General features: G+C 63.8%; 49 protein-coding genes (1 of these 49 running past the window's edge). 29 read left to right on the forward strand and 20 right to left on the reverse strand.

Features of this window, described 5'->3' with window-relative positions:
* The coding region (locus K289_RS45940; protein WP_156918314.1) for a helix-turn-helix domain-containing protein at window positions 1-600 on the forward strand (600 nt) is incomplete at its 5' end.
* Window positions 601-628: 28 nt separating this feature from the next.
* On the opposite strand, the gene K289_RS0132535 is transcribed toward K289_RS45940, so the two are convergent.
* Genes K289_RS0132535 through K289_RS0132550 form a run of 4 tightly spaced genes read right to left on the reverse strand, consistent with a single transcriptional unit; the run spans window position 629 to window position 4289 of the window.
* The gene (locus tag K289_RS0132535) at window positions 629-1459 is read right to left on the reverse strand and encodes a sugar phosphate isomerase/epimerase (protein ID WP_027555283.1); all 831 of its coding nucleotides are present in this window, start codon (window positions 1457-1459) and stop codon (window positions 629-631) included.
* Window positions 1456-2349 carry an NAD(P)-dependent oxidoreductase gene (locus K289_RS0132540; protein ID WP_027555284.1) on the reverse strand — a complete coding sequence of 298 codons (894 nt, stop codon included), beginning with the start codon at window positions 2347-2349 and terminating at the stop codon, window positions 1456-1458. Before K289_RS0132540 ends, K289_RS0132535 begins: the two co-directional genes overlap by 4 nt.
* Before the next feature lie 21 nt (window positions 2350-2370).
* Complete coding sequence (locus tag K289_RS45945; protein WP_156918315.1) at window positions 2371-3237, reverse strand: IclR family transcriptional regulator; 867 nt, start codon at window positions 3235-3237, stop codon at window positions 2371-2373.
* Complete coding sequence (locus K289_RS0132550; RefSeq protein WP_027555285.1) at window positions 3234-4289, reverse strand: Gfo/Idh/MocA family protein; 1056 nt, start codon at window positions 4287-4289, stop codon at window positions 3234-3236. The genes K289_RS45945 and K289_RS0132550 overlap by 4 nt, the downstream gene beginning before the upstream one ends.
* A gap of 189 nt (window positions 4290-4478) precedes the next feature.
* Here K289_RS0132550 and K289_RS0132555 point away from each other — a divergent pair, with 189 nt between their 5' ends.
* The 9 genes from K289_RS0132555 (at window position 4479) to K289_RS0132595 (ending at window position 15700) form a co-directional block, all read left to right on the forward strand.
* The gene (locus K289_RS0132555; RefSeq protein WP_027555286.1) at window positions 4479-5741 is read left to right on the forward strand and encodes an ABC transporter substrate-binding protein; all 1263 of its coding nucleotides are present in this window, start codon (window positions 4479-4481) and stop codon (window positions 5739-5741) included.
* Between the two features lie 78 nt (window positions 5742-5819).
* Window positions 5820-6689, forward strand: coding sequence for a branched-chain amino acid ABC transporter permease (locus tag K289_RS0132560; RefSeq protein WP_027555287.1), 870 nt, complete (start codon window positions 5820-5822; stop codon window positions 6687-6689).
* Window positions 6686-9217 (forward strand): branched-chain amino acid ABC transporter ATP-binding protein/permease, encoded by a 2532-nt coding sequence (locus K289_RS0132565; protein WP_027555288.1) that lies wholly within the window; start codon window positions 6686-6688, stop codon window positions 9215-9217. The genes K289_RS0132560 and K289_RS0132565 overlap by 4 nt, the downstream gene beginning before the upstream one ends.
* Before the next feature lie 16 nt (window positions 9218-9233).
* Entirely contained in the window at window positions 9234-10043 is an 810-nt protein-coding gene (locus tag K289_RS0132570) for a shikimate dehydrogenase (RefSeq protein WP_027555289.1), read from the forward strand.
* A 5-nt stretch (window positions 10044-10048) separates the two neighbouring features.
* Window positions 10049-11773: an FAD-dependent oxidoreductase gene (locus tag K289_RS0132575; RefSeq protein ID WP_035686644.1), complete on the forward strand. Its 1725-nt coding sequence runs from the start codon at window positions 10049-10051 to the stop codon at window positions 11771-11773.
* Between the two features lie 22 nt (window positions 11774-11795).
* Window positions 11796-13523, forward strand: a complete 1728-nt coding sequence (locus K289_RS0132580) for an FAD-dependent oxidoreductase (protein ID WP_027555291.1) — start codon at window positions 11796-11798, stop codon at window positions 13521-13523.
* A 17-nt stretch (window positions 13524-13540) separates the two neighbouring features.
* Complete coding sequence (locus K289_RS0132585) at window positions 13541-14155, forward strand: NIPSNAP family protein (RefSeq protein WP_027555292.1); 615 nt, start codon at window positions 13541-13543, stop codon at window positions 14153-14155.
* 10 nt (window positions 14156-14165) lie between these two features.
* Window positions 14166-14996: a sugar phosphate isomerase/epimerase gene (locus K289_RS0132590; RefSeq protein ID WP_027555293.1), complete on the forward strand. Its 831-nt coding sequence runs from the start codon at window positions 14166-14168 to the stop codon at window positions 14994-14996.
* Window positions 14993-15700: an SDR family NAD(P)-dependent oxidoreductase gene (locus tag K289_RS0132595; protein WP_027555294.1), complete on the forward strand. Its 708-nt coding sequence runs from the start codon at window positions 14993-14995 to the stop codon at window positions 15698-15700. The genes K289_RS0132590 and K289_RS0132595 overlap by 4 nt, the downstream gene beginning before the upstream one ends.
* 391 nt (window positions 15701-16091) lie before the next feature.
* On the opposite strand, the gene K289_RS0132600 is transcribed toward K289_RS0132595, so the two are convergent.
* Genes K289_RS0132600 through K289_RS0132620 form a run of 5 tightly spaced genes read right to left on the reverse strand, consistent with a single transcriptional unit; the run spans window position 16092 to window position 22381 of the window.
* Window positions 16092-16937 carry an EamA family transporter gene (locus K289_RS0132600; RefSeq protein WP_027555295.1) on the reverse strand — a complete coding sequence of 282 codons (846 nt, stop codon included), beginning with the start codon at window positions 16935-16937 and terminating at the stop codon, window positions 16092-16094.
* Window positions 16938-16988: 51 nt separating this feature from the next.
* The gene (locus K289_RS45950; RefSeq protein WP_051311039.1) at window positions 16989-17663 is read right to left on the reverse strand and encodes a TetR/AcrR family transcriptional regulator; all 675 of its coding nucleotides are present in this window, start codon (window positions 17661-17663) and stop codon (window positions 16989-16991) included.
* Window positions 17664-17694: 31 nt separating this feature from the next.
* Window positions 17695-18543, reverse strand: a complete 849-nt coding sequence (locus K289_RS0132610; protein ID WP_035686648.1) for a sugar phosphate isomerase/epimerase — start codon at window positions 18541-18543, stop codon at window positions 17695-17697.
* Window positions 18540-20276 (reverse strand): hydantoinase B/oxoprolinase family protein, encoded by a 1737-nt coding sequence (locus K289_RS0132615; protein ID WP_027555297.1) that lies wholly within the window; start codon window positions 20274-20276, stop codon window positions 18540-18542. The genes K289_RS0132610 and K289_RS0132615 overlap by 4 nt, the downstream gene beginning before the upstream one ends.
* An 11-nt stretch (window positions 20277-20287) precedes the next feature.
* The gene (locus tag K289_RS0132620) at window positions 20288-22381 is read right to left on the reverse strand and encodes a hydantoinase/oxoprolinase family protein (RefSeq protein ID WP_371260884.1); all 2094 of its coding nucleotides are present in this window, start codon (window positions 22379-22381) and stop codon (window positions 20288-20290) included.
* Window positions 22382-22572: 191 nt separating this feature from the next.
* On the opposite strand from K289_RS0132620, the gene K289_RS0132625 reads away from it, so the two are divergent.
* From K289_RS0132625 to K289_RS0132645, 5 genes are all read left to right on the forward strand, one after another.
* Entirely contained in the window at window positions 22573-23553 is a 981-nt protein-coding gene (locus K289_RS0132625; RefSeq protein ID WP_027555299.1) for an ABC transporter substrate-binding protein, read from the forward strand.
* Between the two features lie 10 nt (window positions 23554-23563).
* Window positions 23564-24361 carry an ABC transporter ATP-binding protein gene (locus tag K289_RS0132630; RefSeq protein WP_027555300.1) on the forward strand — a complete coding sequence of 266 codons (798 nt, stop codon included), beginning with the start codon at window positions 23564-23566 and terminating at the stop codon, window positions 24359-24361.
* On the forward strand, window positions 24358-25149 hold the full coding sequence (locus tag K289_RS0132635; RefSeq protein WP_027555301.1) for an ABC transporter permease: 792 nt from the start codon (window positions 24358-24360) through the stop codon (window positions 25147-25149). The genes K289_RS0132630 and K289_RS0132635 overlap by 4 nt, the downstream gene beginning before the upstream one ends.
* A gap of 61 nt (window positions 25150-25210) precedes the next feature.
* Complete coding sequence (locus K289_RS45955; RefSeq protein WP_063614240.1) at window positions 25211-26284, forward strand: phosphotransferase; 1074 nt, start codon at window positions 25211-25213, stop codon at window positions 26282-26284.
* Between the two features lie 14 nt (window positions 26285-26298).
* Window positions 26299-27645 carry an aspartate aminotransferase family protein gene (locus K289_RS0132645; RefSeq protein WP_245284059.1) on the forward strand — a complete coding sequence of 449 codons (1347 nt, stop codon included), beginning with the start codon at window positions 26299-26301 and terminating at the stop codon, window positions 27643-27645.
* 973 nt (window positions 27646-28618) lie between these two features.
* On the opposite strand, the gene K289_RS0132650 is transcribed toward K289_RS0132645, so the two are convergent.
* Both K289_RS0132650 and K289_RS47965 read right to left on the reverse strand, forming a co-directional pair.
* Window positions 28619-29305 carry a response regulator transcription factor gene (locus K289_RS0132650; protein ID WP_027555303.1) on the reverse strand — a complete coding sequence of 229 codons (687 nt, stop codon included), beginning with the start codon at window positions 29303-29305 and terminating at the stop codon, window positions 28619-28621.
* Complete coding sequence (locus K289_RS47965) at window positions 29283-31841, reverse strand: sensor histidine kinase (RefSeq protein ID WP_051311041.1); 2559 nt, start codon at window positions 31839-31841, stop codon at window positions 29283-29285. The genes K289_RS0132650 and K289_RS47965 overlap by 23 nt, the downstream gene beginning before the upstream one ends.
* Window positions 31842-32482: 641 nt before the next feature.
* On the opposite strand from K289_RS47965, the gene K289_RS0132670 reads away from it, so the two are divergent.
* The 3 genes from K289_RS0132670 (at window position 32483) to K289_RS0132680 (ending at window position 39130) form a co-directional block, all read left to right on the forward strand.
* Entirely contained in the window at window positions 32483-34945 is a 2463-nt protein-coding gene (locus K289_RS0132670) for an Ig-like domain repeat protein (RefSeq protein WP_027555304.1), read from the forward strand.
* Window positions 34946-35216: 271 nt separating this feature from the next.
* A complete protein-coding gene (locus tag K289_RS0132675; RefSeq protein ID WP_035686660.1) occupies window positions 35217-37988 on the forward strand; it encodes an Ig-like domain repeat protein in 2772 nt (923 codons plus the stop codon).
* Window positions 37989-38776: 788 nt separating this feature from the next.
* Window positions 38777-39130 (forward strand): RidA family protein, encoded by a 354-nt coding sequence (locus K289_RS0132680; protein WP_027555306.1) that lies wholly within the window; start codon window positions 38777-38779, stop codon window positions 39128-39130.
* Window positions 39131-39418: 288 nt separating this feature from the next.
* Here the strand turns inward: K289_RS0132680 and K289_RS0132690 are convergent, their stop codons facing one another.
* The 8 genes from K289_RS0132690 to K289_RS0132725 form a co-directional block, all read right to left on the reverse strand.
* Complete coding sequence (locus K289_RS0132690) at window positions 39419-40087, reverse strand: ABC transporter permease (RefSeq protein ID WP_245284060.1); 669 nt, start codon at window positions 40085-40087, stop codon at window positions 39419-39421.
* Window positions 40088-40290: 203 nt separating this feature from the next.
* Complete coding sequence (locus tag K289_RS0132695; protein WP_245284061.1) at window positions 40291-41124, reverse strand: ABC transporter ATP-binding protein; 834 nt, start codon at window positions 41122-41124, stop codon at window positions 40291-40293.
* Entirely contained in the window at window positions 41121-42170 is a 1050-nt protein-coding gene (locus K289_RS0132700; protein ID WP_027555309.1) for an ABC transporter substrate-binding protein, read from the reverse strand. The genes K289_RS0132695 and K289_RS0132700 overlap by 4 nt, the downstream gene beginning before the upstream one ends.
* Window positions 42170-43309: a 3-isopropylmalate dehydrogenase gene (gene leuB / locus K289_RS0132705; RefSeq protein ID WP_027555310.1), complete on the reverse strand. Its 1140-nt coding sequence runs from the start codon at window positions 43307-43309 to the stop codon at window positions 42170-42172. Before leuB ends, K289_RS0132700 begins: the two co-directional genes overlap by 1 nt.
* Window positions 43306-43941, reverse strand: coding sequence for a 3-isopropylmalate dehydratase small subunit (gene leuD / locus K289_RS0132710; protein WP_027555311.1), 636 nt, complete (start codon window positions 43939-43941; stop codon window positions 43306-43308). The genes leuB and leuD overlap by 4 nt, the downstream gene beginning before the upstream one ends.
* Window positions 43942-45351 (reverse strand): 3-isopropylmalate dehydratase large subunit, encoded by a 1410-nt coding sequence (leuC, locus tag K289_RS0132715; protein ID WP_027555312.1) that lies wholly within the window; start codon window positions 45349-45351, stop codon window positions 43942-43944.
* 188 nt (window positions 45352-45539) lie between these two features.
* A complete protein-coding gene (locus K289_RS0132720) occupies window positions 45540-46472 on the reverse strand; it encodes a LysR family transcriptional regulator (protein WP_245284062.1) in 933 nt (310 codons plus the stop codon).
* Between the two features lie 449 nt (window positions 46473-46921).
* Complete coding sequence (locus K289_RS0132725) at window positions 46922-47611, reverse strand: GntR family transcriptional regulator (RefSeq protein WP_027555314.1); 690 nt, start codon at window positions 47609-47611, stop codon at window positions 46922-46924.
* Window positions 47612-47738: 127 nt separating this feature from the next.
* On the opposite strand from K289_RS0132725, the gene K289_RS0132730 reads away from it, so the two are divergent.
* The 11 genes from K289_RS0132730 (at window position 47739) to K289_RS0132780 (ending at window position 57437) form a co-directional block, all read left to right on the forward strand.
* On the forward strand, window positions 47739-48506 hold the full coding sequence (locus K289_RS0132730; RefSeq protein WP_027555315.1) for an SDR family NAD(P)-dependent oxidoreductase: 768 nt from the start codon (window positions 47739-47741) through the stop codon (window positions 48504-48506).
* Between the two features lie 31 nt (window positions 48507-48537).
* Complete coding sequence (locus tag K289_RS0132735) at window positions 48538-49758, forward strand: ABC transporter substrate-binding protein (RefSeq protein WP_051311043.1); 1221 nt, start codon at window positions 48538-48540, stop codon at window positions 49756-49758.
* 69 nt (window positions 49759-49827) lie between these two features.
* Entirely contained in the window at window positions 49828-50730 is a 903-nt protein-coding gene (locus K289_RS0132740) for a branched-chain amino acid ABC transporter permease (protein ID WP_027555317.1), read from the forward strand.
* A gap of 6 nt (window positions 50731-50736) precedes the next feature.
* The gene (locus K289_RS45965; RefSeq protein ID WP_035686687.1) at window positions 50737-51663 is read left to right on the forward strand and encodes a branched-chain amino acid ABC transporter permease; all 927 of its coding nucleotides are present in this window, start codon (window positions 50737-50739) and stop codon (window positions 51661-51663) included.
* A complete protein-coding gene (locus K289_RS0132750) occupies window positions 51656-52417 on the forward strand; it encodes an ABC transporter ATP-binding protein (RefSeq protein ID WP_027555318.1) in 762 nt (253 codons plus the stop codon). The genes K289_RS45965 and K289_RS0132750 overlap by 8 nt, the downstream gene beginning before the upstream one ends.
* Window positions 52410-53123: an ABC transporter ATP-binding protein gene (locus K289_RS0132755; RefSeq protein WP_145927695.1), complete on the forward strand. Its 714-nt coding sequence runs from the start codon at window positions 52410-52412 to the stop codon at window positions 53121-53123. Before K289_RS0132750 ends, K289_RS0132755 begins: the two co-directional genes overlap by 8 nt.
* A 2-nt stretch (window positions 53124-53125) precedes the next feature.
* Window positions 53126-53962: an SDR family NAD(P)-dependent oxidoreductase gene (locus K289_RS45970; protein WP_051311044.1), complete on the forward strand. Its 837-nt coding sequence runs from the start codon at window positions 53126-53128 to the stop codon at window positions 53960-53962.
* Window positions 53959-54705, forward strand: a complete 747-nt coding sequence (locus tag K289_RS0132765) for an SDR family NAD(P)-dependent oxidoreductase (protein WP_027555320.1) — start codon at window positions 53959-53961, stop codon at window positions 54703-54705. Before K289_RS45970 ends, K289_RS0132765 begins: the two co-directional genes overlap by 4 nt.
* Window positions 54706-54707: 2 nt before the next feature.
* Window positions 54708-56435 (forward strand): FAD-dependent oxidoreductase, encoded by a 1728-nt coding sequence (locus K289_RS0132770; protein ID WP_027555321.1) that lies wholly within the window; start codon window positions 54708-54710, stop codon window positions 56433-56435.
* Window positions 56432-57046 carry a glutathione S-transferase gene (locus tag K289_RS0132775; RefSeq protein WP_027555322.1) on the forward strand — a complete coding sequence of 205 codons (615 nt, stop codon included), beginning with the start codon at window positions 56432-56434 and terminating at the stop codon, window positions 57044-57046. Before K289_RS0132770 ends, K289_RS0132775 begins: the two co-directional genes overlap by 4 nt.
* A 178-nt stretch (window positions 57047-57224) precedes the next feature.
* A complete protein-coding gene (locus tag K289_RS0132780) occupies window positions 57225-57437 on the forward strand; it encodes a hypothetical protein (RefSeq protein WP_027555323.1) in 213 nt (70 codons plus the stop codon).
* A gap of 5 nt (window positions 57438-57442) precedes the next feature.
* On the opposite strand, the gene K289_RS0132785 is transcribed toward K289_RS0132780, so the two are convergent.
* Window positions 57443-57671, reverse strand: the 3' portion of a protein-coding gene (locus K289_RS0132785) for an Ig-like domain-containing protein (RefSeq protein ID WP_027555324.1). It continues 8126 nt past the right edge of the window; only the last 229 of its 8355 coding nucleotides appear in the window; its start codon lies off the right edge, out of view; it ends in the stop codon at window positions 57443-57445.

Below are 57671 nucleotides of genomic sequence, written 5' to 3' on the forward strand. Positions count from 1 at the left end.
CCGCCCTTCCTGCAATCCGCGCTCGACAATGATGCCGATCTCGTCGAGGGCTTTCGCATACCGGTCCGATTTCTCCCGCAGCAAATCGGCGATGACATCGACCTTGTCGGCCTGTTCGCCTCGCTCGAGCATGAATTCGTCTGGTCGGCCCCGGGCCGCCGCACGGCCATCAAGGCCTATCTGCAACTGCTCGCGGTGACGGTGCGCCGGCTGCTCGAGCAGGAGCGCGCGCGCCCCGTGTCCACCGAGCGGGACGCCGACACGGTGATGCGCTTTCGCGAGCTGGTCGAGCGGCACTATCGCAATCACCCGCCGCTCGATTTCTACGCGCGCAAGCTCGGCGTGACGGCGGCGCGTCTCAATGCGTGTTGCCGCGCTACCACGGGCAAGTCGTCGCTGGCGCTGATCAATGACCGGCTGCTCACGGAGGCCAAACGCAACCTGCTCTATTCCGACATGACCGTGAACGAGATCGGTGCGGCGCTCGGCTATGCCGATCCGGCCTATTTCAACCGGTTCTTCTCCCGCAATGTCGGCTTGTCGCCCGGCCGCTTCCGCGAGCGCCTGCTGCCCGGCCAGACCCGCGCGGTCGCCGGTTGAAGTTCTCGCGGCAAGCTGCCTTGCGTGGTCAGCTATCGCGCGTAAAGGCCAGTCCCTGCCGCTGCAGCGCTGCAGCACCCTCGCCGATGTCCTGCAGCGGCCGCTCCGACAGGATTTCGAGAACGATCCTGCCCCCGTAGGAGCGCTGCTTCAGCTCTGCCCCAATGGCGGCAAAGTCGATCTCGCCAGAGCCAATGGGATCGTGTCGCCATTGCCCCTTCGGACTGTCGGACAGATGAACGATACCAAGACGCGGCCATAGGGTCCTGAGACCCTCGACCGGATCCTCGCCGATCGCAATGGCGTTTGCGACATCGTAGATCACCGGCATGTCGGCGTAGCCTTCATCGGCGAGGAAGCGGACGATGTCGGCGGCGCTGGCGAGAAGCCCCTGCGGATGGTTCTCGAGGATAATTGGAATTCCAGCATGCGTCGCCTTGTCATGAATCCGGGCAAAGGCCTCGCGAAAGCTGACCATCAGCCGGTCATTGGCCTTGGCGAGCAGCGCATGCCGCCGTCCGGAGCCGACGCAGATCCAGCGCGCCCCGAGCTCGGCCGCCCGCTCGATCGTCGCCTCATAGGACGCTACGGCGAAATCAACCACATGCGGCGACGGGCTCGCGAGATTAATGTCGCTGCTCGCAAGATCGAGCGCCAGCAAGGACAGGCCGTAGCGCTCGATGAGCGCGCCGATCCGCCGGGTTCGCGCCGCGTCCTGCCGCCAGGGATCGAAATGCGGCGGCGTCGCCATCAGTTGAACCGTGCGATAGCCGGCATCGGCGAGTTGCGCGATCGCCTCTTCCGCGACGCAGTCCCAGGCGAAGCCGAAGGTGTGAGCGCCAAGCACCGGGGTCGTCATGGCTTTCCCCGATAGAGCTCGATGGTGCGGCGAATGCCGACCCGCAGAGAGGTCGCAGGCAGGTCCGGAAACACGCGCCGCAGATCGCCCTCCCCGATGTCCTCGGCGAAAGGAAGCTCGGGTCCGTCGATGCCGATCTTGGCATTCGGGACCACGGCCCTCACCGCAGCAACGACATCGTCGTTCGACACCACCTCGCCAGGCAGGTTGAAGACGTGCGCGCCGTCAGGCTCGCGCAGCAGCGCGGCCTCGTAGGCCGCGACCACGTCATCGACAAACACGAGGCCTGCGGTGCTGGCATACGGGATCACATAGCTCTCTCCCCGCGCGGCGGCGCGGCAGGCGAGCGACGGCCCTGCGGTCGACCCGGTTTCGCGGCCGAAGCCATAGACGATGTAGGGCCGGAAACCGACGCTGGCGATGCCGTGATCCGCCCAATAGGCGCGCGCGCTGCCCTCACAAGCCAGCTTGAAGGTGCCGTAATGTGTGATCGGACGCGGCGTCGTGGCGTCGTCGGGGCCATAGACACCGGCGCTGCTCGTGAACACGATGCGCCGGATGCCCAGCACCTGCGCCGCATTGAAGACGTTCAACGTTCCGACCAAATTGATCATCGCGCCGCGCACGGGATCGGCCTTGCACGCCGGCGTCAGGACGCCGGCCAGATGAATGATTGCGTCGCACCCCTCGGCAGCCGCGCGCACCGCGTGCGCACCGGCGATATCGCCGAGGCGCCAATCCACTGACGCGGCGGCAGCTCCCGCGATTCTATCGAACAGCGCCGTGCGCTCGACCGGCTCGACGACGCGAAGCTGGTGCCCGCTGCCGGCGAGACGGCGCGCCAGCCATGCGCCAATGAAGCCACCACCGCCCGTGATCAGAACTCGCATCGCACTCAGGACTCACATTGTTCAGGATGCATTCGTGTCGAAGAAACTGCCGTGAGGCCGCCCGCCCTGAAGGCCGGGCGAGGCGAGCGTCGCCATCGAAAGCTCCTGCGCGGTCTGAACCAGCGCTGGCGCCAGCTCGAGCATCCGCTCCTCGGTCAGGCGGATATGCGGACCGGCGATGACGACGGCACCTGTCACCTCCTTGGTCTTGGGATGACGGATCGGTGCGGCAGACGCGTTCATCCACGGCGTATAGGTCTGCAGGCAGAGGCTGACCCCGCGCTTGCGGGTCTGACGCAGGTATTTTTGCAAGGCCGGCCAGCTTTCCGGCGCGCGCGGACCATAGTCCTTGCGCAATCCATACCCCTGCTTCTCGACGAGAGCGCGCGCATCATCGTCGGAGAGACAGGATAGCCAGGCGTGACCGCTCGCCGAGCAGGACAGCCGGCCGACCTGTCCCATGTCAGGGTCGTAGCGCAGGCCGGCGGGCGAACCTTGCGCCTTGGCGACCCAGACAAGCTCGCGCCCGTCGATCATGGCAAGGCGCACCAGCTCGCCGCTTTCCCGCGCCAGGCGATCGAGCAGCGGCTGGGCGAAATCGGTGATGCCGCTGCCGGCGAGGAAGGTGAAGGCAAGCGACGCGATCTTGGCGGTGAGCTGATAGGCGCCCTGCTCGCGCTCCTGCTTGACGTAGCCGTGCTCGATCAGGCTGGTCAGCACGCGATGCGTGGCGCTGCGCGGGATGTGCAGGGAATCGGCGATCTCGAACAGCAGCATGCCATGGGCGTTGGTCGCAAGCAGCTCGAGCACGCCGAGGGTGCGCTCCAACAGGCCGCTCGGCGCCTCGCCGGTTTCCGGATTCTTCAGCATCAGGCCTTCCTGATTCACAATTGCATCTCCTGATCAGGGCGCACTATCTGGCCGGTTTTGGCGGCTTTGTGAACTGCCATTGTGGCCCGCAGCGTCAGCGCGCCGTCGCGCGCGGTAATCAGTGGCCGTTCCTCCCCGCGAACCACCCGTGCCAGATGGTCGAGCTGGGCGCGGTAGGGATCCCCACGTTCGAATGTCACGCTGTCACGCGTGATCGGGGCGAACCAGCTCTTGCCCGAAGCGTAGTGCCAATGGTCGAGCGTCGGCAGCGCGAGCGAGCCCTCGGTGCCGCTCAGGAAATGCGTCTGCACCGCGACGGGCTGCGGCGGATAATTCGGACTCTCGCCGCTTGCGAGGTCCCAGCTCCAGGGCGCGGCCGCGGTGTCGCTGAGGTTCAGCGTCACCAGCGCGCCATTGGCGAGGCGGAGCAGAACGGCGGCACTGTCCTCGACGTCGAAGCCGCGGACCGCGTTGGACGCGATCGCCTGAACGGATACGATCTCGCCGCAGAGATGGCGGATCAGGTCAATCTCGTGAATGAGGTTGATGAGCACCGGTCCGCCGCCGGGCTCGCGCCGCCAAGCCATCTCGAAATAATCGGCGGGCTTGTAGAAGGTATAGAGCACGGTCGCGTTGGTCAGGCGGCCGAGCGCACCCTCGGCGATCATCGCGCGCGCCCGGCGGATGATCGGATTGTGCCGCCGGTGATGCCCGACCAGGACCGGCAGGTTTGCGCGCTCGGACGCGATCGCAATTGCGGCCGCATCATCAAGCGTGCTCGCGATCGGCTTCTCGACCAGCGGCACGATGCCGCGCTCGATGCAGGCGATGGCGAGCTCGCGATGCGTCGCGTTCGGCGTGGCGATGACCGCCGCCTGTGGCTTCACCTCGCGCAGCAGATCGAGCGGATCCGCATAGCAGGGAACACCGAGGCCCTCCGCATAAGCCCTTCCCGCAACTGAAGGTTCGGCGATTGCTGCAGGCGCGCAGGAGTCCAGATGGCGCATGGCTTCGACATGCGCCCGCCCGATCGCGCCAGCGCCGAAAACTGCCACCGCGACCTTCGACATTCCACGCCCCTCCCATCATCGGCTTGCTTCGGAAGGGCTTCTAGCACGAGCCCTTCAAAATTGGAATTGGATTCCAATTTTCAATTTTGGATATTGGAATTCAATTCCAGTCGTGTTAGGGCCTCCAGCAAGAGCCGCATGTATGGCCGACCGGCAATGACTGGTTTTTGGGAAAGGGGAGGATCGAAAATGACCGAACAGGAGAAGACGCTCGCAACGACAGGGTTACGTATCGGCCGGCGCGGATTGCTGCTGGGCGCCACGTCGCTCGCCGCATCGCGCCTCGGCATGCCCTATATCGGCAACGCCGCCGCCTCCGAACCGATCAAGATCGGAATGATCTGGGCCAAGACCGGCTCGATCGTCGATCAGGCGGAATATCTCGCCCAAGGCGGCATGCTCGCGCTGGAACAACGCAACAACACGCTGCTGGGACGGCCGGCTGAGATCGTCTGGCTGGACGAGCCCAATCCGCAGGGCGCTCAGCAGAGCGCGGAGCGCCTGGTTGGCGAGCAGAAGGTCGTCGGCATGGTCGGCGGCGCGCTGTCCTCGTTCGCGCTGGCGATCTCGTCGGTCGCCAAGAAGGCAAAGATTCCTTACGTCGCCGCGAATGCCGCCACCGGCGATCTCACAGGCAAGTCCTGCAACAAATACACCTTCCGTCTCCAGCCGCCGGTGGACGTGCATGCGCGCATCCTCGCGCCTTATTGCGCGTCGATCGGCAAGAAGTGGTACCTCTTGACCGCGTCCTACGCTTTCGGCCAGGACATCAAGCGCGCCTTCACCGACTACATCACCGCCAATGGCGGCACGGTGGTCGGCGCCGACGAGGTGCCGGTCGGAACGCCGGATTATTCGTCGTTCATCCTGAAGATCCGTGCTGCCAAGCCCGACGTCGTGATCGGCGGCATTGCCGCCAGCGATCTCACCACATTCCTGAAGCAGTGGAACGAGCTCGGCATGAAGGGCAAGATTCCCTTCGCCGAGATTTCGGTCGGCAATACTGATCTGTGGGGCGTCGGACCCGAGGCAGCCGACGGCCTCTACACCATCACCTGGTGGTACAAGAACCCGAACAATTCGCCCGAGGAGCAGGCGATGGCGGCGGCTTACGAGAAGAAATACGGCCGGCCCGCCGCCGACAAGGCCTGGATGGGCTGGCTCGGCATGAAGAGCCTGCTCGATTCCATCGAGATGGCGAAATCGACCGAGCCCGGCGCCATCGTCCAGGCGCTCGAGAACTGGAAGTATCGGCGCGGCGATATGGACATCGGCTATCGCGACTTCGACCACCAGATGACGAGCCGCCTCCTCGTTGCGGGCATCCACCCGAAGATCACCGACAAGTGGGACTATTTCGACGTCAAGGCCGAACTGCCGAAGACGCCGGACGATATCGCCAAGGCCTTCGGCGCGCAGGCCGACAGCGCCTGCAAGATGGACACGCTCTGACGTCGTTTCAAAGCGGCGCACGATGTCATTGCCAATGGCCGTGGCATCGTGCGTCGCGACCCAACAACGGATGACGCCATGCTCGATATGATCCTGTCGCAGGCCGTCAACGGCCTGGTGCTGGGCTTCCTCTATGTGCTGATCGCGATCGGCCTGTCGATCATCTTCGGGATGCTCGGCATCGTCAATTTTGCCCATGGCGCCTTCTTCGCGATCGGGGCCTATCTCGCCTATGCCCTGAACAAGGAATTCGGCTGGTGGGCCGCGCTCGCGGCTCCTCTGCTGACCGGCCTGACCGGTGTGGTCGTCGAGATGGTCCTGATCCGGCATCTCTACGGCAAGGAGCCGCTGCTCGGACTGATCCTGACCTTCGCGCTCGCGCTGTTGGCAGAGGCCGTGCTGCGGCTGGTCTTCGGCGGCGCGCCCGTGCCGTTCGCCGCGCCAAAGTTCCTCGCAGGCTTTGTCGAATATGGTCCGATCCTGATCACGAAGTACCGGATGTTCGTGCTGGCCACAACAGTCCTTGTGCTCGTGCTGTTCTGGGCGTTTCTCGCCTACACGCCCTATGGCCGGATCATCCGTGCCGGCTCGCGTGACCCTGAAATGGTCGGGCTGCTCGGCATCAACCTGCCGATCGTCTTCACCGGGGTGTTCAGCATCGGCTGCCTGCTCGCCGGTCTCGGCGGATTGCTGGCGGCGCCGCTCTGGACCATCACGCCGTCGATGGCCGCCGGCGCCATCATGCCGGCCTTTGTTATCGTGACCATCGGCGGTCTCGGCTCCTTCCTCGGCGCGATCGTCGCCGGCCTTCTCGTCGGCATCACCACGGCCATGACCATTCAGTTCCAGCCGGAATGGTCGGGAGCCGCCATGTACATCCTGATGGCCGCCATCCTCTTGATCCGCCCGCGCGGGCTGTTCGGTGAACGCTGGGAGAGGTTCGAGTGACACATCTTTCTGCGCTACGTCATCCGGCGGTCGTCGCCGCCCTCGTTCTGGCCGCGCTGACCGCGCTCTGGTCGCTGCTCGGCTCGCCGATCTCGCTGATCACGCAAATCGCGATCTACACGCTCTATGGCGCCGGCGTGAACCTGCTCGTCGGCTATACCGGCCTCGTGCCGTTCGGCGCGTCAGTGTTCTTCGGCTGCGCGAGCTATGCGGCGGCCTTCTTCATCCTCGGACGCTACGGCAACGACCTCGTCTCGCTGCTGTTCGCAACCGTATTCTCAGCCCTGCTCGCGCTCGCGATCGGAGCCATTATCCTTCGCCGCAGGGGCCTATATTTCTCGCTGCTCACCCTCGCCTTTTCCCAGATTGCGTTCGAGATCGCGTTCAAATGGACGGCCGTGACCGGCGGCGAGAACGGGCTGCAGAGCATTCACCGCACGAGCTTCACCAGCGCCTGGTCGTTTCACGTCTTCGTGGTGGCGGTCACCGTGGCCTGCATCTGGCTGCTGCGGCGGATCGCGCACTCCCCCTTCGGCCGCGTTTTGCAGGCGATCCGGGACAATGAACAGCGCGCGAGCAGTCTCGGCTATGACGTTCACCGCTTCCGTCACGGCGCGTTGATCCTGACCGGCACCTTCGTCGGCCTCGGCGGCGCCTTGCTGACCCTGATGCTGGAAGGCGTCTACGCCAACAACCTGAGCTGGCAGCATGCCGGCGATTCCCTGCTGATGACCGTGCTCGGCGGCGTTCACCACGCCCTCGGGCCGCTGTGGGGTGCCATTGCCTTCATCCTGCTCGAAGACCGCCTGTCGGCCATCACTGAGAACTGGTGGCTGGTGTTCGCGCCGATCCTGATGCTGTTCGCACTGACCTCCCCGGAAGGCATGCAGGGTCTCTGGCAGCGGCTGTTCGGCCGCCAGCGCTGGACGCTCGTGAGGCCCGATATCCCGCCGCGCCCTGCCGTGATCGCCCCTTTTGCCAGCAGCGCCGCCGGGTTTGAGCGCGGCAAGCTGTTGCTCCAGACGCTCGGGCTCAGCAAGAATTTCGGCAGCCTCGTGACAGCCAAGAGCATCGACCTCGAGGTCCGCTGCGGCGTGCTTCACAGCATCATCGGACCGAACGGCGCCGGCAAGACCACGTTCTTCAACATGCTGTCCGGCGCGCTGAAGCCGAGCGGCGGGCGGATCGTGTTCGACGGCACCGAGGTGACGCAGCTGCCGATGCATGCGCGCGCCCGCCTCGGCATCGGCCGCTCGTTCCAGATCCTGTCGATCTTTCCGAACCTGACCGTCTTCGAGAATGTCCGCGTCGCAGTGCAGGCCCAACGCAAGGGATCGGGCCGCCTGCTCACCGATGCCTACGCCCTGGACACGATCAACGCCCGGACATGGTCGATCCTCGATGCCGTCGGCCTCACCGACGTCGCGGCCGAACAATGCGTCAATCTTCCGCACGGTGCCAAGCGGCTGCTCGAGATCGGCATCACGCTTGCTATCGATTCCAAGCTGCTGCTGCTCGACGAGCCGCTGGCGGGACTTGCAGAATCCGACCGCGTCATCGTTGCCGACCTGATCAAGAAGCTCGCGCAGACTCACGGCGTGCTTCTGATCGAACACGACATCGACCGCGTGCTCGCGATCTCCGACCGCATCTCGGTGCTGCACCAGGGACGCATGATCGCCGACGGCAAGCCTTCGGAAGTCGCCGCCAATCCCGACGTGATCGCAGCCTATCTCGGAGCCGCCAAGGACGGTGCGAAGGCCGCGCCTCCGGCGATCGAGCGAATCGCCCATGCCCGCGCCGCGGTCCTGCTCGAGGCTATCAGCGTCTCCGCGGGCTACGGCGGCAGCACGGTGCTCGAGGCTATCGACCTCACCGTGCACGCCGGCGAAGCCGTCGCCCTGCTCGGCCGCAATGGCGTCGGCAAGACGACGCTGCTGCGCAGCCTCTGCGGGACGCTGACCATCAGCAACGGCGATATCGTGTTCGAAGGCAGGCCGCTTGCACGCCTCAAGCCCTACGAGATCAACCGGCTCGGCATTTCGCTAGTGCCGGAGGGACGCAGGCTGTTCCCCAACCTGACTGTCGCTGAAAACCTGCAGCTCGCTGCGCGTCCAGGCGGCCTCGGACTGGATGCGGTGTTCGAGCTGTTCCCGCGCCTGCGCGAGCGTCGTTCCGCCAAGGCCGAAAGCCTGTCCGGCGGCGAACGCCAGATGGTCGCGATCGCGCGTGCGCTGATGGTTCCGAGCAAGCTCATCCTGCTCGACGAGCCCTTCGAGGGCCTCGCGCCAGCCGTGGTTACGGAGGTTCTGGATGCGCTTATCAAGCTGCGCGGCAAGGTGGCCATGGTCATTGTCGAGCACCATGCGGAGCTCGTCCTTCCCATCGTCGATCGCGCCTATGTGCTGGTGAATGGCCAGATCGCCTTCAGCGGCGATGCGGCGATCCTCGAGCGCGATCACGAATTGCAGGCCCGGCTGCTCGGCGTCGTCCAGACCGAAGCGGCTCAGGCCCGCGGAGCGGCTTAACAACAAGAGAAAAAAGATGCTCAGCCTGAACCTGACCGGGGCAACCCGCCTCAACATCATTGTCGGTGACCCCATCGCACAGGTGAAGTCGCCCGGCGGCGTCACCAAGGCCTTCGTCGATCGCGGTTATGACGGAATTCTCGTCCCTGTGCAGGTCGACGGGGCCCACCTGAAGGGCCTTCTGACCGCAGCAATGGAGATCCGCAATCTCGACGGCATCATCGTGACGGTGCCACACAAGTTCGCCTGCTTCGAGTTCTGCGCCAGCTCCACCGAACGATCCCGCCTGCTCGAATCCGTCAACATCATGCGCCGGCGGCCCGAAGGCGGCTGGCACGGCGACATCGTCGACGGGCTCGGCTTCTTCGGCGCGGTGCGCGCCAATGGCGGCGATCCCGCCGGCAAGCGCGCACTTCTGGTCGGCGCCGGGGGCGCCGGTTCGGCCATCGCCATGGCCCTGGTCGAGGCCGGCGTTCGCTCGCTGGCGATTCACGACAACGACGTAACCCGCCGCGACCAGCTGATCGCGAAGCTGACGACCCTGCGCCGGGCCGAGATCCATGCCGGTTCTGCCAATCCCTCCGGTTTCGATCTGGTCGCCAACGCAACTCCGCTTGGCATGAAGGCCGGCGATCCGCTTCCGGTCGACGTGTCGAAGCTCAAGCCCGGCACGTTCGTCGGCTGCGTCATCACCAGCCCAGCCGTCTCCCCGCTTATCGAGGCGGCGCGGGGTCTCGGCTGCCCGACCTCGACCGGCATCGACATGTATAATGCGCTGCAAAGCTCGATGATCGACTTCCTGCTTACGCGCGACGGATCAAGGTGAGCGCCATGTTCAAAACTATCGACGCAATCTCACAAAGCGCGCGCTACGACCTCATCGTGATCGGCTCTGGCGCCGCCGGCATGGCCGCCGCACTGTTCGCGGCGATCGAGGGCCGCAAGGTCCTCGTGGTGGAGCGCACCGAATATGTCGGCGGCACCAGCGCGCTGTCGGCCGCGACCACCTGGATGCCGAACTCGCATCATTCCAAGACCGTCAATCCCGACGACAGCCGGGAGAAGGTCCGCAAGTTCCTCGACGGCGTGGTCGGCAACCATTCGCCCGCGGCGATGCGCGAGGCATTCCTGGACAGCGCGCCTGAGGCGGTCGCAACGCTCGAGGCCAACAGCGAGGTCAAGTTCCGTCCCTATGCGACCCATCCCGACTACGAGCAGCAGTTCGAGGGCGCGACCATGCGCGGCCGCGCACTCGAACCGGTCCCGTATGACGGCCGCGGCCTCGGCGCCGATCTCGACAAGATTCGCCCTCCAATTCCGGAGTTCACGATTTTCGGCGGCATGATGGTCGATCGCACCGACATCGGCCACCTCCTCGCTATCAGGAAGTCGGCACGCTCCTTCGCCCACGCGGCAAAGATTCTCGCGCACTATGCCGGTGACAGGCTGAAGGGCCGGCGCGGATCGCGGCTGGTCATGGGCAATGCATTGATCGGCCGCTTCCTGGCGTCGTTGAACGCCCGCGGTGTGGACATTCTGCTCGGGACCGAAGTGCAGGACCTCGTGACCGAAAACGGCGCCGTCACCGGCGTGAAGCTCAGCTCGGGCGGCACAATGCGGCAGGTGTCGGCCGCTTGCGGCGTCGTACTGGCTGCCGGCGGGTTCAACAGGCATCCGCAGCGACGCGGAGAGTTGCTGCCGCAGGGCGAGAGCCACAGCCCGTCGGCACCGGGGCACACCGGCGCCATGCAGGACTTCGCTTTGCGTCTAGGCGCGCGTCTCGGCGAAGGCAATCTCGACAGCGCTTTCTGGGCTCCGGTCTCGATCCGGCGCCGCGCCGATGGCAGCACCGCGAGCTTTCCGCACTTCGTCATGGACCGAAGCAAGCCCGGCACCGTCTGTGTGGACCAGATGGGACGGCGCTTCGTCAACGAATCCGTCTCCTATCATCTGTTCGGGCGCGCGATATTCGAGCACAACAAGACCGTGCCTTGCATCCCCTGCTTCATCATCACCGACGCGGTCGGGCTGAAGAGGTATGGCCTCGGCATGGTGCGCATGGGAACGAGCAACATCGCCCCCTATCTCGCCGACGGCTACCTGACCGAGGGCGCTACGGTTGCAGAGCTCGCCCGCAAGATCGGCGTTCCCGCGGCCAACCTCGAAGACACCATCGCCGCGATGAACCGCTATGCCGCAAGCGGCAAGGATGACGAATTCGGCCGCGGCACCACGCCCTATCACCGGGTCAACGGTGACGCCGCAGTCGGCCCCAATCCGACGCTCGGCCCGATTGCGGCTCCCCCTTGCTACGCAGTGCGTCTCTACCCCGGCGATATCGGTGCTGCGACCGGGCTTGTCATCGACGAATGGGCGCAGGTGATGCGGGCCGACGGCCGTCCGATCACGGGCCTCTATGCGTGCGGCAACGAAGCGAACTCCATCATGGGCGGAACCTATCCCGGACCGGGTATCACCATTGGCCCGGCCATCACCTTCGCCTATCGCGCCGTGCGCCATGCACTCGGCGATGCACAAGCGCGCAACGCTGCCTAAGCGGGTCGAGAGACAGACCTTCATGGATAACGGTCAACGCCTCGACTGCGATCTGCTCGTCATCGGCTCGGGCGCCGGAGGCCTGTCTACGGCGGTCACCGCCGCCGTGCTCGGCCTCGACGTCGTGGTGGTCGAGAAAGAGGCGCAGCTCGGCGGCACCACCGCCTGGTCCGGCGGCTGGATGTGGATTCCGCGCAACCCGCTCGCGCTGGGCGCCGGCATCGTCGAAACGCATGACCAGCCGAAGCGCTATCTGAACAACGAGCTGGCCGAGGGATATGACCAGACCCGCATCGAGATGTTTCTCGATCAGGGCCCGCGCATGGTAGATTTCTTCAGTAACGAGACGCAGCTTGCCTTCATCGACGGCAATGCCATTCCGGATTTTCACGGCAAGACACCGGGCGCAGCAACCGGCGGACGCTCGGTGTGCGCCGCGCCGTTCGACGGTCGCGCGCTCGGTCCGCGCGTCCGGGATCTCAAGCCGCCACTCGACGAGACTTCGCCCTTCGGCATGGGAATCGCTTCCGGTGCAGATTTGCGGCACTTCCTCAACGCGCGTTCGTCGCTAACCTCGTTCCTGCACGTCGCACGCCGTCTTGCGCGTCATCTGCTCGACGTGTTGCGCTTCGGTCGCGGCATGCATCTCGTCAACGGTAATGCGCTGATCGCGCGACTGGTGAAATCCGCCGACGATCTCGGCGTCAGGATCATGACATCAGCTCCGGCACAGACGCTGCTGTCCGAAGGTCCTCGCATCGCCGGCGCCCGAATCGTCCATGACGGCGCACCGCTCGATATCCGCGCGCGGCGCGGTGTCGTCCTCGCCTGCGGCGGCTTCCCGCACGACACCGCACGGAAGGCGGTGATGTTTCCGCACGCACCGACCGGCCGCGAGCACTGGTCGGCGGCGCCGGAGAGCAACACCGGAGACGGCATCCGCCTCGGCGAGATCGCCGGCGGGCGAACGCGAACCGACCTGTCCGACAACGGCGCCTGGGCCCCGGTGTCGCTGGTACCGCATCGCGACGGTTCGATCGGACGCTTTCCCCATCTGATCGAGCGCGCCAAGCCGGGACTGATCATGGTGCGGGCCGACGGAACGCGCTTCGCGAACGAGGCCGATTCCTATCACGACGTGATGAAAGCGCTGTTTGCCGCCACGCCCGTGGGGCAGCCGGCTGAGGCCTGGGCCATCTGCGATGCGAAATTCCTCAGGCGCTATGGGCTCGGCCGCGTTCGCCCGATCCCGTTCCCGATCACACCCTGGCTGCGCAATGGCTATTTGAAGCGAGGCGCGAGCGTGGAGGCGCTAGCCGGCGTCTGCGGCATCTCCGTTGCAGGATTGCACGCAACGATCGACTACTACAACAGCTTCGCGGCGCGCGGCGAGGATCCTGCCTTCGGCCGCGGCGACACGCCCTATAATCGCGTGCAGGGCGAAATTGCGCATCAGCCAAACCCGTGTGTTGCGCCGATCGAAGCCGGCCCGTTCTACGCCGTGAAGATCGTCGCCGGCAGCCTCGGCACTTTCGCAGGCCTTAACACTGACGAGCACGCCAGGGTGCTCGATGCCGAACACAAGCCGATCGACGGCCTCTATGCCGTCGGCAACGACATGGCGAGCATCATGGCCGGTCGTTACCCCTCCGGCGGCATTACGCTCGGTCCGGCCATGACGTTCGGCTACGTCGCCGCTCACCACGCCAGTGGAATTCCGCTCAAGAACAACAGGTCGGCAGCCGCATGACCGCAAGGAGAGACAACATGCTCTACGAGATCGCAACGCTGACGGTGAAGCTCGGAACAGCGGCAAAGGCCGTGGCAGGAATTGGCGAGTATGTCGGATCATCCGAGGCCAATGGCACGCTGCTCGGCTGCTGGGCCAGCGAGATCAGTGAGCTCAATCAGCTCCTGGTGCTGCGTTCCTTTGCGGATCACGAGACCTGGCGCAGCGAGCGCGAACGGGCGCTGCGTACGTCCAATCCCTTTGGCGCGGGCGACGCCATCACGCAGATGAATTTCGACACCTATGCGCCGTTCCCGTTTCTGCCGCCGGTCGTGCCGGGCAAGTACGGCAGCGTCTACGAAGTCCGGACCTATCGGCTTAAGCATGGCAGTGTCGCGCCGACGATCGCCGCTTGGGAAGCTGCGATACCCGAGCGCGTCAAGCTATCGCCGCTCGCGATCGCCATGTATTCGCTCGACGGGCCGCCGCGCTTCACCCATATCTGGCCGTTCGCGAGCCTCGACGCGCGCGCCGCGGTGCGCGCCGAGTCCGTTGCCAAGGGTATCTGGCCGCCAAAGGGCGGGCCGGACTGGCTGACCGGCGACATGCGCTCGATCGTGGCGCTGCCGACCGCGATCTCGCCGCTGGCCTGAGGCGATCGCCATGAGGCACATTTATTCGCTCGCCTATCTCACTTCAGTGCCGATGGCGCCGTCCGACGCCGTCGTGCTGGCCAACAAGCTCGGTTACCAGGCGATCGGGGTTCGCATCGCGCCCGCGGCGCCGGGCGGCGACTTCTCGCCGCTCGCAACCGACGCTGCGATGCTGCGCGAGACCATCCGCCGGATCGACGACACCGGCGTGCCGGTGTTCGACGTCGAGATCGCGCGGCTGGGTGCGGATTTCAAACCCGATCACTTCGCTTCGTTCCTCGAGACCGCCGGCCGGCTAAAGGCGCGAGCCATTCTGGTCGCCGGTGACGATCCCGACGAAGCGCGCCTGACGGAGTCGTTCGCCGCGTTCTGCCGCGCCGCTGCGCCTTATGACCTGACCGCCGATCTCGAATTCATGCCGTGGACCGCGGTGAAGAATGCAAAGGCCGCGCTGCGTATCGTGAGCAATGCCGGTGAGCCGAACGGCCGGATCCTGGTCGACTCGCTGCACGCCGCACGCTCGGCCACCTCGCTTGAGGACATTGCAAGCCTGCCGCGGCAGCTCCTCAGTTATGCCCAGCTCTGCGACGCGCCGGCCGGCATTCCCGCAACCAACGAGGAACTGATCTACACCGCCCGATGTGCCCGGCTGCTGCCGGGCGACGGCGGCATCGATCTGCGCGGAATCGTGCGCGCATTGCCCGGCGATCTGCCGCTCAGCCTCGAAATCCCGAATGACGAATGGCTGCCGAAACTCGGCGCGGAAGAATGGGGCCGGCGTGCGCTTGCTGCGGCCCGCCGGATCGTTGCCGAGGCAGCGGAAGGAAGAGTGACAACATGACCGGCTTCGATTTCTCATCGCGTGTCGCTGTCATCGCGGGCGGCTGCGGCGGCATCGGCCAGGCGGTTCGCGCCCGGCTGGCTGCTGCCGGCGGAACCGTGGTCGTCTGGGACCTGGCCGACCAGGCCGACGAACGCGTCGATCTCACCAGCGAGGCCGCCGTCGATGGCGCAATGGCGCGCCTGCTCGACCGTTTCGGCCGGATCGACGTGCTGGTCAATGCCGCGGGCATCACCGGCCCCACGGTCAATATCGAGCATTACAGCCTTGCCGATTGGAAACGCGTGCTCGACGTCAACCTCACCAGCACCTTCCTGTGCTGCAAGGCGGCCATCGCGCCGATGCGACGGCAGAATGCCGGACACATCGTCAACCTGGCGTCGATCGCCGGCAAGGAAGGCAATGCCGGCATGACGGGCTACTCCGCGGCGAAGGCCGGCGTGATCGCGCTCACGAAATCGCTCGGCAAGGAGCTTGCGAGCACCAACATTCGCGTCAACGCCATCGCGCCTGCCGTGATCGCCACCGAGCTCGTCAAGCAGATGTCCGAGGACACCTACCGGAACGTGCTGGCCAAGATCCCGCTGGGCCGCGCCGGCCGCCCGGAGGAGGTTGCCGCCATGGTCGCCTGGCTCGCCTCCGACGAGTGCTCGTTCTCGACCGGCGCCGTGTTCGACCTGTCCGGAGGACGAGCAACATATTAGGCGAGAGATCACCGAGATGAGATGTCGCGGCTTCTTTGTTTGTGCGCATCGCCCGATCTCACGCGGACATCACACGGCACCTGACAAAGACTGCTGATGCTGGCTGTTACAGGATTTTTCTTGATCTCCCGGTGCACACGTCGTGCACACGCCGCCTTCTAACCCACTGAAAAGCTTAAACTCTCACTCCAATCCATCATGGGCAAGCTTGAGCTAGTCAGAGCCTACCGCTGACGGTTTGAGACAAGGTGAGGAAAAGCGCGAGGGCTTTGTCGCCTGCGCCCCACGCTGATGAGCTGAACCGCTAGCCTCACCAAGAGTAAACATGCTCCGCAGTCCCGTCTTTAGGTCACGCCGCAGTAATTGCTTTCGACGAAAATATTTCTTTCGATCAAGATCGGCGTATCGACAATCCAATCGAGGAAAACACCAGCGCTATGCCGATAATCTGACGCAGACCGAGCGTTTCGCTCAGGATTGCTGCCCCCAGAACGAGCGCAACAACCGGACTTAGAAAGGCGAGCACCGAGGCACGGCTTCCGTACAACTGGACCCCGCCGATCCAGAGCCAGTACGAAAGCGCGGTCGCAAAGACGATCAAATAACCGAGTCCAGGCAGGCTTTGCGGTCCCCAAACCGAGGGCACGCCTTCGATCACCAAAGCGATCGGCAGCAGAAGAACGCCGGAAATCAGCAGTTGCCAGGTCGTCATTTGCAGCGGTGTGGCAAGGCCGCGCCAACGCTCCATCAACACAATACCGAACGCCATCGAAACAGCGGCTCCGATACCGGCCAGGATTCCGACGGCGTCGAGAGACAATCGGCCGTCCAACAACATCAGCGCGACACCCAGCACGCCGATGGAGGCAAGGATGAACTGGCGCAGGGTTGGGCGACGCCCCAGGACGGGCCAGGCAATGAAGGCGACCAGCAGCGGCTGGCAAGCCGCTAGTGTTGCGGTGATTCCGCCGGGCAGTCGCGCTGCGCTAACGAGCAACAGCGCGAAGAACAACCCGATGTTGGTGATCGCCAGGGTCGTGACTGGCAAGAGAATCTTCACAGACGGAAGGGAACGAACCGCCACGAGCAGAATGAGCCCCGCTGGCAACGCGCGCAGAGCTGAGATCAGGATCGGGTGGTCCGTGGGCAGCGTTCTGCTGAAGACAATATAGGTCGTTCCCCAGAGCATCGGACCGAATGCAGTGGCAACGATCCGGCCGGTCTGGCGGTCAGTCATACCGGTCCCCGCGTTTCACACAATCAAGTCGGGAGGCGGCGTCGTATCCGTTCAGGACCCGCGCGCGAGGGCCGGCGTCCAATCGCCCGGTTCGGGTTTCCGCATTAGGTAGCTTATAACCATATCGACGAGATGGGCCTGCCGCCGCTCGATGTTCTCGGGCGCCCCCAGCTTTCGCTTGAAGAGGATGGATAGCGTGTGCTGGTTCGACAGGTAAAAGTATCCCAGCGCGGACATAGAGATGTACAACTCGACAGGATCGACGCCTTGGCGAAAGATGCCCTGCTGGACCCCGGCTTGCAGAATTTCCCGCAGGTTTTCCGATAGCTTGTCGTACATCGTCCGGATGATCGTTGATTTGACAATGTGCTTGGCGCGATGCAGGTTCTCGGTATTCAGGATCACGATGACGTCAGGCTCTTCGACGAAGACCCGAAAAGTGTTCTCGCACAAGCGGATCATAGCATTGAGTGGATCGAGGCCGTTGACTGACACGTCGCTCTGACGCCTGCGCAAGGTCTCATAGGTCCGCTCAAGAATGCGGATGTAGAGGTCCTCTTTGCTCCGAAAATAGTGGTAGAGCAGATTCTTGCTGATCTTGGCCCGCTCTACGATGGCGTCGACACGGGCGCCATCGAATCCGCGGCGCGCGAACTCGACCTGCGCTGCCGCGAGGATCTTTTCCTGCGTTCGGATCGAATCTCGGATAGCGGGTTTTTCCGCCATCTGCCCTCCACCATTTCAACCGACAATGCGCTCAGCACGGAGCCTTCTGTCTTCCACCGACCAGCGGCGCGCAGCGGTCGACCGCCACGGCAACTGTTTCGTCACCATCACGAAGCCACCAGTCGAACTTGGAAAACAGTTCGATCTCGAACGGCCCGTCGTAACCCATGTCGTCGAGAACCGCTCGGTAAGCCCCAAAGTCGACTACACCATCGCCGACCATGCCTCTGTCATGGTATACATCGCGCGTCGGCACAAGCCAGTCGCCCAGATGGAACGTCAGGATATTTTCCGGCCCTGCCTGGCGCAGTCCCGGCACGAATTCCGGATCCCACCAGCAGTGATAGGTGTCGGCGACGATTCCTGTTCCTTGGCCAAGCCTCCGGCAAATGTCGAGGCACTGAGCAAAGGTGTTCAGACAGGAGCGGTCTGCGGCATACATCGGGTGCAGGGGCTCGATGCCCAGAACCACACCGACCTCCAGCGCATAGGGTAAGAGCTGTTCGAGCGCATCAAGGACCCGCGACCGGGCCGCGGGCAGATCCTTTTCACCGGTCGCAAGGCTCCCGGGAACGACAACCAGGGCCGTTGCCCCGATCTCGGCGGCCGCATCGAGACGCCTGCGGTTCTCCGCGACGGCGGCATCAAAGCCGGCGCGATCCGCAATATTGACCCAGGCGCTGGTGCAAAGGCTTGGCACGAACAGACCGGCATCGCGGATCAGCCTTGCGCCCTGACGAACGCCACAGGCATCCAGGTATTCCATCCACACACCGATGCCGGCGACGCCCTGTCGGGCGTAGCCGTTCACGGCTTGCTCGAGGGTCCAGTCCCGTGTCGTGATCTGATTGATCGCGAAACGACGCAAATCAGCCATCATGCCATCTCCGTCTGCAAGTTGCGCAGGTCGGCGGTTGCCTTTTTGTCAATGCGACCGTCCTTGATCACGACGCGGTAGTATTCGCTGGCGAATTCCGGTGTGATCTTGCCATCGAGCGCGTCGTCCAGCACCGCTTCCAGTGGACGCTTCATCGGGTTGCCATAGCCGCCGCCGCCCGCCTGCTCATGACGGATGACATCGCCACGCGAAACGTTACGCGTCACTTTGCTATCCAGCAGCTCGAACCTACTGCCGTCGACGCTGAGCAAGTTGCGCGAAGCCGCTCCCTCGTTGCCGCCGAAAAGCCCGTAGGGACGATGGTGGTAGCGGTCGGAGCGCAGCTGCATAACCGCGTCTTCGGCCAGAAGGCGGTACTGCCGGACCACACCGAGCCCGCCGCGACGCTCGCCGGCGCCGCAGGAGTCGACGCGCAGGGCATACTCCTCGATCCGGATGGGATAGGTCGATTCCATCAGCTCGACCGGCATGTTCGACATGTTCTGCGAGGGATTGGTGATCGCGTCGATGCCGTCCTTGGTGGCGCGTGCTCCCAGCGCGCCATTGATCATGTCCACCATTACGAACGGCAGCCGCGTCACCTTGTCATAGCCGCCAAGGCAGACGACCGAGTTTCCACCCTCGCCGGCCGCCGCAACGCGTTCGGGAACGATCTGAGCCAGGGCGCCCAGCACCGCATCGACGACACGATAGCCGGTCAACGCGCGCGCCGCGACAGGCGCCGGGAAGTGTGGGTTCAACAGCGTACCGAGCGGCGCCGACACGTCGATCGCACGGTAGACGCCGGAGTTGTTCGGCACCTCGGCGTCGAGAACGCAGCGGATCGCCAGATAGCTCGCGGACTTCACGAACGACAGCGTCGAGTTGATCGCCCCCTTCACCTGAGGCGAACTGCCGCTAAAGTCGACATCGAGGTGGTCGCCCTTCACCGTAATCGCCACCTTGATCGGGATCGGCGCCTCGTCGAAGCCGTCACCGTCGATGTAGTCGGTGAACTCGTAGCGTCCGTCTGGCCAGTTTGCGATTTCGTTCCGGGTCAGACGCTCGCCATAGTCCAGGAAATCTCCCAGGAAGCGGTTGAACGCAGGTGCGCCATATTTGTCGACGATGCGCAACAATTCCCGCTCGCCCATGGCGCAGGTTGCGAGTTGCGCCTCGAGATCGCCGATCACCAGATCCGGCAGGCGAACATTCCGCCCGATGATCTCGAAAACGATCTCGTTGCGCACGCCACGATCATAAAGCTTGAGCGGCGGAAGACGCAGGCCTTCCTGGAAGATTTCCGTCGAGTCGCTCGCATTGGAGCCGGGCACGCGGCCGCCGACGTCGCAGTGGTGGCAGATCACCACCGAAAAGCCGATCTGCTCGTCGCCATGGAAGATCGGCTTGAACATGAAGATGTCCGGCAGATGCATGCCGCCCTCGTACGGATCGTTGAAAATGATCACATCGCCGGGGTGCAGATCGCCGCCGAAGCGCTTCAGCAGCGCATCCATGGCATCCGGAACTGCGCCGAGATGCAGCGCCACGGTCTTCGCCTGCGCGAGGATACGACCCTTGGCATCGCACATCGTGGTCGAGTAATCGAGAACGTCGCGGACGATGGGCGAACGGGCCGTTCGCATCACCGTGTAGGCCATGTCATCGACAATGGATTCGACGGCGCTTTTCAGAACGGCGAAGGTGATCGGATCGTGAGCGGAAATCTCGGCCATGGCTTCGTTCCTCAGGACAGGCAAATATGGAGGTTCAGGAAGTCGTCACGCTCGACGCTCGCCATGGGCGGCACGACGACGGTGCTGTCGTTGGCTTCCAGAATGACCGGACCGGTCAGCTGGCGCGGCGAACGGGTGCGGTCGTAGATCGGCGTATCGATCCAGCCCTCGGCCTTGCCGAAGTAAACCTTGCGGCGCGCAACGGGCCCTGCCTCTTCAGATCCGGCCGCCGACAGTTGGCGAAAGTCCAGGCGGCCCTGGCGCAGGCCCCGGCCAGTCATCCGGAGGCTGACGACTTCGACGGCATCCGAGGAGACATAGCTGTAGATCGAGCGATAGGTCTCAAGGAACGCGGTTCGCACCGCCTCGGGATCGAAGGGCTCCGCGAACGGAATGGCCAGCGACATTTCTTGCCCCCGGAACCGCATGTTGGCCTCGGGCAGGAGCTCCATCGCCTTCTCGGGGATGCCTTCCTCGCGCAGGTTGGCAACGGCCTGCCGGCGCAACTCGTCGGTCACGGCCGCGAGATTGTCGAGATCGACCGTCTCCACGACGCCGCCGATCGGAGCCGTGAAGTAGCGTTCGACGTCTCCCGACAGCATGCCCATTGCCGTGAACACCCCCGGGGTCGCAGGGATCAGCAGGCTGGTCATCGACAGGAGCGAGGCGATGGCGGCGGCATGGACGGGGCCGGAGCCTCCGATGGCCACCAGTGTAAAGTCACGCGGGTCGACGCCCCGCTCCACGGTCACCGCACGAATGGCGCGCGCCATGTTCGCGTTGACCACTTCGCGCACGCCATAGGCCGCCTCGCTGGTGCTGAGGCCAAGCTGGCTGCCGATCTGGTCGACGATGGCTGCCTCGGCGGCCGCCTTCGACAACCGCCTCGCACCACCTGCGAGCTCTTCCGGCAGATAGCCCAACACCAGGTTGGAATCGGTCACGGTGGCCTTGTCGCCACCGAGGCCGTAGCAGGCCGGACCGGGATCGGCGCCGGCGGAAACGGGTCCTACCCGGATCAGGCCCGCACTGTCGAGCGCCGCGATCGATCCAGCACCGCTGCCGACTTCGGCAACGTCGACGGTCGGAACGCTCATCATGTACCCACCGGCCTTGATGAAGCGACTGGGCGTCGAAATTCCCGCCCGGAATTCATACTCGCTGACCCGGCTCAATTCGCCCTCACGCACCAGCGACGCTGAAGCCGTGGTGCCTCCCATATCGAAGATGACGAGGTTTTTCTGGGCCAGCGCTTCGCCCAGACGCGCCCCGCCGACGGCTCCCGCGGCGCGCCCCGAGGAAATGAAGAACACCGGCTTCGCACAGGCCGTCTCGGCCGAGGCGAGCGCGCCGTTCGAGTTGCTAACCAATAGCGGCGCTTCGATGCCGAGGCTCTTGATGCCATCTTGCAAGCGCTTGAGATAGGCGGCCAGAACGGGGCCGACATAGGCATTCACGACCGTCGTGCTCGTTCGCTCATACTCCTTCGCTTCCGGCAGCACCGAGACCGACGTCGTGATCTGAACTGCGGGAAAGCGCTTGCCGATCAGCGCCTCAGCGCGCTGCTCATGGGCGGGGTTGCGATAGCTGTTCAGCAGGCAGATCGCGATGGATTCGACGCCCGCCTCGACAAGCGTGGCGGCCGCGGCAATGACGCCGGCCTCGTCGAGCGGCTCAATGACGCTGCCGTCGGCAGCGATTCGCTCCTTGACCTCGAGGCGGTAGCGGCGCGGGATGAGCGGCAGCGGCTTGTCCCACTGCAGATCGAACATGTTGGGCGTGCGCAGCCGCCCGATCTCCAGCACATCGCGGAAGCCGGCGGTCGTGATCAGGCCGGCTCTGGCGCCCACCTTCTGAAGCAGCGTGTTCGATCCGACGGTCGTGCCGTGCACGATCTCGCTGATGTCGCTGGCGGATATCCGTGCGCCCGACACGAGATGCGAGATGCCGGTGATGACGGCCTCCTCGGGTGCGCTGGGTGTCGATGGAACCTTGGCGTGATGCAGGCGGCCATCGCCCTCGATCATCACTAGATCTGTGAACGTCCCCCCAATGTCGACACCGATCCGAGCGGTCCTGGTCGCCGAAATCGCCATGCAAGCCATCCTTGTTGAACTAATTGGTTAGTTCTGTATCATGGCGCGCACAGAGCCGGCAACGTAATTTTTTTAGCAATATATGCCTGAAATTCAGACTTTTCGATCTAGACTCTTGCTTGTTATATAACTAATAGTACAATTCGCCATTGAAATAATAAGGGCGGATGGCCAACCCAGCCCACTTCTGGAGAGGACAAATGAGAAATATGCGACTTCTGTCATCGGCCGCGTTTGCGATGCTTTTGGCCTTTGTCGGGCCCGTCCTTGCAAACGAGAAGCTGACGGTGCGGCTAGACTTCTCGCCCTGGGGAAGTCACGCCGCGATGCACCTCGCGCAACAAAAAGGCTGGTTCAAAGAAGCTGGACTTGATGTCGATGTTCAGGACGGCCGGGGCTCCGCTAACACCCTGCAGCTCGTGAACGCGGGCCAGGCAGATGTCGGACAAATTCAGCTCGGCCTCGTGCCCGCGGCCCGCCACGGCGGCGCCAAGGTCAGGGCGATCGCGGGGTTCGACAGGCGCACCGACCTGTGTGTGCTCGTCGACAAGGACGCGCCGATCCAGAAGATCGAAGACCTCAAGGGCAAGAAGCTTGTCGTTTTCGCCGCCAGCCCATGGGCGCCCTATATCGACACGTTCCTCGCCGCCGGAGGGCTCGACCGCAACAACACGACGATCGAATTCGTCGATGCCGCGGCGCTGTGGGGCACCTACACGTCGCGACGCGCCGACGGGCTGATGTCGACGGTCGCTTCAGCCCTGCCGCTAGCGCAGGCTGCCAGACCGTCAAAATGCCTGACCGCCGACATGGCGGACCTCTATTTCCCGAGTTACGGGCTGATCGCCTCCGACGCGACGCTTCAGAAGCGCGGCGACACACTGAAGAAGCTGATCGCAGTCGAACAGCGCGCATGGGCCGAGATCGCCAAGAACCTCGATCTGGGCGTCAAGGCCATGCTCGCCGAGCGTCCCGACGCGATGCTCAACCCCGACGTCCTGCGCGAGCAGATCAAGCTGACCATCGAATACTTCAATACCCCGGCCACCGAGGGAAAGCCGATTGGCTGGCAAGCGACCGAGGACTGGGACGCCGCGCTGAAGGGCATGGAGCGCGCCGGCGTCGTGCCCGCGGGCTGGAAGGCCAGCGACTATTTCACCAACGATCTGGTCCCGCGCTAACGAGGTCGCCATGAACATGATAGCCAATCGGATCGCCGATACCTATCTGCAGGTCAGAGGCGCGGGGAAAACCTACCCCTCCAAGCATGGCTCGGTCGTCGCGCTCAGCGACATCAACTTGGATGTGCGCCTCGGCCAGTTCAACAGCATCGTCGGTCCGAGCGGCTGCGGCAAGAGCACTTTGCTCAAGTGTATCGCTGGATTGGAGAACATCACTTCCGGCAACATCACCGTGTCGGGCAAGCCCCTGATCGGTCCGCCGGACCGTATGGGCGTGGTGTTCCAGCGTGACGTGCTGCTGGACTGGCGCACCATTCTGGACAACGTGCTGCTGCAGGCCGAATTTCTCGGCCACCCGCGCGAGCAGTACCGCGACCGCGCCATGCAGCTCCTGGAACGCTTTGGCCTCAAAGGCTACGAGAAACGGCATCCGTGGGAGCTGTCGGGCGGCATGCGCCAGCGCGCCTCGATCTGCCGCGCCCTGCTGTGCGATCCCGACCTGCTACTCATGGACGAGCCCTTCGGCGCGCTGGACGCGATGACCCGCGACGATCTCAATGTCGAGCTCGCGCGGATCTGGCAGGGCACCAACAAGACCGTGATTTTCATCACGCATTCCATCTCGGAGGCCGTGTTTCTCGCCGACCGGGTGGTGATGATGTCCCGCGGACCGGGCCGCATCGTCGACATGTTCGATGTCGATCTGCCCCGCCCCCGCCCGCTCTCCGTGCGCGAGACCGATGCATTCGGTGTCTATGCCCAGCGTATCCGCCACCACTTCGCCGAACTGGGAGTGCTCCACGAATGACCAACGGTTTCATCGCGAAGTTCATGCGCGACAGTCGATCACTGGACATCGTCCTCGTCCTGATCGGCTCGATCCTGCTCTGGGAGGTGGTCGTGCGGATCTTCAATCCGCCCGCCATCATCCTGCCCGCGCCCTCGGCGATCTGGGCGGCGTTCTTGCAAAGTCCATGGATATTCGTCCGTAATATGCTCTACACCCTATCGACGACGGCCATCGCCTTCGCGATCTCCGTCGGACTGGGCGTGATCCTCGCCGTCGGCATCGTCCAGTCGCGGTTTCTCGAGCGCACGGTCTACACGCTGCTGATCGCCGTGAACTCGGTGCCTAAGGTGGCGCTGGCACCACTGTTCGTCATCTGGCTGGGTACCGGCGCCTCCTCGCAATTGGCCGTTGCGGTGATGCTGGCGATCTTTCCGATCGTCATCAATACCGTGCTGGGCTTGCGCTCGGTCGACCCAGACATGCTGAATCTCGCCAAAGCAACCCGGGCCTCAAAGTTCGACATCATTTACAAGATCCGAATACCCAACGCGCTGCCCTCGTTGTTCTCGGGCATGAAAGTCGGGATTTCGTTCGCACTGGTCGGGGCGATCGTGGGCGAGTTCGTGGCCGGTGGCCGAGGCCTGGGATTCCTGGTGCTGACGGCCCAGGGCCAGTTCGACACGACGCGCGTCTTCGTCTCCCTCGTGCTGCTCGGCGTCATGGGCACCATCCTGTTCTACGCCGTCGACGTCATGGAACGCATCGCTCTGCCTTGGCATACGTCGCAGCGCCAGCCGACAACTTGATCACGGAACGGACGGGACGCATGCGTCCCTCCCTCGTACACGCCATCGAAAGCGATCCACGATGTCCTCTCCCAATCTGCTGACCGCTGGAGGGTTGGCCACACCGTTCAAGTCGATTGCCGTCGAAGAAGCGCTTGGTATTCTCAATGTCCACTTCGGTGTCGCCGGCACGCTCGATCGTTTGGCAACCGAAAAGGACGACACCTTCCGTCTGGCAACGCCCGCGGGAGAGCGTTTCATCGTAAAGTTCTCGAACCCGGATGAGGACCCGAATGAGTTGGCGCTTCAATCGGATCTACTCGATCACCTGGCAAGACACGACGGCGGCCTTCCGACGCCCCGCGTGGTGCGTGATCGCGATGGTGTGACCTTCTTCACGCACATCGATCGCCATGGCCAGCCACGTCTGGTGCACATGCTGACGTATCTGGAGGGCACGCCGCTCGACCGCGTCGACATAACGGCTGCTGATCGCGCTTTGGTCGGCGCGGTGCTTGCGAAGCTGCGTCTGGCGATGGCCGACTTCAGTCATCCACACGACGGGCGCGAGATTGCCTGGGACGTCCAGCATCTGCCGAAGCTCGCCTATCTTCTAGGTGGCATTCGCGATCCCGAGCAGCGGAGGATGCTGGAACGCGGCCTCCAGCGCTTTCACGAGATCGAGGGCCTACTCAAGCAGTGCCGCCGTCAGGTCCTACATAACGATTTCAGCCGCTCGAACATCGTCGCCGATCGCGCCAACGCCAATTTCGTTACGGGCGTGATCGATTTCGGCGATGCCGTGCGAACCTATATCGCCGTTGACGTCTCGACCGCGTTGCTGAACCAGCTCGATGCTGGCGGCGACGACACAATGTTCGATGCGGGCCGCGACCTTCTGACGGGCTATCTGTCTGTCGCCGGCCTGACGAGCACGGAACTGGAAGTGCTGCCTCACCTCGTCATGGCCCGCGTGATCGCGCGCGCGCTGATCACCACCTGGCGCGCCGAACAATTTCCCGACAACGCCCGCTACATCATGCGCAACACCCACCGGGGTTGGAAGCAGCTGCACTACTTCCTCGAGCGGTCGCGCGACCACATCAGCGAGACATTCGCTGGGGCACCCGAAAAGGTCCGCCTGGAAAGCATCTGAAAGGAAGCACGATCATGAACGCGCCCACCAAGCCCAAGGTCAATGTCGGGATGGTCAACGGCTTCGACCCCAACAACATGGACGGTCTTGACGCCGCGCTTCAGGACAAGATCCGCAAGCGCCGCGAGCTGCTGGGACCGGCCTACCGGCTGATGTACGCCGAGCCCGTCCAGATCAGCCGCGGCCTCGGCACGAAGATGTGGGACGCGCAGGGCAACGAATACCTCGACGCTTACAACAACGTCGTCTCGGTCGGCCACTGCAACCCGCGCGTCGTCGAAGCGGTCCATCGTCAGATGCAGACGCTCTGCACCCACACGCGCTACGTCCAGGATGGTATCCTCGAGTTTGCCGCCGAGATCATTCCGACGTTCGGCGCGCCGATCGAACACATCATGTTCACCTGCACCGGCTCGGAGGCCAACGATCTGGCGCTGCGCATCGCCATGCACCAGACCGGCCGCAAGGGCATCATCATCACGTCCGAGGCCTACACGGGGAATTCGTTCCTGACAGCAGGGCTGTCCCCGTCGCTTGGCAAAAACTCCCCGTTGGGGACCTGGGTCCGCAGGATCCCCGCGCCGGATTCCTACCGCGCGCCCCCGGCACAGATCGCCGAGCTTCTCGTTCGCCAAGTCGCCCACGAGATCGCGGAGCTTGAACGACGGGGTGAAGGGATCGCCGCCTTCATCGCGGACTCGCTGTTCTCATCCGACGGCATCTACGCCAACCCCGCAAATATCCTGCAGCCGATCACCGAGCTCGTGCACAAAGCCGGTGGCGTTGTTATCGCCGACGAAGTCCAGGCTGGCTTCGGACGGTCGGGCGACCGGCTGTGGGGTTTCCAGCGCCATGGTCAGACACCGGATATCGTCACCATGGGCAAGCCGATGGGCAACGGCTTTCCTGTCGCGGCCGTGGCTGTCCGAAGAGAGGTCATCGAGCGCTTCGGCAACGAAATGCGCTATTTCAACACCTTCGGCGGCAACACCGCGGCGATCGCCGCTGCAAAGGCGACATTCGACGTCATCCGCGACGATGGCCTGCAGCGAAACGCCGCCCACATCGGCGCGCTGATCCAGAACGGCCTACGCGAGATCGCCGCCGGCGATGACCGGATCGGTGACGTCCGCGGCGCCGGGCTCTACATCGCGGTCGAATTTGTGAAGAACAAGGCCACGAAGGAGCCCGATGCGACGACCGCGCTCGCCGTGGTCGACGGGCTCCGCAAACGCCGCGTTCTGATCTCGGCAACCGGCTATCACGCGAACTGCCTGAAAATTCGCCCTCCCCTCGTCTTTTCGGAGAGCGATGTCGATCGCTTGTTGACCCAAACGCGCGCTGTGTTGAGTAGCATCTGACCAATTCTCGCGGAACGGCACAATCGAGCTGCTAGCAGACCCCCCGACATCATTCTTTCTCTGTGATCGGCAGAACACTTCGGCGTAAACCGAACACTGACCGCTGCCCGCGAAGAGCACGACTAGGCCTCAAGTCGTACTTCGGCGCCCATCCTCGCGGCCTGACTCTCCAACGCGTCGAAATTTGCGTGGGTCTCACATCACGCAGAGAGCGACGATCCGCACCTGCTCTCGATAGATTTTTCTTGATCTCCCGGTACACACGTCGTGCACACGCCACCTTCTAATCGATTGAAAAACTTGAACTCTCGATCCAATTCACCATGGGCACCGCAGAAAATTTCCACCTTAAGTCACTCATATCATTTATCTATTTTGTCTTCACTCGATCCTTTATGTGATTGGACCGACTGAGGAGTTTTTGTTCGACCAAGCTTTCCCAGATTGCTTTTTCTAGGATCAAATAGGGCCGGATTGGAAGCGAAATCGCGCTTTCGGATTTTCGGTGCACAAGTCGTGAACACGAGGGCGCGTGTGCACACGCCTCCCGCACAATGTGCATCAGTCCCGAACGCTCGAGATACGGGTTGCGCGCGGCGGACGAGCTCCGCGCTGCCGTAACAATCGACTTTACGGAGCTGTCGCGCGGTCTGAGCGTTTTTGGGCACATCCGCGGAGTGGCAGCCCGCGTCCTCAATCCGCAACATGCCGCGTCCGCCGCGACGCATCGGCTGCCCCGACGCTTGGCCCGCAGAGCGACGCAGGATCGCGCCTCGCTCTACATAAGCCTAAACCACCTTGATCCGGTACGGATTGCGCGCGGGATCGAGCCAGTTCTCGTACTTGCGGACCGGAGCGCGTTGTCACGGCAGACTCGGGATAGAGACGCCGAGGGACCAAAGCGCATGGCACTCGGGGTCCGATATCGTTCAAATAGCGCGTGAACACCGCGCCGATCGAGCCAGAGGGCCCATCAGACGCGGACCGCCGGCCATAACGGCACCAACGAATAGCCGACGCCGCGCACCGTTGCGATCGGCGCGGCCGCGCCGTCGTATTGCATCTTGCGGCGCAGCCGCACGATCAGATTGTCGACCGTGTGCTCGCTAATCTCGCGAGGGTCGCGGTTGGAGATGACGTCGAGCAGAAAATCGCGGCTCAACGGCTGGGTCATATGGGACGCGAGGGCGGCGAGGATGTTGAACTCCCCCGAGGTCAGCTTGACCATGCTTCCGTCCGGACGGAACAATTCGCGCCGGACCGGATCGAGGATCCAGCCGTCAAAGGTGATGATCGATTCTTTCGTGCGCCGCAGGACACTGCGGATGCGAGCCAGTAGCGTGCGCAGGTTGATGGGCTTCGAGACGTAGTCGTCGCCGCCGGCATCGAGCCCTGAAAGCACGTCGTCATCTGAGTCGCGGCTGGTGACGAAGATGAGGCCGCATTGCTCGCCGAGCCGCAATTCTCGCGCCAGCGTGATGCCGTCGGCGTCCGGCAGATTGATGTCGAGCAGGACGATGTCGGGCCTGAGTTTAGCTAGGCCGGCGCGCAGTTCGGCACCGGTCGCCACGCCGTGAGCGACCATGCCCTCCTCCTTCAGGAACGAGGTCAGCATCAGCCGGATCTCCGGCGCGTCTTCAACCACGAGCACTGTCGACATTGGCTTCCTCGAATGCACCGCCGACCGCTGTGGATGCCGGCGCGCCTCGTCCGGCGCCTGGCCCGTTCAGCACGAGGCCGATCTGCCTGCGGAGCGCATCGACGGCTTGATCCCGATCCCGAAGTCCGGCCACGACGGTCCTTGCGGCGATCAGCGCATCATCGGCGCTCGCGGCAAGTTGAGGCATGCGCAGATTGGCCGCGCTTCCCTTGATGCGATGGGCGATGCTCGCCAATTCCTTCGGCGTCAGGTCGTCCCGCGCCAGCGCACGGTCCAGCTCCAGCAGGCTGCCGGCAAACAACTCCTGAAATTCGTCGATGCGATCACGCCCGAAGACCTCCTCAAGCGTGAACAAATCGTCCGGCGGCTGCGGAGCGAGGAAAGCCTCGACCTTCCACACGACCTCGTCCGGAGACAGCGGCGCGGCAAGCACGAGGTCCGCACCTTCCTCCAACAGCCCCGCGCCTTCGCCCGGGATGGCAGCAGCGATGATGAAGACGCGCCGGCCTCCGTCCGAGGCACGCGCGCGCAGCGCCCGTAGAAAGCCGGCCGGTGGAGCGACCGCGACGATCGCCGCGAATTCGCGGACCGCAAGCATGGCGCCGGCCGCCTCGAACGAGCCAGCCGGAAAGACGCGAAACCCGAGATCCCGCAGCGGGCCATGCGTTGCCTTGCGGGCATCGCCCACCACCAGGACATCACCGCCGACGGTCAGGACAACGCCGGGGCCGGCGGCAGGCCATTGCCGGATCTGCAGCGCAGCCTCCACCGCACGATGCAGGGCCGCGACATCGATCGGTTTCGCAAGGTGTCCGTCCATGCCGGCAGAGCGACAGGCATCGACGTCTTCCGACATGACGTTTGCGGTCAGGGCAACGATCGGGACGCCGCTCAGCGGCAGCGGCAGCGCACGGATTCGCCGCGTGGCCTCCAGCCCGTCCACATCCGGCATCTGCACGTCCATGAGGACGGCATCAAAGCGCGCACTCCGGACCAGTTCGACCGCCTGCTCGCCCGTCCTCACGAGCGCAATCCGGTGACCTGCCCTCTCCAGAATCCCGCGAGCGACCTCCGCATTGATGTGCAGGTCCTCGACCAGCAGCAGGTTCAATGGCCTGGCGGGCGGGGTCGGCGCGTCGATCACCTCGCGCGCAGCCGAGCCATCGTCCGCAGGCAGCGGCAATGAGAAGCGAAAGCGGCTGCCCTGCCTCGGCATACTCTCGACCTCGATCTCGCCCTTCATGCCTTCCACAAGCCGCTTGCAGATCGCAAGTCCGAGGCCGGTGCCGCCAAAACGCCGGCGAATCGAGGCGTCGCCCTGTTCGAACGACTGGAACAGATTTGCCTGCTGCTCGGGCGTGATGCCGATCCCCGTATCCGAAACACAAAAGACGACCCGTGCTTCGTCGTTGAGCGCGGATGTCGTCACCTCGACCCTGACGCCACCCCGACTCGTGAACTTCAGGGCATTGCCGATCAGGTTGAACAGAATCTGCCGCACCCGCGACTGATCGCCGAGCACCCATCGCGGCACCGCCGGCGAAAGCACGAGTTCCAGCGTCAGTCCCTTCTCGTGCGCACGCGGCGTCATCAGGTTGACGATCTCGCGCAGACTTTGCCTGATGTCGAACGGCGCGCGTTCGTAGATCTCGGCCTGCCGTTCGAGCTTGGAGATGTCGAGAATGTCGTCGAGGATCTTGAGGAGCCCCTCCGCCGACGACCTGATGGTCGAAACACGCCTGCGCTGGGTGAGCGGCAATGGATCGTCCAGCGCCAGTTGCGCCATGCCGAGGATTCCATTCATGGGCGTACGGATCTCGTGGCTCATGACCGCGAGGAAGTCGGCCTTGACGCTTGCGGCCGCCTCCGCCGCGTCCTTGGCCTCGCGCAAATCGAGATTGGTCTGCCGTTCGCGGGCAATGCGCAGATATTCCTCGCGCCGCAGTCGATTGAACTGCGTGCGGGACACGGCACCGACGACATAGCCGACCAGCACGACCAAAACGATGATCGTCAGATCGAGCGGACTCTCCGGGTCCGGCCTCAGCATCGCCCAGAACAACAGGCTGACGGTGGGCGCATAGGCGCTCGTCAACGCAACCCAGCGAAACCGCCCGGGAAGGCACAGGTTGAGCGCGATGGCGATCAGCGGCAGCAACAGTCCGCCGTGGCGGGTCAGGCTCGGATGGTTGAAGATCAGCGCATTGAGCGTGAAGAACGCAACCTGGTGCACATGGGTGATCGCGACGATGCGGGCATATCGTGTCGTCCGCAGCACGGCCAGCACGGCGGCCGCCGCCGCGAGCGCGATCAGCAGCCGAACCTCGACGAAGAACGCCAGCCGCGGGCCGGCCAGCATCAGGAAGTCCAGCGGCAAGAATGACAGGCTCGCGGCCGTATCGGCGAGGATGCACAACAGGGCCATCGCGCGCGCCGACTGCCAGATGCTCGCGGAGAACGCCTCCTCCGTCTTGCCGTCGCGAAATTCGCCGCTCGTCCCAATCAGCCCGTGAAGGTCGAATTCTACCGCCGACATTCCGGCCGATCTCCTCGCTCGCATCTGCGCTTCATTTGCAGAAGTGCCGCGCTCTCGTCCAGAGCCAATGTCGGCGCAATCGACGGCCTTGGCCTCCGATCTCAAACATCAATGCGCATTGATGGTCGATTTTATTCTGTTCGCCTACGAGAGCCGCCTCAGTCGATCCGCGTGCAATTGATCGTGCCTCACGCGCAACACACCCCACCAGACTTCACCCCTGATTCCGGAGGCCAGACATGACCGTTGCAAGCAGGTCAGCTCGAGCACGGTTGGCCGCCCGGCCTCCAGCCGGAAACGAAATGGGCTGGCTCTTGGCTGTAGCCGCCGCATTTCTCGTCGTTCACATCGTCGCCTTGACGATCTGGCAGCGCGCCTCCGCGGACCGGGCAGCCCCAGGACAGTTGGCCATATCGGAGTTGTGCGACTAGCAGCATCAACCCGCGTTGATGGTGGACTCGTTCCCCTTCGCCTAACACGGCTGACAGGCGATCCCAGACACGCGAGACGTCGAGTCGCAAGGATTTTGCGGCCCCACCCATGGGCCGCGCGTCCCGATCAGTGCGGGTGCCCGCGCCGAGACAAGTCTTCGGCCGGGATCCGAACAGGTGGGACGGGGAATGATCTCTTTTAGCTTCGATATGATTGCGCGCCGCGTCCGGTTTCGGTTCGGACACACAAGCTTCGCCGCGCTGCTGGCGGTCTTTGCACTCTTCGCCATCCACGGCACCGCCCACGCCCAGCGAACAGTGCCAAACGCCACGGTCGGAACGCCCTATTCCCAGTCGGTCACCGTCTACACGGACACGGTGTCGTGTAGTCCCCAGAACTGGGCCTTCCAAAATTATCCCGGAATCACTTTTACGAATACCGTCGGTCCCCTCGGTTCGAAGACATGCACCTTCTCGCTGGACGGTACCCCGACCGCGGCGGGGACATTCACCGGCTCTTATTCTTTCCTGACCGGATCGGCTAACCACCCCTCCGACTCGACCGGCCCCCCGCTTTTCTCACTCTCTTATCAGCTCACGATCGACAAAGCGTCGCCCACGGCGTCCGTCACACCATCATCGTCGTCGGTGGCGTATGCTAGCTCGCTTACACTGACGGCGACCCTGAGCAGCAGCTACTCGCCGACCGGAACGATCACCTTCTATGACAACGGCACCTCGATCGGCACGACTGCCGTGTCGGGAACGACCGCGAGCGTGACGGTAAGCTCCCTCTCCGTCGGCTCGCATGCGATCACGGCGAGCTATAACGGCGATTCCAACAACAATAGCGCGTCCGGCGCGACAACCGTGACGGTGACACAGGCCACCCCCTCGATCGCAGTCAACGCCTCCTCCACGCCCGCCAGTAACGGCGCGGCGGTCGCGCTGGTTGCAACAGTGACCGGCGCAAGTTCTCCGACCGGGACCGTGACCTTCTTCGAGGGCTCGACGCAGCTCGGCAGCGCCACGCTTTCGGGCACGACCGCCATCCTGATGCTGTCCTCGTTTCCGCTGGGCTCGCACACGTTCTCTGCGACCTACAACGGCGACACCAACAATGTGTCCGTGACTTCGACCACAGCCGCGCTGTCGGTCGCCAGGGCTGCAACGGCGATCGCGCTCTCGAGCTCGACGACGTCGCTGGCCGCGGCGCAATCGGTGAGCTTGACCGCGACGCTGTCGGGCGCGATTTCGCCGACCGGCACCGTCACCTTCAAGGACGGCGCCACCGTTCTCGGCACCGCCGCGGTGTCGGGCGCGATCGCGACGCTCGCGACCCCGGCGCTGGCGGTGGGCACGCATTCGATCACCGCCATCTATGCCGGCGACGGCAACAATGCCGGCGCAACGTCGAGCGCGATCACCCTGACGGTCGGGCGGTCGGATCCCACCAGCAACTCCGCCGTACGCGGGATGATCGGCTCGCAAGTGTCGAGCGCGATCCTGTTCGGCCAGACCCAGATCGCCAACGTCTTCAGCCGCTTCGAGGCCTTGCACGACGAGGACGATGGCGACGCAGCCAGCTCCACTGGCGGCCGTCAGACGGCGCAGGGCGGCACGGCTGGCGGCAACACTGCATCGGCAGGCCGCATCGGCGACGACAGCCGAACCGCGAGCCTGATCAACAGCCAGTCCGGCGCATCGCCTGCCCTCGGCTACGCCAGTGACCCGCCGATCCGGACCGGCCTCGCCGCGCAAAGCGATGCCGGCGGCGCCGTCAGCCAGCTTGCCGCGATGCTGCCGCAGGCGGTCGAGTCCCTCAACAAGTCCAATCTGCTGCCGTTTCACGTCTGGGCCTCCGGCACGGTCGGCTTCGGCCGGCTGCGCAGCGACGACAGCTTCGACAACCGCTTCACCTCTTCGGGCCTCACGCTCGGCTTCGACCGGCGGATCGTCGACGGACTGAAGGTCGGTGCCGCGGTTGGGCTCGGTTTCGAGCATTCAGACATCGGGACCGACGGCTCGCGGATCGATGCACGCAACTACGATGCGGCGGTCTATGCGAGCTGGCGCTTCCTGCCCCACACCTATCTCGACGTCGCCGGCGGCTACGGCTCACTGCGCTTCGACAACAAGCGTTGGTCGAACGACGGCAATGTCATGCTCACGGGCGTACGCACCGGGCGCGACGTCTTCGGCACGGTAGGCGTAACCAACGTGTCCAAATGGGACAGTTGGAAGATCTCGTCCTATGGCCGTCTCGATATCGTCAGGGCCGCACTCGACGGCTATGGCGAGACGGGCTCGAGCATTTGGGCCCTGAGCTATGACAGGATGAACACTACCAGCGTCGCCAGCGTGATCGGCGGCCGCCTCGCCTACCCGATGCTGCAGAGCTGGGGCGTCCTGACGCCGATCGCCCGCGCGGAATGGCGGCATGCCTTCGACGGCGGGTATGTGCAGAGCCTGAACTACGTCGACCTTGTCGGCCTGGCCTCGGGCTACACGCTCAGCGGGACCTCGACGGCCCGCGACACCCTGACCGGGGGTCTTGCGCTGCGCGCGGATGTCGGCAGCGCGCTCAGCCTCGATCTGGAATATCTGCTGACGAGCTCCGTCAGCGGAATCGAGAGCCAGAGGGTGCGCGGTGCGATGAAGTACGGCTTCTGATGCCACCGAGCAGCCGGAGCCGAAGCGTGGTCCGGCCGTCGCTGCTGCGCACGGCGATTGTGGGAGCGGACCCGCCCGACCCCCACCATCAACGCGCGTTGATGGTGGATTCTACCCCCTTCGCCTACCAGACCTGACAGTCGATCCCGGACACGCAAGACGTCGAGTCGCATGGATTTGCGGCCCCACCAGCGGGCCGTGCGTCCCGATCAGTGCGGGTGCCCGCGCCGAGACCAGTCTTCGGCCGGGATCCGAACTTGTGGGGCGGGATATGATCTCTTTTTGCTTCGATATGACTGCGCGCTGCGACCGGCGAAAGTTTCTGCTGAACTGGTTCGCCGTCCTGCTGGCGATTTTCTCGTTCTTCGCCGCGCATGGCACCGCCCGCGCCGCCCGAATCTTGCCGAACGGCACGGTCGGGACGGCATACTCTCAGACCATCACCGTCTATACGGACGCTGTATCGTGTCTCACCCAGCAGCTTAACTTCGTTACCCCTGGCCTCACCCCCGCAGGAAGCGACACCGCCAAAACGTGCGCCTTCACGCTGACCGGGACTCCAACCGCAGCGGGCACCTACACCAACATGTATTCCTGGGTAGATGGAACGGACACCTTTCCCGCCGACGCGGGTCCTGGCGGCTTGGGTTTTGCTGTGCTCTACAAGATCACCATCGACAAGGCGTCGCCGACGCTGTCCGTCTCGCCATCACCCTCCTCCGTGGTCTACGGCAATGCACTGACCCTGACCGCCACGCTGGCCAATGGGCTCTCGCCCAGTGGAACGGTCACGTTCTTTGACGGCAGCACCGTGATCGGAACAGCATCGGTATCAGGCAGTTCGGCAAGTCTTTCGATCAGTTCTCCTTCGGTCGGCTCGCATGCGATCACGGCGAGCTATGACGGCGACTCCAATCACTACGCCGCCTCGACGACCAGCACGACCAGCGTGACGGTGGTTCAGGCCACGCCGTTGATCGCGCTCAACGCGTCATCCTCCTCGGCGAGCTACGGCGCCTCGGTCGCGCTGGTCGCGACGATGTCAGGCGGTGTGACGCCGAGCGGCACCGTCACCTTTTACGAAGGCTCGACGCAGCTCGGCAGGGCGACGATCTCCGGCTCTACTGCGATCCTGATGCTGTCCTCGCTATCACTGGGCTCGCACACGATCACGGCAACCTATGATGGGGACCCCAACAATGCGTCGGTGAGCTCGAGCTCAGTCGCTGTGACCGTCGGTCAGGACACTCCGACGGTCACCTTGACCGCGTCCTCGACGGCGATGGCTCCCAGCACCTCGGTCACGCTGATCGCGACCATCAGCAGTGGTCGCTCGCCGACGGGATCGGTGACCTTCTACGACGGTTCCACCTCGCTCGGCACCGGCACCGTCTCCGGATCGGCCGCAATCCTGATCGTCCCCTCGCTTTCGGGTGGATCGCACTCGTTCAGGGCGGTCTATGGCGGTGACAGCAACAACACCACGGCGACATCCAGCACGGTCTCGTTGTCGATCGGCTCGGCCACCCCGACGATCTCGGTCTCGAGCTCGACGACGTCACCGGCCGCGGCGCAATCGGTGACCCTGACCGCGACGCTGTCGGGCGCGGCTTCGCCGATCGGCACCGTCACCTTCAAGGACGGCACGACGGTTCTCGGCACTGCCGCCGTGTCGGGCGTGATCGCGACACTCGCCACCCCGGGGCTGGCGATGGGCACGCATGCGATCACCGCCACTTACGGCGGCGACGGCAACAACAACGCCGGCGCGACCTCGAGCGCGATCACGCTGACGGTCGGGCGCTCCGATCCGACCGCGAGCAGCACCGTGCGCGGCCTGATCGGCTCGCAAGTGTCGAGCGCCGTGCAATTCGGCCAGACCCAGATCTCCAACATCTTCAGCCGGTTCGAAGCGCTGCATGACGAGGACGATGGCGGCGGCGCTTCCGGCTCGGCCGGCGCCTCCGGCTCGTCACAGGCTGGATCTGGCGCGAACGGCAACACCGCGTCCGCAGCCGGTGTCCTCGGCGGAGCCGGCCGCACCGCCAGCGCTTTGGACAGCCAGGCCAGCGCGGGCCCGACCCTCGGCTATGCCAGCGAATTACCCCTCGGCGCCTCCCTGACAAAGCAGGGCGACGAGGGCCGCGCCGTCAGCCAGCTTGCCGGGATGCTGCCGCAAGCGATCGAGTCCCTCAACAAGACCAACGTGCTGCCATTTCACGTCTGGGCCTCCGGCACCGTCGGCTTCGGCCGGCTGCGCGGCGACGACAGTTTTGACAACCGCTTCACCTCGTCGGGCGTCACGCTCGGCTTCGACCGGCGCATCGCCGACGGCCTGAAGCTCGGCGCGGCCTTCGGTCTCGGCCTCGACCATACCGACATCGGCAGCGACGGCTCGCGGATCGACGCACGCAACTTCGATGCCGCGCTCTATGCGAGCTGGCGCTTGCTGCCGCACACTTATCTCGACGTCGCCGGCGGCTACGGCACGCTGCGCTACGACAGCAAGCGCTGGTCCAGCGACGGCAACCTCATGCTGAGCGGCACACGGTCGGGACACGATGTGTTCGGCTCACTCGGCGTCACGCACGTCTCCAGATGGGACGGCTGGAAGCTGTCGTCCTATGGCCGCCTCGACGTCGTCAGGGCCGCGCTCGACGGCTATAGCGAGACCGGCTCGAGCCTGTGGGCGCTGAGTTACGACAGCATGAACACCACGAGCGTCGCCAGCGTCATCGGCGGCCGCCTCGCCTATCCGATGCTGCAGAGCTGGGGCGTGCTGACGCCGACGGCCCGCGCGGAATGGCGCCATGCCTTCGACGGCGGATATACTCAGACGCTGAACTACGTCGATCTCGTCGGCCTCGCCTCCGGCTACACGCTCAGCGGCACCTCGACCTCGCGCGACACACTGACCGGCGGGTTGGGTTTGCGCGCCGACGTCGGCCGCGCGCTCAGCCTCGATCTCGAATATCTGCTGACGAGCTCCGCCAGCGGGATCGAGAGCCAGCGGGTGCGAGGTGCCATGAAATACGGATTCTGAGCGCTGCGCCCCCGGCAGATCGCACGCGAAGGGAGATACACAAGACGGTCCGGCGACAGCACCTGAAGGATGTCTCTCGTCCAGTCGGCAATCCCGGTCCAATCCATTCGATCTGCTTTGCTCACGTCGGCTGTAACACGATTTTTCTTTGATCTCCCGGTGCACACATCGTGCACACGCTGCCCTCTAACCAGTTGAGAAACTTAAACTCTCGGTCCAGTCCATCATGGGTGCCACCGCGATGCGCCAGCACCTTGTCGGTTACGAACCGGAAGAACAGTGGCGTAACTACTGCAAACAGTGCGGGACGCGACTAGCGCTTCGCCAAGCAGCCGCGATATTTGTGCATTCGCGAGCGCATATTCCCCGCGCTTTGCTTCGTTGTGCGTTGGGCGAATACTGCCCCATTTTCGCAGACACTATCGAGGGTCGAAGAGCTCTCGATGCAGTGTAAACTGCAAGCGGGGGATGTGCCGAGTGGTCGCAGCGGCGCACTAAAATGCACCAAGGCATCGCCCAGGATGCGTCCAGCAACGTTGACTCAAAGTCATCCCAACTTGCCACCTAGGAAATTGTGCATTGCTAGTCGGCAATCGGGGTTAGGAATTGGCTGTCGGTTATACTCATTCCGCACGCCAAACAAGCCGAGTTTGCATGTTAGATGAAGTAATATACACTTCGGGGTGCAATGAGCCGGTCAGGAAGTGGACGGCTTGGTCGGCAAGCCCTTGGGGGTGAGCAGTCGTGCGACAAGCGACGCAAGGCGCGTCCGTTCTGCCGGGAGTTTCATGATCAACCGCGTTTTACCTTATGAGGGACTCCTCCACGAAGTTGTCGAGCACAATGGTGTGCTTTACATCGGCGGGATCGTCCCTGAGGACACGAGCCTTGATATGGCCGGCCAAGCAAGCGATGTACTCGGCCAATTGTCGCGTTTGCTTGAGGCTCAGGGATCTGACCGGTCCCATGTCCTGCAGGTCACGATCTTCCTGACCAAGCTCAGCGAGAAGGCCGCCTTCAACGCCGCCTGGAAAGCATTCTTTACGGAGGATACGCTCCCGGCGCGCGCGGCAATCGGAGTGGCCGACCTCGGTCCCGGCGTCAAACTCGAGATGACTGCGATCGCAGCTCGCCGAACTTAAGCCTGAAAGTATGCTCGGATACAGGCCGACCTGGTTCGATCTCCGCTTCGGATCCGCGGCATCAAGCCTGCGCTGGACATATTTCGACCTCAACAGCCGGACTACCGCACGGGTGCAGGCATGCGAAGCCAAGGAAGAATACTCCGCGCGTAAGTAACCGCAGAGATCACACTTCGTGTCTTCCGGATCTGGCTCGCGATCGCACAGACTGAAAAACTGCCTTAGCGCCGGCCCGGCTTTTATTGACGCGCGAAACGCGGCGAACAGGCAGCGCCCAGGCTCCTCCGGCTACTCCGCCAGATTGTGCTGCTGCCAGCGCAGCAGATAGGCCTGCAATCGCCAGATCAATGCGGATAGCGCAACGCCCACCAGCATCAGAACGATGACGGCGACCATCATTCCAGATGCCTCCGCTCGCGCCTCCGACTCGATGATCAGGCGCCCGATTCCTCTTTCCGCACCGATAAATTCGCCGACGATCACCCCTATCAGGGCAAAAGAGATCGCAGGTGTTAGCGAGGCGAAGACCCAAGCCATGGTCGAGGGGACAACTACCGTGCGGGTAATCTGCCACTCGCTCGCGCCGAGCAGCCGCGCCGCATTGACAAAGCCTTCGTCGATCGAGCGAGCTCCTTCGAACGTATTGAAGAACACGAGAAAGACGACCACGATCCACGACGTTACAATTTTCGAGGTATCGCCGATGCCGAAAGCAAGCACGATGATCGGCGCCAGCGCGATGCGCGGGATCGAATTCACCGCCGTGATGAACGGCTGGAAAATAGCGCTCAGCCGATCCGAGCGGCCCAGCAGGAGGCCCGCGGCAAAGCCGCTGCTGACGCCGGTGACGAAACCAAAGAACGTGTTCTTCAGGGTGACAGCGGTCGCAATCCAGAGATTATTCTCGGATCGCGCCATGCAGCGGCCGAATTCGCCATTGAACCAGCCGTTGAACACGCCGAGCTTCGACTTGAGACAGCTCAGGATCAGGAAATGCTCAAAGATGTCCGATGGCTTGGATATGAAGTAGGGATCGAGCAGGTCCGGCACCAGCCAGGGAAGGCGGCCGTGCAGATCGTACCCCCACTGCCAGATCGACAAGATGCAAAGGCAAATCAGCACCTGCCATGCCAAAGTTCTGCCGGGGCGGCGCGCTCGTCTCATGGGCTGCGACCCTTGATGAATTCTTCGCCGAGCGAGTGCCAGATCAACTGAAACAGTTCGGCATAACGCGGCGTCTCCCTGATCTTCACGGCGTTGCGCGGTCGGGCAAAATCCACCTCGAAGCTCTCCTTGATCCGGCCGGGCCGCGCGGAAAATAGAATGATACGATCTGCCAGCGTCAGGGCCTCGCCGAGATCATGGGTCACGAACAGCACGGTCTGCTGCTCGCGTTCCCAGATGCGAAGCAACACGTCGTGCATGTCGATCTTGGTATGGGTGTCGAGCGCGCCGAACGGCTCGTCCATCAGCAGAACCTGCGGTTCAACCACCAGCGTTCGCATCAAAGCTGCCCGCTGACGCATGCCGCCCGACAAGGCCGAGGGATAGGCATTACCAAAATCCTGCAACCCGGCTTGCATCAAGCAAGCATCGATACGTTCCTTTCTCTCCGCCACCGGAACACCCGCCAGTTGCAGGCCGTAACCGATGTTGTCGGCGACGGTGCGCCAGGGAAACAGGGTGTCGCGCTGGAACACATAGCCGACATTCGGCGTCGCTTGCCCAGGGACAACCGGCGTCCCGTCAATCAGGATCTGACCGCTGGTCGGCTTGACCAGTGTCGCGATCATGTTGAGGACGGTGCTCTTGCCCGAACCGGACGGGCCCAGCAAGGCGACGAATTCGCCGCGCCGGACACTGAAGGAAACGTCGCGCACCGCCTCGATGGCCGTACCCGCCAGCTGGAAGGTCTTGCACAACCCGCGCACGTCGATCCGCCGCGTCACGGGTGGCGCAACGAACTGCGACGCGTGCATGGCCTGCACCGTCAAGCTGGACAGGCCTTGCGTGCCGCTTCGATGAAGCTGCTACTGACGACGTCGGCCATTGCCAGCGGCTTGATGCCGGTCATTTCACGGAACCAGACCTTCTCGCCGCGCGCGAAGCTGGCGGCATCGATGATGCCTTCGTAGTCGGTGACCTTCTTCATGACCCCGATGTCGAGAATATTCGCGTCGCGCGACGTGCTCCCGACATAGGGCTCGATCGCATCATAGATCTCTTCGGGAGAATGCCCCTTGATCCACTGGGTTGCGCGCCACAGCGCCGTAACGAACGCCTGCATCTTCTGCGGGTCTTTGTCGATTGTCGACTGCAGGGTGAAATGAGACGTCACCGGGACCTTGCCGCCGATATACTTGGTCCAGACCGCCTCATCTGTCCCATCGAACAACAGCGCGCCCCAGCCCTGCTCGACCGAGTCCTTCAGGATCGAAGGTGAGTTGATGAGAACATCAACCTGTTTCGTTTTCAGCGTGCCCATCATGGTGTCGACATTGCCGGTGCCGATCCAGGTCACCTTGTCGTCCAGTCCCATGGTTTCCATGTAGTAGGATGCCCATACGTGGTTGGTGCCTCCCAGCGACGACACCGAGACGATCGGCTTTCGTCCATCCGGCCGCTTCCACTTCGTCAGCGCCTCCAGCGTGGTGATGCCCTGATCGAAGAGATCCTTGCGGATGATGAAAATCGCGGCGTTGCTGCGGGTGTCGACCGGCATCAGGACCCGCGCGCTGCGGCCATGATTGCTGAGCTGCATCGGGTGGGTGATGTCGCCGATGCCGATGTCACCCTGGGACGAGGCGATGATCTCGCGCGTCTTCACGCCGCTGCCACCCTGGATCAGCTTGCAATCGAGGCCGGCGTCCTTGAAGAACCCCGCCCGGTCGGCGACGAATTGCGACTGATAGATCGGAATAGCCACCGGATAGATCACGCGGCCCGACGGGATATCTGCCCACGCCCGCCCTGCCGCCATGGAGGCACCGGCGCCGGCGACAATGGTCAGCGCGGCCCGTCTGGTGATCGGAGTTCTCATCACGCGTGCTCCCTCTCCTTGCCGGCCACTTTGTCTAGTGCGTTCAACACCGCATCGCCCATCTCCTGGGTCGAAAGTCTTTTTGCGCCGGGTTCGGCGATATCGGCCGTTCTTGCGCCGGCCGCCAGGGCCGTATCGACGGCCTTCTCCAGCAGCGTAGCATCATCGGGCCGATTGAGGGTGATGCGCAACATCATCGCGACGCTGAGAATCGAGCCAAGCGGATTGGCGATTCCCTTGCCCGCAATATCAGGAGCGCTGCCGTGGACCGGCTCATAGAGCGCCTTGCGGCGTCCCAGCCGATCGGGCGGCCCCAGCGAGACCGACGGCAGCATGCCGAGCGAGCCCGACGCCATCGCCGCGCAATCGGAGAGAATGTCTCCGAAGATATTGCAGGTTACCATGACATCGAACTGCGAGGGCGCCCGCACAATCTGCATGGCGGCGTTATCGACATAGAGGTGCGTCAGCTCCACATCGGAGAATTCCGCTGCATGCAGCGCCGCGACCTCCTCGCGCCATAGCAAGCTGGTCTCCAGCACATTGGCCTTGTCGACCGAGCAGACCCGGCCCTTGCGCGTTCGCGCCAATTCAAATGCGGTACGCGCCACCCGGCGGATCTGGTTGGTGGTGTATTGCTGGGTGTTGAAGCCGCGGCGCTGGCCGTCGGGCAGCATTTCGATGCCGCGCGGCTCGCCGAAATAGATGCCGCTGGTGAGCTCGCGGATGATGATGAAGTCGACGTCTTTCAGCACCTCGGTCTTGAGCGGGGCGGAGTCCGCCAGCGCCGGATTGGCGACGATGGGCCGGAGATTCGCATAGAGGTCGTATTTGCTGCGCAGTGACAGGAGGCTTCCCGCCTTGCGCGCTGCCGGAGGAACCTCCGTGGTTTCCGGGCCGCCCGTCGCACCCCAGAGAATCGCGTCGGCCTCCTCCATCGCCTCGACGGTGTCATCCGGCAGCACCTTGCCCGTCGCCAGATAGGGAATGAGGCCGTACTGCGCTTCGCGCAGAGCCACCGGAACGCCGCGCCGGGCCGAAAACCATTTGAGAATGCGGTGGGACTGGTCGGTCACCTCCGGACCGATGCCTTCACCACCGACCACGGCCACCTTGATCATGTTCGAGAGCGTGTTCATGCCGATTGTCCTGCAAAGTGAATCCACGGCCGCGCAGCGCGGTCGGATGCCTGGAAGGCGCGGATCTCGTGCTCCCGCCGCAACGTCAGCGAAATCTCGTCGATCCCTTCGAGCAAACCCGCACGCCGGCGCGGATCAATCTCGAAGCCGTGCCTTACCCCCGATGGCGAGGTGACCGTCTGCTCCTGCAGATCGACAGTGAGACGCCCCGCGCCCTGGCTCGCTTCGATCTCCGCTGCAAGGCTATCGATGGTGGCTTTGTCCAGCACCACAGGCAGGATGCCGTTCTGGAAACAGTTGGCGAAAAAGATGTCGCCGAAGCCGGAGCCGATGATGGCGCGGATACCCATCTCCTGCAGCGACCACACCGCCGCTTCGCGCGACGAGCCGCAGCCGAAATTCGGTCCGGTCACCAGGATTTCCGCCGCGCGGTAGGGCTCGCGATTCAGGATGAACTCGGGATTGTCCGAACCATCAGGCAGATAGCGGAGCGATCCGAACGCCCATTTTCCAAGACTGCCCCGGACGGAATTTCCGATCATGCGGTTGATGCTGATGATCACATCCGTATCGACATTCGTGCGCATGATCGGCGCGGCAATCGCGGTCAGCTTGGTGAAGGGTTGCGCCACCTAACGCTCCATCGTTCGGACGTCGGCGATGGCACCGGAAACCGCCGCCGCGGCGGCCATGGCCGGGCTCGCCAGATGAGTGCGGGCACGCGGCCCTTGCCGGCCGATGAAATTCCGGTTCGACGTTGACACCGAGCGCTGGCCGGGCGGCACGGTTTCGCCGTTTGCGGCTAGGCACATCGAGCATCCGGGCTCGCGCCATTCGAAGCCAGCCTCGGTAAAGATCTTGTCAAGCCCCTCGGCGACCGCATCGCGCTTGACGGTCTCCGAGCCTGGCACGACCCAGGCCCGCACGCCCGGCGCGACCTTTCGACCACGCGCGACCTCGGCCGCGGCGCGCAGATCGCTGAGACGGCTGTTGGTGCAGGAGCCTATGAAGACCCAATCCACCGGCGTACCGGCGATCGGCGCGCCCGGCTTAAGGCCCATGTAGTCGAGTGCGATCTCGATCGCGCCGCGCCGCGCCGGATCGGCAATGTCTGCCGGATCCGGGATGCGGCCATCTACACCAAGGACATGTTCCGGACTGGTGCCCCAGGTGATCTGGGGGATGATCGTTCCGACATCGATCGAGACCTCGCGATCGAACACGGCGTCGCTGTCGCTCTGAAGCGTCCGCCACGCCGCGACGGCACGGTCCCACGTCTCGCCTTGCGGCGCATAGGGACGGCCGCGGATATACGCGAACGTCGCTTCATCCGGCGCGATCAGACCCATCTTGGCGCCGAGCTCGACCGACAGATTGCAGATGGTGAGCCGTCCTTCGATCGGCATGTCCCTGATCGCACTGCCGGCGTATTCGACCGCATAACCGGTGCCGCCGGCAGCCCCGACATGGCCGATCAACGCGAGGATGAGATCCTTCGCCGTCACACCAAATGGCAGCCGGCCGTCGAACGTGACGCGCATGGTTTTAGGCCGGCGCTGGATGATTGTCTGGGTCGCCAGTACGTGCGTGAGCTCGCTGGATCCGATGCCGAAGGCCAGAGCACCTAGGCCACCATGAGTGCAGGTATGGCTGTCACCGCAGACGATCAGGCAGCCGGGCAGGCTGAGACCGAGCTCAGGCCCGATGACATGGACGATGCCCTGCCCCGGCTGGTCGATGTCGAACAACTGGATGCCACTGGCAGATGTCTCGGTCCGCAATGCCGAGAGCAGCTCCTGCCCGGTCTTGATCGTGCCAACACGCCCGAACGCCGTTGAAATCGCATGATCTGGCGTGGCGAAGGTCAGTTCGGGATTATGGACCGGGATATTGCGGCTTTTGAGATCAATCAGGCCGCGGGAGCCGCCGAGGTCATGCAGCAAATGGCGGTCCACATGAAGAAGATCGGTATCATCGCTGATCTGGGCGATGACATGCTGGTCCCAGATTTTGGCCAGCAACGTGCGACCACAGGTGTCCACGATCCGTCCTCCCATGTTCGGCATCTGATGTGCCGTCCGCGTCCACCGCAGGGGACGCATTGCTGCCGATCATGCCGACAGACAGCGATCTTGGGAGGCAGGATAGAAGTCCGCCCCGGAAATGTGCAAGTGACGGATGGGCAGCGGGCCATCGCGACCGGCGATGGCTGGCCTCTGCGGGGGCGATGCTAGCCTCTGCCCGGCACGACCGTCAGCCGGTCGGAAACGCCATCTGCGGTGAGACTCGCATCATCATGGGTCCGCAGGTGGTCCACCAATAACTTCGTGACCGGTGGCAGCGACTTGTAATCACGCACGCCCATAAGGAGTTCGCGCTGCGCCCACGACTCATCGAGCGGGACGGTGACGAGGCTGTCGACGCCATAGCGGCCCTGAACGATCTCCAGCGGCACGACGCCGACCCCCATCCTGGCATCGATGACGCGAAACAGCGCATCGAAACTGCTGACGCGGACGCGCACGTTAAGATGTTGCCCAAGAGCCGCAGCTGCAGCGACACACAGCGTCTCGATCGAACTGCCCTTCTCAAGGCTGACGAAGTCGAAATCGACCAGTTCGCGGAAGCGAACTTTGCCGCGGCCGGCCAGCGGATGGTCGCGCGTAACCAACGCGGCGAGGCTGTCGCTGCGATAGGACAGCAGCTCGAGATCCTGTCCGTCGATGTTGCCGCCAAAAATACCGATGTCGGCTCGGTTCTCCACCACCGCTCGCACGATCGCGGGGCTGAGATCTTCCTCGATGTCGATGCGGACCAACGGATGCCGTTCCAAGAACCGGCTGAGCTCGTCCGCCAAGAATTCGAGGATCGCGGACTTGTTGGCACAGACCCGGATCAACCCGCGCTTGCCCTGCCTGTATCCCGTCAATTCGGTCTCGAGCCTGCTAAGGTTTCCCAGGATGATGCGGGCGTGCTCGAGCAGGGCAAAACCGGCAGGTGTCGGCTCGATCCCTTTCGAATGACGATGCAGCAACTCGACCTGGAAACGGTCCTCGATATCCGAGATGCGGCGGCTGACCGCGGACGCGGCGATATTCTTCTTCTCCGCCGCCTTCGCGATACTCTGCTCCTCGACGATCGCCACGAACAATTGCAGCGTCACGAGATCGATTTTAGCCGTCATCCGTCAGATCCTCGAGCGAGCCGTCACAATGGCCATTTTAGCCTTTTCAGATCGCATCCGGTTACCGACGGCCCTGCCGATAGTCTGCAGCAGAGACTGATTAAATCGATCTGGAACGAGGTCCTGAGTGAGGTCCGACCAAAATCACCGGGCGAGTGAGGAGAGGCCAAAGGTGGTCTTATGGTGCGCTTGGAGCGGGGTCGCATTTTCCGTGATTTCAACGGGTTACGAAGGTCGACAACGGGCTTAGGTGCATTTTCCGTGCGTAAGAGTGCCCCACCCTCCCCCGAGCGTCTTGCCAGCCGGCCTCTCCGAAAGGATGGCCATATTCGCAGGCGCGACTGCGCCGGTCATGGCGGGGTGCCTGGCCCCATCAGACGTATCGCCCTATCTGCGCCGACGCACGGAAGAAGGCGCAGGTTCGATGGTTACTCTCGGCCGTCCCGCAATTGCGCCGCCCGGCCATCTTCATCCAGTTTCCTGCGCAACACGAGAAGCGCGAAGTGGATGTGCTCCGACATCAGGCCCTCAGCGCGCTGGGCCTCACGCTTGGCTATCGCATCGAGGATCCGGTGGTGATCGTCGTGGGAACGCGCGATGACCTTGTAGTCCTCCCAGATGAACACCCGATCCGACGCCATGGGAACGTTGTGACATTGTCGGACGAAGCTGCTGACGAACGGGTTCTGGCAGGTCTGGATGATAGTCTCGTGGAAATCAACGTTCATCCGGCGATACGGGATCAGGTCATCGGGATCGAGAACGCCCTTCGAAAGAATGCGATCGCCTTCGGCAACGCATTCGCGTAAGCGATCGAGCACCTCCACCGAGGCGCCCTGCCGCGCAACGATGCCGCAGGCCAGCGCCTCGAGCCGCGCGCGGACCTCGAAGGCCGCGCTGATTTCGGCCGTCGAAAACGCCCTCACCGCGTAGCCGCGGTTCGGCTCGTAGATCAGCAGACCTTCCTTCGCGAGTTGCGCCAGCGCCTCGCGCAATGGCGTGCGCGAGACGCCGAGCGCTTCCGACAGCGGAATTTGCTGCAGCCGCGACCCTGACGGCACATCGCCCGACAGAATGCGCTCACGCAGCAGTTCAGTAACATCCGATGCGCTGGTCACGGGGGCTCATCCACATCTCCACATCAGGATTGGATAAAATATTGCCTGAAACAATGCAATATAGTTGACATTACTCTGTGTTTGCCTTTGGATTGTATCCAATAAAGAGATCAGGGAGTGCAAACGCGTGAACGGGAAGGAGCGGCGCGCCGCCCTCGTGACGGGGGCAAGCGGCGGGATTGGTGTGGCCATTTGCAGGGCGCTAGCCGAAGACGGCCTGCGGGTCGCGGCGCTCGATCGCAGCCAGGACGCACTCGACGGCCTGATGCCGCAGCTCGCCGGCACCGGCCACATCTCCATCGTCGCAGACGTATCGAACGAGGCGCAGGTCAAATCAGCGTTCGATCGTGCCCAGCATGCCTTGGGCGAACTCGCCGTGATGGTGACCGGGGCCGGCATTCTGATGCTCCGCCCAGACGGCTCGCGCAACCTCGTCGCAGAGACGGACCTCGCCGAATGGCAGACGACGCAGGACATCAATGCGACCGGGACGTTTCTCTGTTGCAGGGAATTCGCCAATCGCCTGCCCGCCTCAGTCTCCGGCGGCCGTATCGTCACGCTGTCGTCCGTCGCGGCGCAGCTCGGCGGCTACAGGTCCAGTGCGTCCTACATCGCCAGCAAATCCGCCGTGCTGGGTCTGACCAAGGCCATGGCGCGCGAGCTTGCGCCGCGCAGCGTCACCGTGAACTCGGTGGCGCCCGGGTTGATCGACGCGCCGATGCTGCGTCTGTCGCTCGATCCCGCTGACGACGACAAGGCTTCGGCGCAGATTCCGCTGGGACGGCTCGGCACGCCCGATGATGTCGCGGCCGCCGTGCGTTTCCTGGTGTCGCCGGGCGCCTCCTACATCACCGGCGTCACCATCGACGTCAACGGCGGCTACCGGATGCAATAACGAGTTCAATAAAAAAGGGGAGGAAACAAGAATGTCGAAGAGAGCACCCGGCCGGCTGAGCGCGCTGGCCGCCGCATGTTTTGCCGTCATGAGCCTGCCGGTGGCCGGCTTCGCGCAGGAGCCAGGCCTCACCGACAAGACGATCAAGATCGGCATGTTCGCGCCCCTGTCGGGACCGAACATGGCTTACGGCTTCGACGTCGCCAATGCGGCGCGCATGTACTACGACAAGATCAACAAGGAAGGCGGCATCAACGGCCGCAAGATCGAGGTCGTCCTTGAAGATGACCGCTGCAATGCCAACGATCTCGTCGCCGCAGTGAAGAAGCTCGTCGAGCAGGACCAGGTGTTCCTGCTCAATGGCGGATCGTGCTCGGCTGCGGTCGTCGCCGCGAAGGACTACGTCGTCCGCTCCAAGATTCCGCTGATCATGCTGAACGCCTCCGGTGACGGCGCGCTCTATCCGCCGACCGACTACATCTTCGGAGCCTTCTCGATCTCGCAATATGCGGTCGGCGGCGCGATCGTTGACTTCGCAGCAAAGACCCTTGGCGCCAAGAAGATCGCCTACATCAACCACGACGATGCCTATGGTGTGTGGAACCTGGAAGGATCGAAAGCCGACTCCGAAGCACACAAGGTCGATCTGCAGGTTGAATCGATCAGCCCGACCATCACCGACGTCACCGCGCCGTTCTTCAAGCTCCGCGCCGCCAATCCGGACGCACTCGCGATCGTCACCTACGCACGTCCCGCAGCCCTACTGATCAAGAAGGCTTACGAGCTTGGCTTCAACAAGCCGATCATCCTGTCCGTCACCGGAACCGCCAACCTGTCGCAGCTCGCAGAGAATGTCGGCAGCAAGGATGCGCTGAAGAACTTCTACGTGCAGGACGTGCTGGCCGACCTGCCCGGCGGACCGAAGATCAAATGGGTCTACGACATGTACAAGGAGGCCTATCCTGATCTTGCCGCCAAGCCGGACCACCCCCAGGCCTACATGCCTTACGGCATCCCCTCGGCGATGAGCATCGTCAACGCTCTGAAGGACGCAGGTCCGCAGCCCACGCGCGAGAAGGTGCTCGAGGCTCTGAAGAAGCAGCACTTCGACAGCGGCGTCATGGCCGGGCCTGTGGTGTTCGGTCCGCAGGAGCGCGCCGCGAACAAGTCGACCATCTTCATCAAGTTCGACGGCACCAACCAGGTGCTGCAGCCCGGCGTCTATACCAGCCGCTGGCAGTTCAAAGGCTGAACCCCCTGAGGCCGCGCGCCAGGCGCGCGGCCTCCAATTTCGCAAACCCAGCTCCCGAGCGGCTCACCGATGGATCTGCAACTCGCCCTCCTCTTCCTGCAACAGGGCGTCGCCTCCGGCCTCGTCGTCGGCAGCGTCTACGCGCTACTGGCGCTCGCGATCGTCATCATCTTCAGGACGTCGGAGGTGCCGAACTTCGCGCAAGGCGAGATGCTGATGGCGGCGGGCTACGTGGCGCTCTATCTGTTCGTGTTCCGCGCGATGCCGGTCTGGGCGGCGATCCCCATGACCATCGTCGTCGCCTTCGCCGGGGCAGCGCTGTTCCGCCGCGTCGTCCTCACCCAAGTTGCGCATGCGAGCGGCAGCCCGGTCAATCTCGTAATTGCGACGCTCGGCCTGTCCTACGTGCTGAAGGGTCTCGTACGTCAAACCGGCTTTGGCGACACGCCGCGCTCGTTTCCCGCGCTGGTCTCGACGGATTCGCTGATGATCGGACAGGCGAGCGTGACCCGGCTCGATCTCGCGATCCTGGGCACCGCGATCATCGTGATGGCGGCCTTCTTCTGGATGTTCGGCTACACCAAGCTCGGCCGCGCCATGCGCTCGGTCGGCATGAATCCCAAGGCGGCGCAGCTCGTCGGGGTCAATCTCAATCGCATCCATACGACTATCTGGGGACTGTCGGGTGCGATCTCGGCGATCGCGGCGCTCTTGATTTCACCAAAGCTGTTGATGACGGCGGACATGGGCTCTGTCGTCACGCTCGGCTTCGCAGCCGCAATCGTCGGCGGCTTCGCCAGCCTGCCCGGCGCTGTGGTCGGCGGCTTCATCATCGGCATCGTCGAGCAGCTGGTCGGGCTGTTCGTGTCGTCGCGTGCCATCACGCTCGCCCCGTTCCTCGCCATCATGCTGGTGTTGATCTTGCGTCCCCAAGGCCTGTTCGGCGGCCGCGTCGTGATCAAGAAGGTCTGAGCCGCTATGCGCATCCTTGGCCTTCTCGCGGCGCTGACGGGCTTGATCGTGCTCCCGCTGGTCTCCAGCGGCTATGTCGTCTACCTCGCCAATCTGCTGCTGACCTTCACCGTGCTCTGCCTAGGCATGCACATCGTCATCGGCGAGGCCGGCCAGTTCTCGCTGGCGCAAGCGGCGTTCTATGGCATCGGCATCTACACCAGCGGTCTCGTCAACACCGCCTTCGGCTGGCCGTTTCCGCTGTCGGTCCTCGCATCCGGTCTCGTTGCCGCACTGGTCGGGCTGTGCATCGGAACGCTGGCGCTGCGCATGCGCGACATCTATCTGGCGCTCGCCACATTCGCGTTCGGCGAGGCCATGCAATGGGTCTTCCTGAGCTGGACATCGGTGACCGGCGGACCGAACGGCTTGCGGATTCCGCCGGCAACCCTGTTTGGCCTCGAGATCGTCAGCGACAGGCAGGCCTATCCGCTCGTGCTCGCCATCACGCTGTTGATGATCTGGGCGACTGTCGTGATCGCCCGGTCACGGCTCGGACGGGCCTTCAGGGCGGTGCGCGAATCCGAGGTCGCCGCCCTTGCGATGGGCGTGCCGGTCCGCACCACCAAGCTCGTGGCCTTCGCGCTGTCTGCCTTCTTTGCGGGCGTGGCCGGCGCGATGTTTGCGATCTATTCGACCTACATTCATCCCGACAGCCTAGGCTTCCAGACCACCATCCTGGTGCTGACGATGGTGGTCGTCGGCGGGCTCGGCTCCATCTCCGGGGCGATCGGTGGGGCGATCGTCTTCGGACTGATCTCGGAGCTGCTGCGCCAGGCACCCTCCTACCAGGAGATCATCTACGGACTGATCCTCATCATCTTCATGATGTTTGCCCCGCGCGGCCTGTTCGCGTTCATCGGCGACAATTTGAAGAGGTTCGCCCGTGCGTAATCGTCTCCTCCAGGTCGAAAACGTCACGGTCCGGTTCGGCGGACTCGTCGCCGTCAACGACTTCAGCCTCGAAGTCACGCAGGGCACGATCCACGCGCTGATCGGCCCAAACGGCGCCGGGAAGTCGACGACGTTCAACTACATTTCCCGCTTCTATCAGCCGACCTCCGGACAGATCGTGTTCGACGGCACGGACATCACCCGTGCTCCCGCGTCCGCAATGGCCGGCTTCGGCATTGCCCGCTCCTTTCAGAACCTCGAATTGTTCAATGAGCTGACCGTTCTGGAAAACATCATGGTCGGCGCGCACGTTCATTGCGGCGGCTCGCTGCGGGCCTGGCTCCAGGCAAAGCCGCCGGCCGTGATGCGCCATATCGACGAAGTAATCGAACGCACCGGCCTAGCCCCCTACCGCGAGCACAAGGCCAGGAATCTCGACTTCGGCCATCAGAAATTGCTGGAGCTTGCGCGCGCGCTGGCGATCCGCCCGCGTCTGCTGCTGCTCGACGAGCCTGCCGCAGGCCTGCGCAACCGTGAGATCGCAACCCTAGACCGCCTGCTCACCGACCTCGTCAAGACAGATGGGCTCACGGTGCTGATCGTCGAGCACGTCATGCAGCTCGTGATGTCGATCTCGGATCGCGTCACGGTGCTGAACTTCGGCACCAAGATCGCCGAGGGAACGCCCCGGGAGGTGCGCAACGATCCGGCGGTGATCGAAGCCTATCTCGGCAAGGAGGCCGCCCATGCCTGACCTGCTCGACGTCGAGGGCATTTCGGCCGCTTACGGACGCATCCAGGCCCTGAGCAATGTCAGCCTCAAGGTGAGCGCAGGCTCGATCGTCGCGCTGCTCGGCGGCAACGGGGCCGGCAAAACCACGACCCTCAATACCATCTCGCGGCTGGTGCCGCTGACCGCCGGCTCGATCCGTTTCGAAGGCCAGCCGCTCAACCGGCTGCAGTCCCATCACGTGGTCAAGGCCGGCATCTCCCAGGTGCCCGAAGGCCGCGAGGTCTTCCGCGACATGAGCGTGCGCGAGAACCTCGACATGGGCGCTTATGGCCGTAGCGATCCTGCGGGCGTCCGCAGCGACCTCGACCGCGTCTTCGGCTACTTCCCGGTCCTGCGCGACCGGCTGAAGCAGAAGGCCGGCACGCTGTCCGGCGGCGAGCAACAGATGTTGCTGATCGCCCGCGCCCTGATGGCGCGGCCGCGGCTGCTCCTGCTCGACGAGCCGTCGCTCGGCCTCTCGCCGGTGCTGGTGCAGAAGATCTTCGACATCATCGCCCGGCTGCACGCCGACGGGCTCAGCATCCTTCTGGTCGAACAGAACGCGGCGGTGGCGCTGGCCGCCTCGCAATATGCCTATATCCTCGAAAACGGCGAGATCGTGCTCGAAGGCGCCTCCGATGAGTTGCGCCAGAATGAAGCGATCAAGCGCACTTATCTGGGAAGCTGATCATGGCCGCTCGATCAGGACGCTTCGCCGGCAGAGCCTTTCTCGTGACCGGCGCGGCACGCGGGATTGGTGAAGCCGTCGCCCGCCAGCTCGCCAGCGAGGGTGCGGACGTCGCGGCAGCGGATCTCGACACGGCGGGCCTGTCGGCGTTGCAGGCCTCGCTGCAGGCCCTGGGCGCGCGGGTGATCGTCAAAAATCTCGACACCCGCGACGCATCCGCGACCAACAGCTTTGTCGCGGATGCGGTGCAACATCTCGGCCGGCTCGACGGCGCCATTCCTTGCGCGGGTATCGCACGCACGGCAGCCGCGGAGACCATGGACGACAAGACGTTCTCCGACGTGCTCGATATCAATCTGAAGGGCGTCTTCTACACCTGCCGCGCCGTCGGCGAAGTCCTGCTCGCGCAAGGCCGCGGCGCGATCGTCACTATCGCCTCCATCACCGCCAAGGGTGGCCAGCCCGGCCGGGCGAACTACGCCGCCTCGAAATGGGGACTGGTCGGCCTCACCAAGACGCTGGCCGTGGAATGGGGCCATCGCGGCGTGCGCGTGAATGCGGTAGCGCCGAACGGTGTCGATACGCCGATGATCCGCGACGGCATTCCACCTGCCTTTCTCGATGACGTCATGCTGGATCGCACGCCGCTTGGCCGGCTGGCGCAGCCGGCGGAGATCGCCTCGGCCATCGCCTTCCTGCTCAGTGACGAGGCCTCCTACATCAACGGCGCCGTGCTCGAGGTCGACGGCGGACTCACCGCCGGTTTCCTGACCCACCGCCACGGAGCTGATTTCGCGCGCGCCGGCGCCAATCCAAAAAACATGGAGAAGAAACCATGACAGATCCCTCAGCCCAGCCGCCGCTTGCGCTCGTGACCGGCGGCGCGCGCGGCATCGGCAAGGCGATCGCCGCACGGCTCGCCCGGGATGGTTTCGAAGTTCTGGTCGTCGATCTCGATCGACCGGCGGCCGAGGCCTGCGCCGCCGAGATATCCACGGCCAGTGTGACATCGCGCGCAGCAGCAATCGATCTGCGTCAACAGGATGCGATCGCGGCGCTTATCGCCAAGGAACGGCCGCTGTCGGCCCTCGTCAACAATGCCGGCATCTTCGACGAGCGCGGATTCTTCGATCTCACGGCGGAGGATTTCCGCCGCATGTACGAGATCAACCTTGTCGCCCTCTTCAACCTGTCCCAGGCGGCTGCCGCGCGCATGCAGCCCGGGGCCAAGATCGTCAACATCGCCTCCCGCGCCTTTCTCGGCGCGCGCAACCATGCCCACTATGTGGCCTCGAAGGCAGCCGTCGTCGGCTTGACGCGCGCAAGCGCGATGGAGCTCGCCCCACGCGGCATTCTTGTCAACGCGGTCGCGCCCGGACTGATCGATACGCCGCTTCTGGCAGCGCTTGCGCCCGAACGCCTAGCAGCGCAGCTCGCGCTCCAGCCGACCGGAAGGGCCGGGCGGCCGCAGGATATCGCGAACGCCGTCTCCTTCCTGGCCTCGCCCGGCATGGATTTCATCACCGGCCAGGTCCTGCTGGTCGACGGCGGCAAATCGCTTGGCGGAGGCCTGGGAATCTAGACATGTCAGCAGCTCAGGCCTCACAGCATTTCGATGAAGAGCACGACGTCGTGGTCGTCGGCTCCGGCGCCGGCGGAATGGCGGCCGCCCTCACCGCGGCACACCATGGCCTCGATGTTCTCGTCATCGAAAAGACCGACAGCATTGGCGGCAGCACTGCTGTGTCCGGCGGAGCGGTCTGGATTCCCATGAACCCGCACAGCCGCGAGGTCGGGGTCGAGGACAGCCGCGAGGCCGTGCTCGCCTATCTCCAAGCCATCCTTGGCAATCGCATGCGCCGCGACATGATCGACGCGTTCCTCGATGCCGGCCCGCGCATGGTCAGCTTCATGGAGAGCAACACCGCCCTGCGCTTCGTCCCGCGCGCCGTCTCACCCGACTACCAGTCGAATCTGGAGGGAGCATCGACCGGCGGCCGCACCATCGATCCGGCGCCGTTCGACGGCCGGGAGCTTGGTGAGAATTTCAACCTGCTCCGGAATCCGATCGCCGAGTTCCTGGTGTTCGGCGGCATGATGGTCGGACGCAAGGACATCGACAGCCTGCTCGGCATCCGCTCCTCCTGGGCCAATTTTCGCGACTCCACCAAGCTGCTGCTCCGTTACGGGCTGGATCGCCTGCGCTATCCGCGTGGCACGAGACTGCTCATGGGCAACGCGCTAGCTGGCCGCCTTTTGAAATCCGCGCTCGATCGGAAGATCCCCCTGCGCACGCGAACGGCAGCGGCCAAGCTGCTGCTGGACGGGCCACGCGTCGTCGGGCTCGAGGTCGAGCGCGACGGACTCATCTCCCGCATCGGCGCGCGACGAGGCGTTGTGCTTGCAACCGGCGGCTTCCCCGCAAACGCCGCCATGCAAGCCGACATGCTGCCGCATGCCGACCAGCACTATTCGATGGCTCCGATCGGCAACACTGGCGACGGCCTCAAGCTCGCACGCGAGGCCGGCGCATCGATCGAGACCGACAATGTGGGCAACGCGTTCTGGACCCCGGTCTCGGTCATGCGCGACCGCGACGGCCGCGATATCCGCTTCCCCCATCTGATCCTTGACCGCCAGAAGCCCGGGGTGATCGCCGTCAACCACGCCGGTCGACGCTTCGTCAATGAGGCGATCTCGTACCATGAGTTCGTCGAGGCCATGCATCGCGCTCATGAGAGCGAGCCGACGATCCCGGCTTATCTGGTCTGCGATGCCAGTTTTCTGCGCAATTATGGTCTCGGCCTGGTGCGGCCGGCCGCTCGTTCCCTGTCGCGCTTTCTCGACAGCGGCTACCTCGTTGCCGCCAACACGGTCGCCGAGCTGGCGCGCAAGCTCGGCGTCGATGCGGTCAACCTTGCCGCAAGCGTTGCCCAGATGAACCAGGCTGCCGCCAGCGGTCACGATCCTGCGTTCGGCAAAGGCAGCACGGCCTATAACCGCTATCTCGGCGATCCCGCGCACCAGCCCAACCCCTGCCTCGGGCCGATCGAGACACCGCCGTTCTACGCCGTGCGGGTCTTCCCCGGCGACATCGGGACGGCTGCCGGTCTGAAGACCGACGCAAAGGCCCGCGTGCTGGACGACGAGCGCCGTCCCATTCCAGGGCTGTTCGCCTCCGGCAACGACATGAACTCGATCATGGCCGGCGCCTATCCGGGTGCCGGGATCACACTCGGCCCGGCCCTGACCTTCGGCTACATCGCCGGACTTGAACTCGCCAACGCCACACACGATGAGGCGCAACCGTGAAGATCTACTATTCGCCCTTTTCACCGTACGTCCGCAAAGTGCTGGTCGCAGCGCACGAGCTTGGCCTTGCCGGCCGGATCGAGCAGCTTCCGAGCGCGGCTCATCCGATCAATCGCGATCAGACCATCATCGCGCACAACCCGCTTGGCCAGGTACCGACCATGTTGCTCGATGACGGGACGGCTCTCGCCGACAGCCGCGTCATCTGCGAATATCTCGACGATCTTGCCAGCGGCGAAAAATTGTTTCCGAAGGTGCCGGCGCAGCGCTGGCGTGCCTTGGCCGATCAGAGCACCGCCGACGGCATTCTTGCCGCCGCACTTCTCTCGCGCTACGAGCTCGCGGTGCGTCCTCCCGAAAAGCTCTGGCAGCCCTGGCTCGACGGTCAGCTGGACAAGGTCGAAACCTCCATTGCCGCGATCGAGAAGGCTGCTCCTGCGTTCGGCGAGCGCGTCGATATCGGCACAATCAGCTTCGCCTGCGCTTTCGGCTATCTCGACCTGCGCTTTCCCGATTTCGGCTGGCGCTCGCGCCATCCGCAATGCGCCGCATGGTTCGCTGGCTTCGAGGCGCGGCCGTCGATGCAGGCAACGCGCCACCCGGTTGGCTGAGCCAGCGGTTACATGGTCACCGTCGGATCCTCGGCCGTGAACTTCAACTTCAACGCCGTCGGCGCATCGCAGACGGGGAATGGATCGTAGCCGCTTCAATATACCCGCCCCGGAGTGTGAGTGCAGCTCGCACTGTCACCCACACGCCGGCTCATTCCGTGGCTTCGCACGAGAAACGTTGCCGGCGCTAAGCAGCGACATCCCGCTGTTGAACATTCGGCCGAGTGCCGAGCGCTACATCGCGGGCTACGACATCGCGATCTTCAGGAACGTGGCGGCACAAGGCTCTTGTGAATCAGTGCTGTCGATCGATGAAACCTCGGCGACGCAGCAGGCGCCCTGCCCTGCTGCGAAGCCCGTGCGCAGATTGGCTCATGGTTTTTTCCGCTGATCACGTCAAACGAGATGATAGTGGTTCCAATTCACGTCTGCATTCGGAGTGGTCGCGATGTGAGCTAGATCGTGCTCTACATGGGCCTCTCCCATTCCAGCACCTGCCCCGGGCGCGTGAGGGCTGCTCCCAGCCCCAGACGGATCACCATGGAAATGCAACAGATCCTGCCACTGGATGCCTGCGATGCTCGTATGCTCGACATTGGCAAACTGAAATCCGTCGCTTCCAGGC

Source organism: Bradyrhizobium sp. Cp5.3 (assembly GCF_000426265.1).
GTDB classification, from domain to species: domain Bacteria; phylum Pseudomonadota; class Alphaproteobacteria; order Rhizobiales; family Xanthobacteraceae; genus Bradyrhizobium; species Bradyrhizobium neotropicale.

Bases quoted from the DNA above. Each gene is read 5' to 3' on its own strand.
- K289_RS0132580 (WP_027555291.1), top strand. From the start codon at position 11,796: ATGGATAACGGTCAACGCCTCGACTGCGATCTGCTCGTCATCGGCTCG.
- K289_RS0132555 (WP_027555286.1), top strand. From the start codon at position 4,479: ATGACCGAACAGGAGAAGACGCTCGCAACGACAGGGTTACGTATCGGC.
- K289_RS0132585 (WP_027555292.1), top strand. From the start codon at position 13,541: ATGCTCTACGAGATCGCAACGCTGACGGTGAAGCTCGGAACAGCGGCA.
- K289_RS0132550 (WP_027555285.1), bottom strand. From the start codon at position 4,289: ATGTCGAAGGTCGCGGTGGCAGTTTTCGGCGCTGGCGCGATCGGGCGG.
- K289_RS0132535 (WP_027555283.1), bottom strand. From the start codon at position 1,459: ATGACGACCCCGGTGCTTGGCGCTCACACCTTCGGCTTCGCCTGGGAC.
- K289_RS0132615 (WP_027555297.1), bottom strand. From the start codon at position 20,276: ATGGCCGAGATTTCCGCTCACGATCCGATCACCTTCGCCGTTCTGAAA.
- K289_RS0132635 (WP_027555301.1), top strand. From the start codon at position 24,358: ATGACCAACGGTTTCATCGCGAAGTTCATGCGCGACAGTCGATCACTG.
- K289_RS0132625 (WP_027555299.1), top strand. From the start codon at position 22,573: ATGAGAAATATGCGACTTCTGTCATCGGCCGCGTTTGCGATGCTTTTG.
- K289_RS0132590 (WP_027555293.1), top strand. From the start codon at position 14,166: ATGAGGCACATTTATTCGCTCGCCTATCTCACTTCAGTGCCGATGGCG.
- K289_RS0132675 (WP_035686660.1), top strand. From the start codon at position 35,217: ATGATCTCTTTTTGCTTCGATATGACTGCGCGCTGCGACCGGCGAAAG.
- K289_RS45955 (WP_063614240.1), top strand. From the start codon at position 25,211: ATGTCCTCTCCCAATCTGCTGACCGCTGGAGGGTTGGCCACACCGTTC.
- K289_RS0132595 (WP_027555294.1), top strand. From the start codon at position 14,993: ATGACCGGCTTCGATTTCTCATCGCGTGTCGCTGTCATCGCGGGCGGC.
- K289_RS0132700 (WP_027555309.1), bottom strand. From the start codon at position 42,170: ATGAGAACTCCGATCACCAGACGGGCCGCGCTGACCATTGTCGCCGGC.
- K289_RS0132645 (WP_245284059.1), top strand. From the start codon at position 26,299: ATGAACGCGCCCACCAAGCCCAAGGTCAATGTCGGGATGGTCAACGGC.
- K289_RS0132740 (WP_027555317.1), top strand. From the start codon at position 49,828: ATGGATCTGCAACTCGCCCTCCTCTTCCTGCAACAGGGCGTCGCCTCC.
- K289_RS0132755 (WP_145927695.1), top strand. From the start codon at position 52,410: ATGCCTGACCTGCTCGACGTCGAGGGCATTTCGGCCGCTTACGGACGC.
- K289_RS0132570 (WP_027555289.1), top strand. From the start codon at position 9,234: ATGCTCAGCCTGAACCTGACCGGGGCAACCCGCCTCAACATCATTGTC.
- K289_RS0132560 (WP_027555287.1), top strand. From the start codon at position 5,820: ATGCTCGATATGATCCTGTCGCAGGCCGTCAACGGCCTGGTGCTGGGC.
- K289_RS0132680 (WP_027555306.1), top strand. From the start codon at position 38,777: ATGATCAACCGCGTTTTACCTTATGAGGGACTCCTCCACGAAGTTGTC.
- leuB (WP_027555310.1), bottom strand. From the start codon at position 43,309: ATGAACACGCTCTCGAACATGATCAAGGTGGCCGTGGTCGGTGGTGAA.
- K289_RS45965 (WP_035686687.1), top strand. From the start codon at position 50,737: ATGCGCATCCTTGGCCTTCTCGCGGCGCTGACGGGCTTGATCGTGCTC.
- K289_RS47965 (WP_051311041.1), bottom strand. From the start codon at position 31,841: ATGTCGGCGGTAGAATTCGACCTTCACGGGCTGATTGGGACGAGCGGC.
- K289_RS0132630 (WP_027555300.1), top strand. From the start codon at position 23,564: ATGAACATGATAGCCAATCGGATCGCCGATACCTATCTGCAGGTCAGA.
- K289_RS0132735 (WP_051311043.1), top strand. From the start codon at position 48,538: ATGTCGAAGAGAGCACCCGGCCGGCTGAGCGCGCTGGCCGCCGCATGT.
- K289_RS0132650 (WP_027555303.1), bottom strand. From the start codon at position 29,305: ATGTCGACAGTGCTCGTGGTTGAAGACGCGCCGGAGATCCGGCTGATG.
- K289_RS0132620 (WP_371260884.1), bottom strand. From the start codon at position 22,381: ATGGCTTGCATGGCGATTTCGGCGACCAGGACCGCTCGGATCGGTGTC.
- K289_RS0132670 (WP_027555304.1), top strand. From the start codon at position 32,483: ATGATTGCGCGCCGCGTCCGGTTTCGGTTCGGACACACAAGCTTCGCC.
- K289_RS0132575 (WP_035686644.1), top strand. From the start codon at position 10,049: ATGTTCAAAACTATCGACGCAATCTCACAAAGCGCGCGCTACGACCTC.
- K289_RS0132610 (WP_035686648.1), bottom strand. From the start codon at position 18,543: ATGATGGCTGATTTGCGTCGTTTCGCGATCAATCAGATCACGACACGG.
- K289_RS0132600 (WP_027555295.1), bottom strand. From the start codon at position 16,937: ATGACTGACCGCCAGACCGGCCGGATCGTTGCCACTGCATTCGGTCCG.
- K289_RS0132540 (WP_027555284.1), bottom strand. From the start codon at position 2,349: ATGCGAGTTCTGATCACGGGCGGTGGTGGCTTCATTGGCGCATGGCTG.
- K289_RS45950 (WP_051311039.1), bottom strand. From the start codon at position 17,663: ATGGCGGAAAAACCCGCTATCCGAGATTCGATCCGAACGCAGGAAAAG.
- K289_RS45970 (WP_051311044.1), top strand. From the start codon at position 53,126: ATGGCCGCTCGATCAGGACGCTTCGCCGGCAGAGCCTTTCTCGTGACC.
- K289_RS0132765 (WP_027555320.1), top strand. From the start codon at position 53,959: ATGACAGATCCCTCAGCCCAGCCGCCGCTTGCGCTCGTGACCGGCGGC.
- K289_RS0132770 (WP_027555321.1), top strand. From the start codon at position 54,708: ATGTCAGCAGCTCAGGCCTCACAGCATTTCGATGAAGAGCACGACGTC.